This is a genomic window from Winogradskyella helgolandensis (assembly GCF_013404085.1).
GTDB lineage: Bacteria > Bacteroidota > Bacteroidia > Flavobacteriales > Flavobacteriaceae > Winogradskyella > Winogradskyella helgolandensis.
This window is the reverse complement of the sequence record NZ_JABFHO010000002.1, coordinates 57,410-115,080: the sequence shown is the minus strand read 5'-3', so window position 1 is coordinate 115,080 and position 57,671 is coordinate 57,410. Positions and strand designations below refer to the sequence as shown.

General features: G+C 32.6%; 52 protein-coding genes and 1 tRNA gene (2 of these 53 running past the window's edge). 36 read left to right on the top strand and 17 right to left on the bottom strand.

Annotated features, from left to right (window positions below; all coding sequences use genetic code 11):
• A protein-coding gene (locus HM992_RS19195) for a valine--tRNA ligase (RefSeq protein WP_179321213.1) crosses the window boundary here: on the top strand, window positions 1-1,013 show its end. The gene continues 1,618 nt to the left of window position 1, outside the view; only the last 1,013 of its 2,631 coding nucleotides appear in the window; the start codon falls outside the window, past its left edge; it ends in the stop codon at window positions 1,011-1,013.
• A 91-nt stretch (window positions 1,014-1,104) separates the two neighbouring features.
• Here HM992_RS19195 and rodA read toward each other — a convergent pair whose 3' ends face one another.
• The 6 genes from rodA to purH form a co-directional block, all read right to left on the bottom strand.
• Window positions 1,105-2,385 (bottom strand): rod shape-determining protein RodA, encoded by a 1,281-nt coding sequence (gene rodA / locus HM992_RS19190; protein ID WP_178983604.1) that lies wholly within the window; start codon window positions 2,383-2,385, stop codon window positions 1,105-1,107.
• Between the two features lie 3 nt (window positions 2,386-2,388).
• Window positions 2,389-4,329 carry a penicillin-binding protein 2 gene (mrdA, locus tag HM992_RS19185; protein ID WP_179321212.1) on the bottom strand — a complete coding sequence of 647 codons (1,941 nt, stop codon included), beginning with the start codon at window positions 4,327-4,329 and terminating at the stop codon, window positions 2,389-2,391.
• Complete coding sequence (mreD, locus tag HM992_RS19180; protein WP_179321211.1) at window positions 4,326-4,832, bottom strand: rod shape-determining protein MreD; 507 nt, start codon at window positions 4,830-4,832, stop codon at window positions 4,326-4,328. The genes mrdA and mreD overlap by 4 nt, the downstream gene beginning before the upstream one ends.
• Entirely contained in the window at window positions 4,825-5,646 is an 822-nt protein-coding gene (gene mreC / locus HM992_RS19175; protein ID WP_178983607.1) for a rod shape-determining protein MreC, read from the bottom strand. Before mreC ends, mreD begins: the two co-directional genes overlap by 8 nt.
• A 10-nt stretch (window positions 5,647-5,656) precedes the next feature.
• Entirely contained in the window at window positions 5,657-6,685 is a 1,029-nt protein-coding gene (locus HM992_RS19170; RefSeq protein WP_092466764.1) for a rod shape-determining protein, read from the bottom strand.
• A gap of 225 nt (window positions 6,686-6,910) precedes the next feature.
• Complete coding sequence (purH, locus tag HM992_RS19165) at window positions 6,911-8,440, bottom strand: bifunctional phosphoribosylaminoimidazolecarboxamide formyltransferase/IMP cyclohydrolase (protein ID WP_179321210.1); 1,530 nt, start codon at window positions 8,438-8,440, stop codon at window positions 6,911-6,913.
• Between the two features lie 144 nt (window positions 8,441-8,584).
• Between purH and HM992_RS19160 the strand changes: the two genes are divergently transcribed.
• Entirely contained in the window at window positions 8,585-9,838 is a 1,254-nt protein-coding gene (locus tag HM992_RS19160; protein WP_179321209.1) for an ABC transporter permease, read from the top strand.
• A 91-nt stretch (window positions 9,839-9,929) separates the two neighbouring features.
• Here HM992_RS19160 and HM992_RS19155 read toward each other — a convergent pair whose 3' ends face one another.
• On the bottom strand, window positions 9,930-10,400 hold the full coding sequence (locus HM992_RS19155; RefSeq protein ID WP_178983610.1) for a GAF domain-containing protein: 471 nt from the start codon (window positions 10,398-10,400) through the stop codon (window positions 9,930-9,932).
• A 92-nt stretch (window positions 10,401-10,492) separates the two neighbouring features.
• Between HM992_RS19155 and xrtF the strand changes: the two genes are divergently transcribed.
• From xrtF to HM992_RS19130, 5 genes are all read left to right on the top strand, one after another.
• Window positions 10,493-11,044 carry an exosortase family protein XrtF gene (xrtF, locus tag HM992_RS19150; protein WP_178983611.1) on the top strand — a complete coding sequence of 184 codons (552 nt, stop codon included), beginning with the start codon at window positions 10,493-10,495 and terminating at the stop codon, window positions 11,042-11,044.
• Window positions 11,037-11,465: an exosortase F system-associated membrane protein gene (locus HM992_RS19145; RefSeq protein ID WP_178983612.1), complete on the top strand. Its 429-nt coding sequence runs from the start codon at window positions 11,037-11,039 to the stop codon at window positions 11,463-11,465. The genes xrtF and HM992_RS19145 overlap by 8 nt, the downstream gene beginning before the upstream one ends.
• Before the next feature lie 49 nt (window positions 11,466-11,514).
• On the top strand, window positions 11,515-11,928 hold the full coding sequence (locus tag HM992_RS19140) for an HYC_CC_PP family protein (protein ID WP_179321208.1): 414 nt from the start codon (window positions 11,515-11,517) through the stop codon (window positions 11,926-11,928).
• A gap of 73 nt (window positions 11,929-12,001) precedes the next feature.
• Window positions 12,002-14,239, top strand: a complete 2,238-nt coding sequence (locus tag HM992_RS19135) for a TonB-dependent receptor (protein ID WP_179321207.1) — start codon at window positions 12,002-12,004, stop codon at window positions 14,237-14,239.
• A 168-nt stretch (window positions 14,240-14,407) separates the two neighbouring features.
• Window positions 14,408-14,779, top strand: coding sequence for a heavy-metal-associated domain-containing protein (locus HM992_RS19130; RefSeq protein WP_178983615.1), 372 nt, complete (start codon window positions 14,408-14,410; stop codon window positions 14,777-14,779).
• A 97-nt stretch (window positions 14,780-14,876) separates the two neighbouring features.
• Here HM992_RS19130 and HM992_RS19125 read toward each other — a convergent pair whose 3' ends face one another.
• The 9 genes from HM992_RS19125 to miaB all read right to left on the bottom strand — a co-directional run bounded on the left by HM992_RS19125 (window position 14,877) and on the right by miaB (window position 23,636).
• Window positions 14,877-15,530, bottom strand: coding sequence for a DUF6090 family protein (locus tag HM992_RS19125; protein ID WP_179321206.1), 654 nt, complete (start codon window positions 15,528-15,530; stop codon window positions 14,877-14,879).
• 269 nt (window positions 15,531-15,799) lie between these two features.
• Complete coding sequence (groL, locus tag HM992_RS19120; RefSeq protein ID WP_178983617.1) at window positions 15,800-17,428, bottom strand: chaperonin GroEL; 1,629 nt, start codon at window positions 17,426-17,428, stop codon at window positions 15,800-15,802.
• Between the two features lie 118 nt (window positions 17,429-17,546).
• Window positions 17,547-17,822 carry a co-chaperone GroES gene (locus tag HM992_RS19115; RefSeq protein WP_115807684.1) on the bottom strand — a complete coding sequence of 92 codons (276 nt, stop codon included), beginning with the start codon at window positions 17,820-17,822 and terminating at the stop codon, window positions 17,547-17,549.
• Between the two features lie 244 nt (window positions 17,823-18,066).
• Complete coding sequence (gene secG, locus HM992_RS19110) at window positions 18,067-18,408, bottom strand: preprotein translocase subunit SecG (RefSeq protein WP_179321205.1); 342 nt, start codon at window positions 18,406-18,408, stop codon at window positions 18,067-18,069.
• Between the two features lies 1 nt (window position 18,409).
• Complete coding sequence (locus HM992_RS19105) at window positions 18,410-19,369, bottom strand: hypothetical protein (protein ID WP_179321204.1); 960 nt, start codon at window positions 19,367-19,369, stop codon at window positions 18,410-18,412.
• A gap of 5 nt (window positions 19,370-19,374) precedes the next feature.
• Window positions 19,375-19,878 carry an LptE family protein gene (locus HM992_RS19100; RefSeq protein ID WP_179321203.1) on the bottom strand — a complete coding sequence of 168 codons (504 nt, stop codon included), beginning with the start codon at window positions 19,876-19,878 and terminating at the stop codon, window positions 19,375-19,377.
• A 95-nt stretch (window positions 19,879-19,973) separates the two neighbouring features.
• Window positions 19,974-21,239: a sigma-54 interaction domain-containing protein gene (locus HM992_RS19095; protein ID WP_178983621.1), complete on the bottom strand. Its 1,266-nt coding sequence runs from the start codon at window positions 21,237-21,239 to the stop codon at window positions 19,974-19,976.
• A 2-nt stretch (window positions 21,240-21,241) separates the two neighbouring features.
• Window positions 21,242-22,177, bottom strand: a complete 936-nt coding sequence (locus tag HM992_RS19090; RefSeq protein WP_179321202.1) for a hypothetical protein — start codon at window positions 22,175-22,177, stop codon at window positions 21,242-21,244.
• Between the two features lie 13 nt (window positions 22,178-22,190).
• Window positions 22,191-23,636, bottom strand: a complete 1,446-nt coding sequence (miaB, locus tag HM992_RS19085; RefSeq protein ID WP_178983623.1) for a tRNA (N6-isopentenyl adenosine(37)-C2)-methylthiotransferase MiaB — start codon at window positions 23,634-23,636, stop codon at window positions 22,191-22,193.
• Between the two features lie 176 nt (window positions 23,637-23,812).
• On the opposite strand from miaB, the gene HM992_RS19080 reads away from it, so the two are divergent.
• The 9 genes from HM992_RS19080 (at window position 23,813) to HM992_RS19040 (ending at window position 34,967) form a co-directional block, all read left to right on the top strand.
• Complete coding sequence (locus HM992_RS19080) at window positions 23,813-24,610, top strand: hypothetical protein (protein ID WP_179321201.1); 798 nt, start codon at window positions 23,813-23,815, stop codon at window positions 24,608-24,610.
• A gap of 43 nt (window positions 24,611-24,653) precedes the next feature.
• A complete protein-coding gene (locus HM992_RS19075) occupies window positions 24,654-25,088 on the top strand; it encodes a hypothetical protein (protein ID WP_179321200.1) in 435 nt (144 codons plus the stop codon).
• Window positions 25,089-25,249: 161 nt separating this feature from the next.
• Complete coding sequence (topA, locus tag HM992_RS19070) at window positions 25,250-27,793, top strand: type I DNA topoisomerase (RefSeq protein WP_179321199.1); 2,544 nt, start codon at window positions 25,250-25,252, stop codon at window positions 27,791-27,793.
• 6 nt (window positions 27,794-27,799) lie between these two features.
• Entirely contained in the window at window positions 27,800-28,966 is a 1,167-nt protein-coding gene (locus HM992_RS19065) for a formimidoylglutamase (protein WP_179321198.1), read from the top strand.
• Window positions 28,967-29,130: 164 nt separating this feature from the next.
• Window positions 29,131-30,477, top strand: coding sequence for a type IX secretion system lipoprotein PorK/GldK (gene porK, locus HM992_RS19060; RefSeq protein ID WP_449658203.1), 1,347 nt, complete (start codon window positions 29,131-29,133; stop codon window positions 30,475-30,477).
• Window positions 30,478-30,560: 83 nt separating this feature from the next.
• Window positions 30,561-31,196: a type IX secretion system motor protein PorL/GldL gene (gene porL, locus HM992_RS19055; protein ID WP_178983629.1), complete on the top strand. Its 636-nt coding sequence runs from the start codon at window positions 30,561-30,563 to the stop codon at window positions 31,194-31,196.
• A 46-nt stretch (window positions 31,197-31,242) separates the two neighbouring features.
• On the top strand, window positions 31,243-32,814 hold the full coding sequence (porM, locus tag HM992_RS19050) for a type IX secretion system motor protein PorM/GldM (RefSeq protein WP_178983630.1): 1,572 nt from the start codon (window positions 31,243-31,245) through the stop codon (window positions 32,812-32,814).
• A 40-nt stretch (window positions 32,815-32,854) separates the two neighbouring features.
• Window positions 32,855-33,766, top strand: coding sequence for a type IX secretion system ring subunit PorN/GldN (gene porN / locus HM992_RS19045; RefSeq protein WP_178983631.1), 912 nt, complete (start codon window positions 32,855-32,857; stop codon window positions 33,764-33,766).
• 157 nt (window positions 33,767-33,923) lie between these two features.
• Window positions 33,924-34,967 (top strand): NAD(P)/FAD-dependent oxidoreductase, encoded by a 1,044-nt coding sequence (locus tag HM992_RS19040; RefSeq protein ID WP_179321197.1) that lies wholly within the window; start codon window positions 33,924-33,926, stop codon window positions 34,965-34,967.
• An 8-nt stretch (window positions 34,968-34,975) separates the two neighbouring features.
• On the opposite strand, the gene HM992_RS19035 is transcribed toward HM992_RS19040, so the two are convergent.
• Entirely contained in the window at window positions 34,976-35,377 is a 402-nt protein-coding gene (locus tag HM992_RS19035; protein ID WP_179321196.1) for a DUF983 domain-containing protein, read from the bottom strand.
• 220 nt (window positions 35,378-35,597) lie between these two features.
• Here HM992_RS19035 and HM992_RS19030 point away from each other — a divergent pair, with 220 nt between their 5' ends.
• The 20 genes from HM992_RS19030 to HM992_RS18935 all read left to right on the top strand — a co-directional run.
• Window positions 35,598-37,508, top strand: coding sequence for an ABC-F family ATP-binding cassette domain-containing protein (locus HM992_RS19030; protein ID WP_178983634.1), 1,911 nt, complete (start codon window positions 35,598-35,600; stop codon window positions 37,506-37,508).
• A 73-nt stretch (window positions 37,509-37,581) separates the two neighbouring features.
• A complete protein-coding gene (locus HM992_RS19025) occupies window positions 37,582-38,721 on the top strand; it encodes an efflux RND transporter periplasmic adaptor subunit (protein ID WP_179321195.1) in 1,140 nt (379 codons plus the stop codon).
• The gene (locus HM992_RS19020; RefSeq protein WP_178983636.1) at window positions 38,721-41,918 is read left to right on the top strand and encodes an efflux RND transporter permease subunit; all 3,198 of its coding nucleotides are present in this window, start codon (window positions 38,721-38,723) and stop codon (window positions 41,916-41,918) included. Before HM992_RS19025 ends, HM992_RS19020 begins: the two co-directional genes overlap by 1 nt.
• Window positions 41,908-43,227 carry a TolC family protein gene (locus HM992_RS19015; RefSeq protein ID WP_179321194.1) on the top strand — a complete coding sequence of 440 codons (1,320 nt, stop codon included), beginning with the start codon at window positions 41,908-41,910 and terminating at the stop codon, window positions 43,225-43,227. Before HM992_RS19020 ends, HM992_RS19015 begins: the two co-directional genes overlap by 11 nt.
• Before the next feature lie 12 nt (window positions 43,228-43,239).
• Entirely contained in the window at window positions 43,240-43,422 is a 183-nt protein-coding gene (locus tag HM992_RS19010) for a CPXCG motif-containing cysteine-rich protein (protein WP_178983638.1), read from the top strand.
• A gap of 129 nt (window positions 43,423-43,551) precedes the next feature.
• Complete coding sequence (locus HM992_RS19005; protein WP_179321193.1) at window positions 43,552-44,394, top strand: leucine-rich repeat domain-containing protein; 843 nt, start codon at window positions 43,552-43,554, stop codon at window positions 44,392-44,394.
• A 171-nt stretch (window positions 44,395-44,565) separates the two neighbouring features.
• A tRNA-Met gene (locus HM992_RS19000) sits at window positions 44,566-44,638 on the top strand.
• A gap of 109 nt (window positions 44,639-44,747) precedes the next feature.
• The gene (locus tag HM992_RS18995; RefSeq protein WP_229720569.1) at window positions 44,748-46,037 is read left to right on the top strand and encodes a tyrosine-type recombinase/integrase; all 1,290 of its coding nucleotides are present in this window, start codon (window positions 44,748-44,750) and stop codon (window positions 46,035-46,037) included.
• The gene (locus HM992_RS18990; RefSeq protein WP_179321191.1) at window positions 46,038-46,979 is read left to right on the top strand and encodes a hypothetical protein; all 942 of its coding nucleotides are present in this window, start codon (window positions 46,038-46,040) and stop codon (window positions 46,977-46,979) included. It abuts the gene before it with no gap.
• A 129-nt stretch (window positions 46,980-47,108) separates the two neighbouring features.
• Entirely contained in the window at window positions 47,109-47,396 is a 288-nt protein-coding gene (locus tag HM992_RS18985) for a helix-turn-helix domain-containing protein (protein ID WP_179321190.1), read from the top strand.
• Between the two features lie 4 nt (window positions 47,397-47,400).
• Entirely contained in the window at window positions 47,401-47,898 is a 498-nt protein-coding gene (locus tag HM992_RS18980; RefSeq protein WP_179321189.1) for a DUF6364 family protein, read from the top strand.
• Window positions 47,899-47,900: 2 nt separating this feature from the next.
• The gene (locus HM992_RS18975) at window positions 47,901-48,941 is read left to right on the top strand and encodes an AAA family ATPase (RefSeq protein WP_179321188.1); all 1,041 of its coding nucleotides are present in this window, start codon (window positions 47,901-47,903) and stop codon (window positions 48,939-48,941) included.
• A gap of 3 nt (window positions 48,942-48,944) precedes the next feature.
• Window positions 48,945-49,142 (top strand): hypothetical protein, encoded by a 198-nt coding sequence (locus tag HM992_RS18970; RefSeq protein WP_092466805.1) that lies wholly within the window; start codon window positions 48,945-48,947, stop codon window positions 49,140-49,142.
• A 36-nt stretch (window positions 49,143-49,178) separates the two neighbouring features.
• On the top strand, window positions 49,179-50,048 hold the full coding sequence (locus HM992_RS18965; protein WP_229720568.1) for a DUF6371 domain-containing protein: 870 nt from the start codon (window positions 49,179-49,181) through the stop codon (window positions 50,046-50,048).
• A 143-nt stretch (window positions 50,049-50,191) separates the two neighbouring features.
• Window positions 50,192-52,906 carry a class I SAM-dependent DNA methyltransferase gene (locus tag HM992_RS18960; RefSeq protein WP_179321187.1) on the top strand — a complete coding sequence of 905 codons (2,715 nt, stop codon included), beginning with the start codon at window positions 50,192-50,194 and terminating at the stop codon, window positions 52,904-52,906.
• Window positions 52,907-52,918: 12 nt separating this feature from the next.
• Window positions 52,919-53,272, top strand: coding sequence for a hypothetical protein (locus HM992_RS18955; RefSeq protein ID WP_179321186.1), 354 nt, complete (start codon window positions 52,919-52,921; stop codon window positions 53,270-53,272).
• Between the two features lie 2 nt (window positions 53,273-53,274).
• Window positions 53,275-55,215 carry a DEAD/DEAH box helicase gene (locus HM992_RS18950; protein ID WP_179321185.1) on the top strand — a complete coding sequence of 647 codons (1,941 nt, stop codon included), beginning with the start codon at window positions 53,275-53,277 and terminating at the stop codon, window positions 55,213-55,215.
• Window positions 55,208-56,419, top strand: coding sequence for a GIY-YIG nuclease family protein (locus HM992_RS18945; RefSeq protein WP_179321184.1), 1,212 nt, complete (start codon window positions 55,208-55,210; stop codon window positions 56,417-56,419). The genes HM992_RS18950 and HM992_RS18945 overlap by 8 nt, the downstream gene beginning before the upstream one ends.
• 2 nt (window positions 56,420-56,421) lie before the next feature.
• Window positions 56,422-57,576, top strand: coding sequence for a putative phage abortive infection protein (locus HM992_RS18940; RefSeq protein ID WP_179321183.1), 1,155 nt, complete (start codon window positions 56,422-56,424; stop codon window positions 57,574-57,576).
• A 40-nt stretch (window positions 57,577-57,616) separates the two neighbouring features.
• Window positions 57,617-57,671 carry the beginning of a hypothetical protein gene (locus HM992_RS18935; RefSeq protein WP_179321182.1) on the top strand. Its footprint extends 1,649 nt past the window's final position, so 55 of the gene's 1,704 nt are visible here — the first part of the coding sequence; it begins with the start codon at window positions 57,617-57,619; its stop codon lies off the right edge, out of view.

The following is a 57,671-nucleotide window of genomic DNA, read 5'->3' as shown; positions in this document are numbered from 1 at the left end:
TTGGTAATTCACCAGACGCTTTAAAACTTATTGAAGAATATACTGCTGATGGAGTTAGAGTAGGGTTACTGTTGAGTTCTGCCGCAGGAAATGATTTAATGTTTGATGAAACATTATGCCAGCAAGGAAAAGGTTTTGGAAACAAAATATGGAATGCCTTTCAATTAACCAACCTATGGGAAGTTGCAGATATACCACAACCTAATTCTAGTAAAATAGCATTAGAATGGTATGAAGCTAAGTTTCAGTCTGTATTAGTAGAAATAGAAGATCATTTTAGTAAATACAGATTAAGTGATGCTTTAATGTCTATTTATAAGTTGATTTATGATGATTTTTGTGGTTGGATGTTGGAGATGGTAAAGCCTGCGTATCAGCAACCAATTGATAAAACGACGTATGAAAAAGTCATGTCTATTTTTGAAGATAATTTAAAAATAGTACATCCATTTATGCCATTTTTAACTGAAGATATCTGGCAATATATTAAGGAGCGTTCTCCAGAAGAAGCCTTAATCGTTGCTAAGTGGCCAGAGGCAAAACCTATTAACGAAACTTTAATTTCTGAATTTGAATTTGCATCAGAAGTCATTTCAGGATTAAGAAACATTAGAAAGCAAAAGAATATTGCGTTTAAGGATGCGATTGGTTTTTCTGTGGTAAATAACGAAAATGTAAATCCTACGTTTGATGAAGTGATTTCAAAATTAGGAAACCTTGAGAGCTTTGACTATGTAACAGAAGCTGTTGAAGGTGCTTTAACCTACCGTGTAAAATCGAATGAGTACTTTATTCCGATGGAAGGTAGTATTGATATAGAAGCTGAAATTGAAAAGCTAACAGAAGAATTAAAATATACCGAAGGCTTTTTGAAATCTGTTCAAAAGAAATTATCTAATGAACGATTTGTTGCAGGTGCACCAGAACAAGTGGTCGCTTCAGAAAAGAAGAAAGAAGCAGATGCTTTGGCAAAGATTGAAACTATAAACGCTAGTTTGGCGAGCTTGAAGTAAATTGTATAACCTGAAAGGTTTCTAAAACCTTGTAGGTTTTTGTTTTGAAGATTATTAAAAAAAGACTACTGTAAAAAGTGGTCTTTTTTATTTACCACTCATTAATCTTATTGCTATCCAATTTCACAAAAATAAACAGCAAAATAGTAAAGCCCCAAAGTCCAGAGCCACCATAACTAAAAAAGGGTAGTGGAATACCAACTGTTGGAATTAAGCCCATTACCATACCAATGTTAATGGTGAAATGCACAAAAAGAATAGAAGCTACACCATAACCATAAACACGGCTAAATTGTGACTTTTGACCTTCAGCCAAGTACAAGACTCTAACAATAAGCAATACAAATAATAGGACTACAGCACTTGTGCCTAAAAATCCCCATTCTTCACCTACTGTGCTAAAAATATAATCGGTGTGCTGTTCTGGAACAAATTTCCCTGTGGTTCTTGTGCCTTGCATAAATCCTTTTCCAGAAACACCACCAGAACTTATGGCTTGTTCTGATTGAATAAGGTTGTAAGCTTCTGCTTTTTTCATGCGTTCAAGCTTGGCAGGATCTTTTTCTAATCGCAGCCAAAGGCTAATTCTATTTTGCTGATGTGCTTTTAAGCCGTGTTCATAAAATAGTTTTACACCATAAGAGAAAGCAACAGAAACTAAAAGTACAATTAAGTATTGTAAAAGAGAGCCTCTCTTTTTCTTTCTTATAAAATAGACTACGGTAAGAATTGTAGTCACCACAATTGCTGTAATTAGAACACCAAATTTAAGCCCTAAAACGGCGAGGATGATTAAAGATAGAGCGATAACTAAATATACTTGTTGTAAGCCTTCACGATAAAAAACAAAGAAAAATGCTAAATAAACGATGGTACTTCCGGCATCATTTTGAAGTAAAATTAGTAACGCAGGAATAAAAATAATAGCAGCTACCTTTAGCTGATCTTTTATAGTCGTCATATTAGTTTGGAGATCACTAATATATTTGGCAACAGCCAATGCGGTAGCGAATTTCGCAAATTCACTAGGTTGGATGGTCATGCTGCCAATACCATACCATGAGCGCGCTCCATTAACGTCTTTTCCAAAAATAAATAAGCCTATTAAAGCCAGCATGGCAATCAAATAAATAATACTTGCAAACTGCTCGTAAAACTTGGCTTCAAAAGAGAGAATGAGTATGATTAAGAAGAAGGTCAGCCCAATAAATATAAGGTGTTTACCATAAAGTTGACTTGTGTCGAAATAGCTAGTGATTTCACCAATATGAGAAGCTGACATGATATTTAAATACCCAAAAGTAAGTAATAACAGAAATAGAATGATGGTAATCCAATCAAACTTAAAATGTCTTTGGTTTTCTCTTAACATGCTTTAAGACTTTGGTATTTTAGCTCTAAGTTTTAATAGATTTTGGTATTCTTCTTCGCTAACCGGATCGAGGGTAGATTGTCTATTAATCCCAAAAGGTTCACCAGAATAAGGTTTTGCATATTCATGTTCAAGAGAATATTTCAAAACAAAATTCTCCATATCTTTTCTGGTCGTTTCCCCTTTTAAATATTGTTCAATCATTAAACTTGCTATTCTACCTGCAAATCGACTTCCGAAATATCCATTTTCTACAAAAACAGCAATCGCAATTTTAGGATTGTCTTTTGGTGCAAAAGCCACAAAAATAGAATGATCGGTAAGTTGTGTTTTAACACTGTCAATAATGGTGAAATTTTCTGCAGTCCCTGTTTTTCCGCAGATATCTATTCCAGGAACTCTTAACGTGGAAGCAGTTCCTTCGTTATAAACGTCAAACATACCTTGTACAACAGGTTCAAAATGACGTTTGTCTATAGTGGTATATTTTGGCGTAGTATATTTTTCAGGAATCGTATCGCCTTCGATATTTTTTACAATATGTGGAGTATAATAATAGCCGCGATTACCAATGGCTGCAGCCATATTTGCAAGTTGAATTGGAGTGGCAAGTACTTCTCCCTGACCTATGGAATTAGAAATGGTATAGGTTGTTGCCCATCTGTTTTTACCATAGCCTTTATCGTAAGTTTGTGCGCTTGGAATTTTGCCTGGTTGCCCTACAGATAAATCATTGTTTAAATAATCACCCAGCCCAAAACTTTTAATATGATTGCTCCATACATCCATACCTTCTGCAGGAGTATCATATTTATCGATTACTCTTCTGTAAACATTTGCAAAATAGGCATTACAAGATTGTGCAACACCAGCATTGAGGTTTACGGGACTTCTATGTGCGTGGCAAGCCATTTTACGATTGCCATATCTGTAACCCATTGCGCAACTAAAACGCTCTTCTGGAGTTACAACTCCTTCTTGTAAAGCGACAAGTGCATTGAGTGTTTTAAAAGGGGAACCAGGTGGGTACATAGCTTGTAATCCTCTATCAAAAAGAGGTTTAGCGATGCTGTCTCTATATAATTGAGAGAAGTTTTTAGAACGATCCCTCCCTACTAGTAGGTTAGGATTATAAGAAGGAGCAGAAATCATGGCTAATATTTCACCTGTGCCTGGTTCTATTGCAATAATTCCTCCACGTTTGTGCTTCATTAATAATTCTCCATAGGCCTGAAGATTAGAGTCTATAGTTATCGTTATATCTTTACCTGGCTGTGGTAAGGTGTCTAAAACTCCACTTTTAAAAGGGCCAATATTTTTATTGAACCGATCTTTTTGAATGAATTTTATACCTTTTACTCCTCTAAGAATATCTTCGTACGTTTTTTCAATTCCTTGATTACCTATGAGATCACCAAGTTTATAATAAGGATGCTTGGAAATTATGGACCGATTAACTTCACTAATATCTCCTAAAACATTAGCTCCAATAGTTGTTTGATAGGATCTAAGAGAACGTTTTTGAATATAAAAACCTTCATACTTTCTCATTTTTTCTTGAAGAACTGCATAGTCTCTTTTTGAAAGCTGAGGCACAAAAGGTGAAGGCAATCTTGGGGAATAATGGGTTGCTCTTTCTAATTTTTTATCGTAATCTTCTCTAGTTATTTTTAAAAGGCTACAAAATTCTTCAATATCTAATGAATCTAAAGGTGCCACCTCTCTTGGGATTACCATCACATCGTAAGAAGGTTGGTTGGCAACTAATAACTCTCCGTTTCGGTCATACACATAGCCACGTTTAGGATAGTTGTACTCTTTTCTAATGGCGTTGTCTTCAAAAATATTATAGACTGCATTGTCATAAACTTGAAGGTAAAATAAGCGCGCAATAAAAACGAGACCAACAAGGATCACAGTAGTTAAAAGTAGCAATTTTCTCATTTTCGGTTTCGGCTAAATAGAATTATAATCAATACACTTAGTAGTATTGTGAAGATACTAGAAAATAACGTCTTTTTTAGCACTAAAAGTATGTTCGAAATGTTAAATATTTCTAATGAGAATAATATAAAATGATGAATTACGGTTCCTAATGAAATATATGTAATTAAACTGCCAATATCAGTAGTACTAAATTTGATGCTATGATGCTCATATAGCATTCCAAATGAGCTTTTTAGTAATATAGGTCTTGCATAAGCTAAACTAACTGCAGCTGCGGCATGCACACCTCCAGAATCAGAAAACATATCTACTAACATGCCTAATAAAAAACTAACTAGCAAAAGGGCTAATCGATCTTCTCGTATAGGAAATAGAAAAATAAAAATGATATAGATGTAAGGATTAACATAGCCTAAAAAATCTATATGATTACATATTACGACTTGTAATAATAGTAGTAAAATGAATCGGACGATATTTTTGCCAGCAACACTATTCATCACTGCTTTTTTCTAATGAACGAATTTCGGCAAGGTCTAAATTTTCTAAAATATAAACCGTTCCAATATTCGTCATGTCGTTAAACAATTTTACTTGTATTGTATACGTGTCTCCACTAATATCACTTTCAAAACTCGTAATAGTGCCAATGCCAATTCCCTTTGGGAAAATTGAGGACTCACCACCTGTTTGGATGGTATCTCCAACTTTTATAGGTGCAAACTGTGACACGTCTTCTAACTGAACATAAATCGGTGATTTGCCATCCCAAGTTAAAGAACCAATATGATTGGTAGATTTTATCTTAGCATTAATCTGACTTTTCACATTTAAAATCGATAATACGGTTGAATAATTGTTGGAGGTATTGTCAATTATGCCAATAATACCATTAGAAGTCATAACTCCAAAATCTTGCTTAATACTATCGTTTTTACCTTTGTTTAAGGTAAGGATATTATTGGTTGAAGAATAGCTGTTTTTATAAAGGTCAGCGATTGTAATTCTATATTGTCCTTTTGTGTAGGAGCTGTCTATATATGAAGAGTCTTTAGTGACCCCAGTATTAAATAGTTGTTCTCTTAAAAGTTTATTTTCTTCTGTTAGAATGTCATTAGTAGTTTTTAAATCAAAATACTGATCAACAGAATTCATTGTACCGTAAACTCCGCCAGTTAGAAAATTGGCTGAATTTATGAATTTACTCCTGTGATAAGAATGCGATTGAATCGTTAAAGCTAAAGCAATACTAAAAAGCAATAAAAACAACAGAAATGTTTTGTTTTTAATAACAAAATTAAAAATTTGTTGCATTATTTACTTCTTATTTAATCAATATACTTTTGTATTTAGGTAAGTTTTTAAGTACTATTCCTGTACCTCTAACCACAGCTCTTAATGGATCTTCTGCAATATAAACTGGTAAATCTGTTTTCTGAGATAGTCGTTTGTCTAAACCTCTTAACATAGAGCCACCACCAGCTAAATAAATACCTGTATTGTAAATATCTGCAGCTAGTTCTGGAGGTGTTTGAGAAAGTGTCTCCATTACTGAATCTTCAATACGCAAAATAGATTTATCTAAGGCTTTTGCAATTTCACGATACGAAATCTGAACTTGCTTTGGTTTTCCAGTTAATAAATCACGGCCTTGAACACTCATATCTTCTGGAGGTAATTCTAAATCTTCAGTAGCTGCACCAATCTGAATTTTAATTTTTTCAGCAGTTCTATCACCAACATATAAATTGTGTTGGGTTCTCATGTAATAGATAATATCATTTGTAAAAACGTCACCTGCAACTTTTACCGATTTATCACAAACAATACCACCAAGCGCTATAACGGCAATTTCAGTAGTTCCTCCTCCAATATCTACAATCATATTTCCTTTAGGCTGCATAATATCAATACCAATACCAATTGCTGCTGCCATCGGCTCGTGTATTAAATAGACCTCTTTTCCGTTAACACGTTCACAAGATTCTTTTACAGCTCGCATTTCCACTTCAGTAATACCAGAAGGAATACAAACCACCATGCGCAATGCTGGATTGAAAAATTTCTTCTTCAATGCAGGAATGTTCTTAATAAACATGCTAATCATTTGCTCAGAAGCATCAAAATCAGCAATAACCCCATCTTTTAACGGACGAATCGTTTTGATGTTTTCGTGTGTTTTTCCTTGCATCATGTTGGCTTCTTTACCAACGGCTATAATTTTTCCGCTAATGCGGTCTCTTGCTACTATCGATGGATTGTCAACAACAACTTTGTCGTTGTGTATTATCAGTGTATTTGCGGTTCCTAAATCTATGGCTATTTCTTCCGTTAGGAAATCAAAAAATCCCATGCGCTATTCTTAATTATTTGGGTTGTTCGTGTCTTATTTTTAAGACTATCTGTAAAAGTAGTAAAATATACGTTATTTATATGTTTAAAGATGTTTATTGCTAAACTTTTTTTGTTTTTTCTTTCACTTTATGAATAAAACAAATAAGATGAGGACTTTGGTGAAAAAAAAGAACCCAAAATTAAGATGGTTTGCATCTCTATTTTGGGTTCTGAAATATTATTTTTAATGTTTAAAATGACGTGTGCCCGTCATTACCATAGCTATATTATGGTCGTTACAATAGTCAATACTCAATTGGTCTTTTATAGAGCCTCCTGGTTGAATCACTGCTGTAATTCCTGCATTATCCGCAATCTCTACACAATCTGGAAATGGGAAAAATGCATCACTAGCCATAACCGATCCGTTTAAATCAAATTTAAAGGATTGCGCTTTATGAATCGCTTGATTTAAGGCATCAACGCGACTTGTTTGTCCTGTACCACTAGCACACAATTGTTTGCCTTTTACAAGAACAATGGTATTAGATTTTGTGTGTTTGCAAATTTTTGAAGCAAATATTAAATCGTCTAACTCTTCAGTAGTCGCTGTCTTATTTGTTACAGCTTTTAAACCTTCAAGTGTGTCTGTAACATTATTTCTATCTTGAACTAAAACACCATTTAAACAACTTCTAACGTTGGTTTGTGGCATATCTATATCTTTCAGGATTAAAAGGATTCTGTTTTTCTTTCCTTTTAAAATTTCTAAAGCTTCAGTTGAAAAAGAAGGTGCAATAACCACTTCGCAAAATAATTTATGAATCTCTTCTGCAGTTGCGACATCGATTTCTGTATTACTGATTAGAACACCGCCAAAAGCAGAAACAGGATCACCTGCTAAAGCATCTACATAGGCTTGGTGTAAGGTATCGCGTTGTGCTAATCCACAAGCATTGTTATGTTTTAAAACGGCAAATGTTGGTGAATCGTTTTTAAATTCTAACATCAAGTTAACGGCAGCATCGACATCTAATAGGTTGTTATAACTTAATTCTTTTCCATGTAGTTTTGTGAAAATTTCATCAAAATCGCCGAAGAAAAAGCCTTTTTGATGTGGATTTTCTCCATATCTCAATACTTTTCCGTTGTTTTCTGAAATTTTTAAAGTTGGAATTTCTTGGTTTTTATTGAAGTAATTAAAAATAGCAGAATCGTAATGCGAAGACACATTAAATGCTTTTGCTGCAAATTGTTTTCTATCATCTTCAGAGGTTTCACCGTTTTTAGTTTCTAATAATTCTAAAAATTCAGCATAATCATCTACAGAAGACACGCAAGTCACATCAGCATAGTTTTTGGCTGCAGCTCTAATTAAAGAAATACCTCCAATATCAATTTTTTCAATAATATCTTGATTGCTCGCCCCAGAAGCTACAGTTTTTTCAAAAGGATATAAATCTACAATGACAACATCGATTTGAGGAATTTCAAATTCTTTTAATTCAGCAACATCACCTTCGTGGTTCTGACGATTTAAAATACCTCCAAAAACTTTAGGATGTAATGTTTTTACGCGTCCGCCAAGAATAGAAGGATAAGAGGTGACATCTTCTACTGGTACGACATCGATACCTAAATCTTTGATGAATTTTTCTGTGCCTCCTGTGGAATAAATCGTAACGTTGAGGTCGTTTAATTTTTTTACGATAGGTGCTAATCCATCTTTACTAAATACGGAAATTAGTGCCGATGAAATGGTTTTGTTGCTCATAATGTTGTGTTGTGTTTTAGATCGTGCAAAAGTAAGCATATTCAAAAAGAAAAGCTCGATGGGAAAACGAGTTTCTTTAAGTTTTTTGTAACAATATATTGTTGAAAACGTCCTATCTTTAAAATGTTATAAAACAATCCTTGCATGCTGGTCTATTTACGTTTACTAAATGAGAGTTTTTCATTCGCTATAAATGCACTACGTACTAACAAACTCAGGACATTCTTGTCGCTTTTAGGTGTAACGGTTGGCATATTTTCTATCATCGCAGTTTTGGCAGCAGTGGATTCTTTGGATAAAACCATCCAAGGTCAATTAAGTTCTCTAGATAGCAATACCATGTATTTAGCCAACATGTCTTTTGGACCAACAGATGTGCCACGTTGGCAAAGAGAAACTTTTGATGAAGTGTCTTATAATGAATTTAGAAGTATAAAATCTTCTGTTGCTGATGCAGAACATGTGGCTTTACAGTTATTTGTGAAACGGGAAAATATTAGATACGAATCAGAATTGGTAAGTAGTGTTAATACCGTTGTAGTATCGCATGAGTTTATCGATATTCAAGTTATGGAATTTGAAAAAGGCCGTTTTTATAACGAGTCTGAATCAAATTCGGGGCGCCCTGTAGTGGTTATCGGTTCTGAAATTGCAAAATCGCTTTTTGGTGAGTTAGAGCCTATCGGTAAAAAAGTACGCCTTTACGGTCAGAAATTTACGGTTATTGGGGTGGTTAAAAAAGAAGGTTCTGGCTTATTTGGTGATAGTAATGATATTTCTATTTTTCTGCCGGCAAATTATGTGAGAAACCGATATGGAGATAATAATCCATTTATGAAGTATATCGTTATAATTAAGCCGAAAAAAGGTTCTGATATAGAAGGTGTAAAAGCTGAAGTGACTCAGGTAATGCGTAATAATAGAGGCTTAAAACCCGATGAAATAGATACGTTTTTTATTAGGGTAATTTCCGGTTTTCAGGATGCTATTGATGAAATCTTAGGTTACATGAATTTAATTGGCTGGATAATAAGTGGCTTCTCACTGCTAGTTGGTGGTTTTGGAATTGCTAATATTATGTTTGTGAGCGTTAAAGAGCGAACTAATCTAATAGGAATTCAGAAATCATTAGGTGCTAAAAATAAATTCATATTGTTTCAATTTTTATTTGAAGCTGTAATCCTCGCCGTTGTTGGTGGATTAGTAGGTCTGTTTTTGGTTTGGATTGGAACCTTAATAGGAAGTAGTCTTACCGAGGATTTTGAATTTGTGCTTTCCATTCAAAATATGCTTCTTGGATTTTTTATATCGTCTGTTATAGGATTAATTTCAGGAGTGATTCCTGCATTGTCGGCATCTCGATTAGATCCTGTTGAGGCTATACGAACAGGGATGTAACTTACTTGTAATCTTATAATATTTAATACGTGAATTTATTAGCGTCTTAATTGTGTGAAATTTTAGCTAATTAATTTTTGCATATAAAGTTTTAACTGGGATTTTGTTTTAATAAAGAAGAAACTTCTTTGCAAACAAACTCCAAAAACCGTTCGTCTGCTTCTGTAAATGGGTCTGGCGTATTAGAGTCAATATCTATTTGACCTACATTTTCGTTATTTACAAAAATAGGAATTACTATCTCGGCCTTAACAGTAATACTGCAAGCAATATAGTTATCTTGAGCAGCCACATCTGGAACCACAAAATTCTGATTACTTATAGCCACTTGCCCACAAATACCTTTTCCAAATGGAATTATGATATGATCCGTTGGCTCACCGACATATGGTCCTAACTTTAATTCGTCTTTATCTCCATTTTTAAAGTAAAAACCCACCCAATTATAATAACTTATATTTGCTTCTAGAGTTTCGCAAATCTTTAATAGACGTTGGTCAACACTAAGATTGTCTTGTGCGATAATTGATTTTATTTCGGGTTTTAAATCGTGTAAATTCATAGGTGTAAAAAACTTTTTGCAAAAGTATCTAAAATACACTATTTTAAATTACGGTTTTTATAAATTTAACATCTAACTAACATTAGGAATTTTTGAAGTCACTTTTAGTAAAATACAAATCTGTTATTCGTTTTATAGTCACTTTTTTGGCTGTATATGGTATTTTAACTATTGGTTATAATCTTTATTTAAATGTATCTGATGGTTCTAAATTTTATCCGGATTATTTAACCAATTTGGTAGCTGTACAAACTGATGCATTGTTAAATGGTTTGGGTTATGATGCGAGTATTGCTCCGCATCCCAATGAGCCATCAATGAAAGTTATTATTAACGGAAAGTATGTAGCACGGGTTGTAGAAGGCTGCAATGCTATAAGTGTTATCATCTTGTTTTTGTCTTTTTTAATTGCGTTTGCAGGTAAATTTAAAACGACATTATTTTATGGATTAGCAGGTAGTATCATTATTTATGCTTTCAATTTAATTCGGATTGTAATTTTATCAGTGGGACTTTATCATTACCCTTGGAGGCGGGAAATTCTGCATACTGTAATTTTTCCTATGTTAATTTATGGTACTGTTTTTCTGCTTTGGATGGTTTGGGTAAATCGATTTTCTAAAAATATAAAGTCGAATGAATAAAGTAATCACCTACATATTAGTTGGACTATTGGTATTGATCTTAATATTAATAAGAGCTTATGAAAATGTGCTTTTTTACGACCCATATTTAACGTTTTTTGAAAATGACTATTTATATTTGGATAGTCCAAGACGCGAAATTGCTAAGCTTGTTTTGTTTACGACATTACGATTTGTTTTAAATACTGTAATTTCTTTAGGTATTTTATATCTCATCTTTAAGGATAAAAGTATTATTAAGTTTTCGGTATTAGTATTTTCAGTGGGTTATGTTTTGTTGCTCATCCCATTTTTATATTTCGTCATAAATCCTAAGCAAGAGGATTACTATTTGTTTTTCAATATTAGGAGGTTTTTAATTCAACCCATTGGCTTAATTCTACTCTTACCAGCCTTCTATTACTTCAGGCTAAATCGTTAATAGTTTAATAATTCTACGTTATCAACTCAATAATTTGTAGCTTTGCATCGTGAAATTTTCATACACACATAAAGTTTTTTCTATTGGCTTATCATTATTGATATTGTTTTCTACATTGTCATTAACGATAGAGAAGCACTTTTGTGGAGATACTCTAATCGATGTCGCAATATTTTCTAAAACTGAAAAGTGTGCAGATGATCTTGCACAGGTTGAGGAAGCAAGCATCACAAAAATGAGCTGTTGTAAAGATGAGGTTGATGTTATTGAAGGTCTATCTGAAACCACTCTCAATTCGTTTGAAGATTTAGATGTTATTCATCAACAAGTATTAATAGCTTATAGTTATTCATATATCAATCTGTTTGAAGGTCTACCAAACTTGGTCATCCCTCATAAAGATTATCTACCTCCTACGGTAGTAAAAGACATTCATCTCTTGGATGAAGTTTACCTTATTTGATTCATTTATAACCCTTAGAGAAAAAAGGATGCGCATTTTTATGTGCAATTAGTTATATCTGATAATCAAACAAATGAAAAAATATTTATTTATAAATTTTATGTTCTTGTCGCTGATGTTATCTGCACAAGATCAATTAAAAGGCGTTGTTTTTGAAAGAAGCAGCGGAAAGGAAATGCCATTGCCTGGCGCAAATGTCTATTGGTTAGATTCTTCAATAGGAGCAATTACTGCTGAGGATGGCACATTTACATTACCTTATAAGTTTTCGTATAACAAATTAGTTATTAGCTACGTCGGTTTTAAAACGGATACAATAGTTATAAATGAGAACAAGTTTATTAAGCATATCCTACAAGCTAGTGATGAGTTGGATGCTGTAGAAATTACATCTCGAAAACAAGCGACACGAAAATCGTATTTACAGGCTTCCAATACATTTACCGTTACAAGCGATGAGCTACTAAAAGCAGCCTGCTGTAACTTGGCTGAAAGTTTTGAAACCAATCCATCAATCGATGTTAATTTTGCGGATGCTGTTACAGGAACGCGACAAATAAAAATGTTAGGACTAACGTCTCCTTACATACTTATCGCCACAGAGAATATTCCTGCTATTAGAGGCGCGTCTCAAGCTTATGGTTTAAGTTTTATTCCTGGGACTTGGGTAGAAAGTATTCAAATTACCAAAGGTACCGGAAGTGTGGTTAACGGTTTTGAAAGTATTGCAGGTCAAATAAATGCAGAACTTGTAAAACCAACTACAGACGATAATTTATTTGTGAATCTTTATGGTGGTTCTAATGAGCGACTAGAACTTAACACGCATTTCAATACTAAGGTATCTGAAAAGTGGAGTACAGGCTTGTATTTACATGGAAATACTCATCAAAAAAAGCACGATGTTAATGACGATGGCTTTTTAGATATGCCACTCTATAATCAAATTAATGTCATGAATCGCTGGCAATATACTAATCCAGAAAAAGGGTTTGTTTCGTTTATTAATTTAAAATATTTAAATGATGAAAAACAGGCTGGTCAAGTAGATTTTAATCCTGATACAGATAGAGGAACGACCAATTTTTGGGGAAGTGAAATCAATTCGGAACGTTTTGAAGTTACGACAAAGTTTGGGTATGTGAATCCTGAAATTCCTTATCAAAACCTTGGTTTTCAAATGGCATTTAGTCATCACAATCAAGATTCTTATTTTGGACAGAACATTTATGATATTAGACATAATAGTTTTTATTCCAATTTAATTTATAGTACTATTATTTCAGATTCGCGTCATAAGGTAAAAACAGGATTGAGCTTTACTTACGATCATTTTGATGAATTGGTGAATTTAGATACCTATGAGCGCACTGAGAACTCAGTTGGGGGCTTTTTTGAATACGCTTACGATAATTTAGATAAGCTTACGATGACGGCTGGTATACGTGTAGATCAGCATAATAGATTAGGCTTTTTTGTAACACCTCGTTTTCATTTGAGGTATACACCTTGGGAGAAATCGGCATTAAGATTCTCAATAGGAAGAGGGAAACGAAGTGCTAATATTTTTGCTGAAAACCAGAATATGTTCGCCAGTTCTAGACAAATCAATATTTTGGATTCTGGTGGGGAAGTTTATGGATTAGATCCTGAAATTGCATGGAATTATGGAGTTAGCTACTTACAAGGCTTTAATTTATTTGATAGAAAAGCTGACGTGACTTTTGATTTTTATAGAACCGATTTTCAAAATCAAGTTGTTGTAGATTGGGAAAATCCTTACGAAGTTAATTTTTATAATTTAGAAGGAAATAGCTACGCGAATAGTTTTCAGTTTGAATTTAATTATAATGCTTTTGAGCATTTTGATTTGCGAATGGCTTATAAGTATTACGATATTCAAACCGATTATAAAAATTCAGGTAAATTAGAGAAACCATTAGTGCCAAAGCATCGTTTGTTTGCAAATGCATCGTATGAAACTGAAGTGAAAAACAATAGCCAATGGAAGTTTGATGCGACGTTCAATTGGTTAAGTGCACAACGTTTTCCAAGTACAGACATAAGCGCTGCACAATATCAATTACCAGATGAAACACCAACAATAGGAACGTTAAACTTGCAAGTCACTAAAGTATTTTCTCCGAAATTTGAAGTATATTTAGGAGGAGAAAATGTAACTAATGTGCGTCAAGATGATCCTGTTATCAGTGCAGACAACCCATTTGGTTCAAATTTTGATAGTAATTTTGTATATGGTCCAATTTATGGAAGCATGTATTATGCTGGATTGCGATTTAGAATAAAGTAGTAATTGAAACGTCATTGCGAGGAAGTTTGATGAAGCAATCTTTTAAAGTTAAGAATACTCTTGAAAGATTATTACAACTTGAGAAATGTCTCACAATAGCGCAACAAATAGAATAATAGAAACGAACAGATTCTGATACAAGTTCAGAATAATTAAAAACTAAATAAGATGAAAAGAGTAATTTTAATTTTTACGTTGTTTATAACAACATTAGCTTTTGCACAAGATAAAAACAAAAAGGCAAATATAGAAGTAGATGGTGTTTGCGGTATGTGTAAAGATCGTATTGAGAAGGCGGCTATTAGAACCAAAGGGGTTAAATCTGCTGTTTGGAGTGTTGATACGCACGAGTTAAAACTCATCTTTGATGAGCGTAAAACAGATATAAAAACAATTTCTAAAAGTGTAGCTACTGTTGGTCATGATACCAAGGAAATTAAAGCAACTGAAGAGCAATATAATTCAATTCACGATTGTTGTAAGTATAGAGATGAGGAAGTGCAGAACGATCACAAAAAGGAAAAAGAAGACGGAAAATAAAGTAAATAAAAAAAGCCTAAATGAAAATTTAGGCTTTTTTTATGTGTTGTTCTCGTTTTGAATGACATGAAGAATCTTTAGCTAGCAACTATGATTTTTACTTTAAAGCAGCATCAATTTCTGCAATAAGAATATCACAGCTGTCAACACCTAGTTGCGTTGCTTTTTTCTTTGCATCAAAGGTAGTTAATAGAGCTCTTACAATATTTTTTAATTTAATTTCATCTAAAAAGGGGCCTTTACCTTGTGGTATTTGATCATAGTCGGCATGGTTCACTAAATAGTTTCCTAGATAGTCTTTTATTAAACTGGTGTGTCTTACATAATCATCAGACATTTCATCGTAGTTGGCATAATGCTTTTGAATGGCTGTTTTGAGTTCAAAATCTTCTATTAATTTTAAGTCTCCTGAATTTATTAAGGTTTTGTAAGTGATGCTTTTAGGGCTAAAGTTTACATATTTTACTATTGCGAAAATATTATTCATTAATCGCATATCTTGTTTTGTTTCAGAATTCAAAACAGGAATAATTTCAGCACAATTAGCTAATTTTTTGTCAATAGCTTCAATGTTTTTTTCTAATTGAATTTTGTCTGCTTCAACATCTCTTTTAAGGTTTGTAAGATATTGCGTTTTAAGTTTATTATCCTTTACGTTCTCAGCACACTTATTCATGCTAAATGCAATTGAAATACCTATAATAACAATTATAATTTCCCTTAAAGTGTACTTCCAAGCTGTTTTTGCCATAGATTCGTTAGATTAGATGTCTAAATCTAAGGAATATAATCGAGTTTTCAGTTTTAGTCCATACAAAAGGCCTCGTAGATTTTAATTTTCGACTACGTTCAGTTATCAAAAACTTGTAGCGTCCAATAATAACAAAAGCCTCTGATTTTCATCAAAGGCTTTTACTTTTATAACGTCACTTCAACTATGCTCAGTGACTAGTTTTTTTATATCTCAGTTTTTACGTTATTATCGTAAAAGTGAGATGATTTATCCGTAGCAATTTGCCACTACATCATGCCTGGCATTCCGCCTCCACCCATTGGCATGGCTGGTGCATCTTCTTTAATATCTACTAAAGCACATTCTGTGGTTAAGATCATACCAGCTACAGAAGCGGCATTTTCTAAAGCAATACGTGTTACTTTCTTAGGATCAATAATTCCAGCTTTAAGCATATCTACATAAGTTTCAGATTTAGCATCATAACCGAAGTCTTTTTTACCTTCTAAAACTTTATTGATTACTACAGAACCTTCACCACCTGCATTTTCTACGATGGTTCTTAATGGTGACTCAATCGCTTTATTTACGATTTGTACACCAGTAGTTTCATCTAAATTTTCAGTAGTGATTTTTTCTAAACACTTCTTAGCTCTCACTAAAGCAACTCCACCACCAGCAACAATGCCTTCTTCTACAGCAGCACGTGTTGCATGTAAAGCATCATCAACGCGATCTTTCTTTTCTTTCATTTCAACTTCAGAAGCAGCACCAACATAAAGTACAGCAACTCCGCCAGCTAACTTAGCTAAACGCTCTTGAAGTTTTTCCTTGTCATAATCAGAAGTCGTTGTTTCTATTTGAGCTTTAATTTGGTTAACTCTAGCTTTAATATCATCAGCTTTTCCGTTTCCATTAACGATGGTTGTGTTGTCTTTGTCAATAGTTACTGTTTCAGCAGTACCTAACATTGTAAGATCTGCATTCTCTAATGAGAAACCTCTTTCTTCAGAAATAACTACACCACCTGTAAGGATAGCGATATCTTCTAACATTGCTTTACGTCTGTCGCCAAAACCAGGTGCTTTTACAGCAGCGATTTTAAGTCCACCACGTAATTTGTTAACTACTAAGGTTGCTAATGCTTGTCCATCAACATCTTCTGCAATAATTAATAACGGACGACCAGATTGTGCAACGGGTTCTAATATTGGAAGAATTTCTTGTAAGTTAGAAATTTTCTTATCGAATAATAAGATGTATGGATTTTCTAAATCAGCAATCATTTTGTCAGCATCTGTTACGAAGTAAGGAGATAAATAACCTCTGTCAAACTGCATGCCTTCAACTACGTCAACGTAAGTTTCCATGCCTTTAGCTTCTTCTACAGTAATAACCCCTTCTTTGCCAACTTTTCCGAAAGCTTTGGCGATTAAATCACCAATAGTATCATCGTTGTTAGCCGAAATTGCAGCAACTTGCTTAATCTTGTCAGAATCGCTACCTACTTTTTGAGTCTGCTTTTCTAAATCGTTAATAATCGCAGCGACAGCTTTGTCAATTCCACGTTTTAAATCCATTGGGTTTGCACCAGCGGCAACGTTTTTTAGACCTTCTTTTACGATAGCTTGTGCTAATACAGTTGCAGTAGTTGTACCATCACCAGCTAAATCGTTGGTTTTAGATGCAACTTCTTTTACCATTTGCGCTCCCATGTTTTCAAGCTCGTCTTCAAGCTCAATTTCTTTTGCTACAGAAACACCATCTTTAGTCACCTGTGGTGCACCAAATGATCTTCCTATAATAACATTACGACCTTTTGGGCCTAAAGTTACTTTTACTGCATTTGCTAAAGCATCTACACCACGTTTTAATCCGTCGCGTGCTTCAATATCGAATTTTATATGTTTTGCCATTTTTTGTTTTTTTTAGCTTTTAGCTATGAGCACTTGACTTTTAGCTAAAAGATTAATTTATTAATTGATTTTTAATTGGAAGTATACTAAAGGCTAACAGCCAATAGCTAACAGCAATCTAGACAATTGCAAGAATATCGCTCTCGCGCATCATTAAATAATCTTTACCTTCTAATTTAAGCTCAGTTCCTCCGTATTTTCCGTAAAGGACAGTGTCTCCAACTTTAACTGTTAAAGGTTCGTCTTTTGTACCATTACCAATGGCAACAACAGTTCCTCTTTGTGGTTTTTCTTTTGCATTATCTGGAATAATAATACCTGAAGCTGTTTTAGTTTCAGCTTCTTTTGGTTCTACAAGAACACGGTCTGCTAATGGTTTAATGTTTAAGCCCATTTGTTATATGTTTTTTTAGTTATTTAATTAATAATATTACGCTTTAGCGTAGTTCGAAAATTATGCCAAGACAGAAAGTCTGACAAAGTTTCAGATGATATCAATGTACTTTGAAAATAGTCATCATTATTAAATTTAAAGACTCTGAAATACTGAAACAAGTTCAGCACAAGTAAATTCAGAGTATAAAAAAAGCCAACTTAAAAAGTTGGCTCAATGTCTTTATAAAAATAACTATTTGTTATTATTCAGATGCACTGTCAGTTGTTGTATTGTCTGTTGCTGGTGCAGGTACAATTGGCATCTCAGTAGATTCGTTCGTATCTAAAGCTTTAGATTCAACATTTCCACCAGAACTAATAGTAACATTCGATGCTAAGATTAAAACAATTAAGGCTGTCGCTAAAAACCATGTACTCTTGTCTAAAAAGTCACCTGTTTTCTTTACTCCACCCATTTGTTGGGTGCCACCACCACCAAAAGAAGATGATAATCCTCCACCTTTAGGATTTTGTACCATAACTACTACTATAAGTAAAAAGGCAACGATTACGATTAAGATTAAAAAAATTGAAAATGCACTCATTTTATATTGTATTATTATCTTTTAATTCTTTTACCAATTTTATTTGGTGTGCAAAGAAACTACTTTTTTCTGGATATTTCAAACTTAAAATTTTGTAAGATTGAATTGCCTTATCATATTTTTTTTGTTCTAAATAAATTCGAGCCAAAGTTTCAGTCATTAAGCTATCCGAAATAGGGTTGTCATTGTTAACTAACTTCGGTTTTGGCGCATTGTTAGAGACAGGTTTGATCTTTGGATTTTCGCTTATAAATTTATCGATAATAGCTAATTTATTATGAAGCGGAGACGTCGTTTCAGCTTGTGAAATTTCTTTTTCTGTTTCAATTTCAATTTCTGGATCTATTTCGACTTCAACTTTATCTCGATTTATAGGTTTAAAACTCGTAATTTTTAACCATTCTGTAAACGAATGATTTTCCGTTTTATCAAATTTTAACGGTTCACCTATTTTCAATTCTTTTTCTGGTGTAATATTTTTTACATCAACAGCAATGATAGAATCCTCAATTTTTGGTGCTTTAGTTTCTAACCTAGGTTTAGGCATTGGTTTTATCTCAAATAAACCAGGATCCAAAACCCCTTCTGTTGCTTTAATATGAGCTTTTAAAGCATCATCTATGGTGACACTCTTGTTAACAGAAATATCATCTATTTCATTAACTTCAATAGACTTTATATGCTCTGTGTTTTGCTTAATCTGTTCGGATATTTCATTTTGATTGAAAATATCCGAGGTAATATAATCAAACAATACACTACGATCTGCGGTATGTGCAGCTGTGATTTTCAACGCATTATTGTACTTGTAACTTTCCTTTTGTTTTAAGCCTTTAAGGTACAACGCTCTTAAAGATTGAAAATAAGGATACTCTTTAATTGCCGAAGAAAGCACTTCGGTTTGAGAGGCTGTAATGGCTTCTGGATGTTTTAATAAATATGTAAGGTCTTGAAGCTGCATAATTTTTACCAATCTGCTAAAGAAGCATTAAGAATATCTTGTGTTAATCGTTCTAATATTTCGTCGAAAGCAGCAGATTTGATACTGCCAGAAAGTTGTTCGCTTGCTCCATAATCATAGTAGAATGAAAAATTGCGTTCAAAATCTTTTTCTTCATCTTTTGTGTTGATATAGCGTACTCGTACTCCAATCGTTAATCTGTTTTGTGCAGCAGTATTTTCTGCTGTAGCTGTCATCGGAGCAATACGGTATTCAACAATTTCACCTTCATAAATCACTTCCCCTCCAGAGGTTACTAATTGTGCGCTTGTTTGATTTAATATAAGATCTTGAAGGGCATTTGTGAATAATTGATCTAAACCTGGTTCTACCAAATCGGCATTGTTTTGGAAGAAGTTAACTTGAAACGTTTCAGGTGTTTCTGTGATGCCTGTAAATGAATAGTTGACTTTACAGCCAAAACATACAAGGCAAATGCCAACTATGAGAAAGTATTTGAATGAATTCATTAACTAATGTCTATTTGATTAAATGTCTGATGGAATCAATTTTATTAATAACTTAAAAATGATTGTTATCTTATTGTGGCGTTCTTAAACTTATCTTAAAGATCGAATTGTTTTATTTTTCGGTAGAGCGTTCGTTCGCTAATGCCTAGTTCTGCAGCAGCTAATTTACGTTTTCCACTATGGCGCTCTAATGATTTTTTAATCAGTTCTAATTCTTTGTCATGTAAAGATAGCGTTTCCTCTTCTTCTATTTCTTCTGCAAAATGGTATTTATCTTCCGTTTCTGAAACAACACTCTCATCTGCGTCAGTGTGTTCTGCAAGCGATAAAACCTCTAAATCTTCAACAGCAGCTTCAAATTCTTCGTCTTTATCTTCTCCATAGATTTTCTGAATTAAATGCTCGTTATCTTTTTGAACATCGGAATCACTTCCTTTTTTCATGAGTTCCATGGTGAGTTTTTTAAGATCGTTGAGGTCACTCTTCATATCAAATAAGACTTTGTATAAAATCTCTCGCTCACTACTAAAATCACTTTCGGATTTAGAACTGTTAACTACAGCTGGTAAATTACTGCCTGTGCTAGGTAAATAATTCTGGATAGTTATACCATTTATAGTGCGGTTTTGCTCTAAAACTGAAACTTGTTCGGCAACATTTCGCAATTGTCTAATGTTTCCATTCCAACGGTATTTTACTAATAAATTGACAGCATCATCTGTTAATTTAACCGTTGGCATTTTATATTTTAATGCAAAATCGCTGGCAAATTTTCTGAATAATAAGTGAATATCTTCTTTACGCTCACGTAATGGAGGTAAATTAATTTCAATGGTACTCAGTCTGTAATATAAATCTTCTCTGAATTTTTCTTTTTTAATGGCCTCAAACATATTAACGTTTGTAGCGGCAACAATTCTAACATCGGTTTTTTGAACCTTACTAGAACCAACTTTTATAAATTCACCATTCTCTAAAACACGAAGTAAACGCACTTGCGTAGTTAATGGTAATTCTCCAACTTCATCTAAAAAAATAGTACCTCCATCTGCAACTTCAAAATAGCCAGAACGTGTAGCTGTTGCTCCTGTAAAAGCACCTTTCTCATGTCCAAATAATTCGCTATCGATAGTACCTTCTGGAATAGCTCCACAATTTACTGCAATATACTTACCGTGTTTTCTGTGTGATAATTGGTGTATGATTTTTGGAATGCTTTCTTTACCAACACCACTTTCGCCAGTGACTAATACTGAAATATCAGTAGGCGACACTTGAATCGCTTTTTCTATGGAGCGATTAAGTTTAGGGTCATTTCCTATAATGCCGAAGCGTTGTTTTATGGCTTGAATTGATTCCATAATTAGTTAACGTATGAAAATCTTTCGTTGAACATAAAAGATAATTCAGGTCCAAAATTATAAGCTATATCTCTTGTTTCTATTCTTCCAGCTGAATTATATGTTAAATCAAAGTTGTACGCAACTCCATCATAAGTAGCCGCATTCCAATTGTTTGTAGAGAAGAATTGTGCTATTTGCCCTCCGATTTCATCAGAATAATCATCCTCTAAAAAGGTTAATAGGTAGTTGTCTTCAAAAATTACTTTTATAGGATTAATATTATTATCAAATTGAAAAACTATATTTCTTTGTATTTCTCCAGTTATTGTGCTAGACGTAATATTGCCAGCGGCATTATAAGCTACAGTTTCTGTTTGAATTGAAGATCCCCCTTCAAAAGATTCTTTTTTAATTATACGATCAGATCCATCTACTGTAAAAACTGTAGAAATTGTAGATCCTTCTTCGGTTCGAGTTATAGTATTGCCATCGTATGTGAAATTATAGATATAGTCCTCATCGTCATCGTCATAATAATCATAAGTAATATTTGAGACGACTCCATTAGTGTAATTTATTATGGTTTCATTGGTAGTAATACCTGCCGTGTTTACTGAGATGTTACTTGTAATTTGCCCAGAGGCGTTACGCGTAATCGATAGGTTTTCGTTTTCAAACGGACTTCCGTTAGCAGATAACGCATTAGTGCCAGATATAATTTTATCGTTAGCAATATTAAATGATGAATTGGTAATACTTTCTATCGGAAGACCAAAAAACACCACATTAATCTGCGAATCTAATTCATAGACAGACAATGTTAAGTCAGCACTTTCGCTGCCATTACCTCCTCCGGTGCTTCCTCCTCCTCCTTGAGTATAAGCAGAATCTATAGGTTCATTGTCACAGGAGGTTACAAGTGCTAAAGTGAATACTAATAATATTAATTTTTTCATGTTTTTATTTTTTTTAATTATTTTTAGAATAGTCAATAGCTTTTCCAATAAGCGTTGCGCTTGTACAATCTGTTATAAGTACATCAACTAAATCTCCTACTTTATAATGTTCTTTTGGGAAAACGGCGACCGTATTATCAGAAGTTCTTCCAGACCATTGTAAATCCGATTTTTTAGAAGCTTTCTCAATTAAAATCTCTACGGTTTTATTAAGGTGTGCACGTGTATTAATTTCACTATACTTTCGTTCTAATTGGATAATTTCCTTTAGACGACGTTTTTTAATAGGTTCTGGTACATCATCTTCCATTTTACGTCCAGCTAAAGTTCCAGGACGTTCAGAATAGGTAAACATATAACCAAAATTATATTTTACATATTCCATTAAAGATAAGGTGTCTTGGTGATCTTCTTCTGTTTCAGTTGGAAAACCTGCAATTAAATCGACACTTATGGAACATTCTGGAATAATACGTTTAATATTATCTACTAGTTCAAAATATTCCTTGCGTGTATGCAAGCGATTCATTTCTTTTAAAATACGATCACTTCCACTTTGTACAGGTAAGTGAATATGCTTACAGATATTATCATATTTCGCCATTGTTTCAATAACATCCAGCGTAAAATCTTGAGGATTAGATGTTGAAAATCGAATACGCATTTTTGGCTGTGCTTTAGCACATAATTCTAAAAGATTAGCAAAGTTTACAGCTGTTGCTTTCTGAAGTTCGGAAGCATTATTAAAATCCTTTTTCAGGCCACCTCCATACCATAGGTAACTATCAACGTTTTGACCTAAAAGCGTGATTTCTTTAAATCCTTTAGACCATAAGTCGTTTACTTCCTCAATAATACTTTGTGGGTCTCTACTACGTTCTCTTCCACGTGTAAACGGTACAACACAGAACGTACACATATTATCACAACCACGCGTAATAGAAACGAAAGCTGTAATGCCATTACTATTTAATCTTACAGGTGAGATATCTCCATAAGTTTCTTCCTTAGATAGTATAACGTTAATAGCATCTCTGCCTTCTTCAACTTCGGCAAGAAGATTTGGTAAATCCTTGTAAGCATCTGGTCCTACAACGAGATCTACTATTTTTTCTTCTTCTAAAAACTTGGTTTTTAAACGTTCTGCCATACAACCTAAAACGCCAACTTTCATTTTTGGGTTGATGCGTTTTATGGCATTGTATTCTTGCAGTCGTTTTCTAACGGTTTGTTCAGCTTTGTCTCTGATAGAGCAGGTGTTTACCAAAACAAGATCTGCTTCTTCAAGGATTTGGGTAGTGTTAAAACCTTGTTCAGACAAAATGGAAGCTACAATTTCACTGTCACTAAAATTCATAGCGCAGCCATAACTTTCAATAAATAGTTTTCGTTGGTTACCTTCTTTCTTGTCTATGATTAAGGTTTCTCCTTGTTTGTTTTCGTCTATAATTTTTTCCATCAGCTGTCGTGAATACTTCAAATCTCAATAAGCATGCAAAGATAATATTATTTTATGGATTATGACAAAGTGGCAGTCATAATGTTTAATTAAACTTTAAAAGCTGTTAGGATAGGGTTTTCTTGAATATCTAAATAAAATTGGTTTCTTTTGGCGAACTAACTAAATAACCAAAAATGAACAGTACTGAAATTAAAAGTCGAATTGAAAATGCAAGTGCGCTAGATTTTGGAACTATATTTAATCAATCTATAGAATTATTTAAAAAAGTTTGGGTACAAGGCTTGGTAACGCTATTATTAAATATGGTTTTAGCAATACCAGTAATAATGGTTGTTTATATTCCTTTGTTGTTCTTTGGTTTTATTAGTGCTTTAACCGTTAGTAGTAGTTATGACTCTTACGATTCTTATGGGCAATCAGGAATGAGTGTTATTATGGTAGTTGTACTTGTTATTGTTTATGTTTTTATGATTGTAGCAATGAGTGCCATTGGATTGGGCTTAAAGGCGGCATTTTACCGAATCTGTAAACTAAAAGACTTAGAGCAAATGGGAAGAGAGGATTATTTTTATTTCTTCAAAAAACCGTATTTGGGTAAAACTATTAAGCTAGGTGTTGCATTTACAGGTATTGCTTTTTTAGCAACACTATTATGTTTTCTTCCTATTATATATGCTGTTGTTCCATTATCTTTTATTGTGGTTGTCTATGCTTTTAATCCTGATTTATCCATTTCAGAAATTATTAAATTAGGTTTTGATCTTGGTAATAAAAAATGGTTAATTTCTTTTGGACTTATGATTGTGTCAGGGTTTTTAGCAATGGTCACTGGGTTTTTAATGTGTGGTTTTGGACTATATGTGACTTCTTCATTTGGTCAGTTACCTGCCTATTTTGTTTATAAGGAAGTTGTTGGCTTTGATGATGAAAACGAACAAATGAGACGCATTGAACAATTGTCTACATTTTAACGCAACCTTTTAAGGCGTCTTGTGTCTGTAATGAAACAATCTTATGAAGTTTAGAAAAATTTTATCATTGTTATTATTATGCATGTTATTGATGAATTTTCAATGCGATGACGACGATACGGTAGTAATACCTTGTGGTTTAGAAGTCATAACTGATAGTACAACTTATGAATCTTCTGAGACGAGTTACTTCGGAGTATTAAATGTTAGTTTGAATAATGATTGTTTAATGGTTCATATTACCTCAAGTGGTTGTGATGCTAGTTCTTGGGAATTAACACTAATAGATTCTGAAAATATAGCCGAATCCATGCCACCGCAACGGTATATGAAATTGACGCTTTATAATAATGAAGCGTGTTTGGCGGTTTTTGAAAAAGAAGAAACTTTTGATTTAACGTCATTACAAGTAGAAGGAACCAACGAAGTGGTGTTAAATATAGAAGGATTGCCTGATTCCGTTTTATATACCTATTAATTAAGATTTAAAAATTTTTATAAATCGAAGAAGCCTCATAACTTGTAGGGCTTCTTCTGCTTTTTGTAATACTTTAATCACGATAAAATGCATCCTATTTACGACCAAATTAGGATTGTATCTTAATTTTCATATACATTTGTAAACGCAAAATTTTAAGAATGTCAAAAAATCTCGTTATTGTTGAGTCACCTGCAAAGGCTAAAACTATTGAAAAATTTTTAGGAAAAGATTACAAAGTAGAGTCCAGTTTTGGACACATTGCAGATCTACCATCTAAAGAATTAGGAGTAGATGTCGAAGGTGATTTTATGCCCAAGTATCAGGTTTCTAAAGACAAGAAAGATGTCGTTAAAAAATTAAAGGATTTAGCAAAGAAAGCAGACATTGTATGGTTAGCGAGTGATGAGGATCGAGAAGGAGAAGCGATTGCTTGGCATTTAGCTGAAACTTTAAAGTTAGATAAAGACAAGACCAAACGAATTGTATTTCATGAGATTACAAAAAGCGCTATCAATAAAGCTATTGAGAATCCAAGAAGTATAGATTATAATTTAGTAGATGCACAGCAAGCAAGACGTGTTTTAGACCGTATTGTCGGTTACGAGTTGTCTCCCGTGTTATGGAGAAAAGTGAAAGGTGGTTTATCTGCTGGTAGAGTGCAATCGGTTTCAGTGCGTTTAATTGTAGAACGCGAAAAAGAGGTTCATGCATTCGAAGCTAAGGCGTCGTATAGGGTTGATGCAGAGTTTACTACCGAAGGTGGTAGTTCTTTTAAGGCAAAATTACCTAAGAATTTTAATTCTGAAAAAGAGGCTTTCGAATTTTTAAATAATAATATAGGAGCTGGTTATAAAGTTTCAGATTTACAAAAGAAACCAGCAAAAAAGTCGCCAGCTGCACCATTTACAACATCGACACTTCAGCAAGAAGCTTCTCGTAAATTAGGATATTCAGTAAGTAGAACGATGCAAAATGCGCAACGTTTGTATGAAGCTGGTCTCATTACATACATGAGAACAGATAGTGTGAACTTATCTGACGAAGCTAAAAAAGGAGCGCAAAACGAAATAATTTCAGCTTATGGAGCTGAGTTTAGCAATCCTAAAAATTATAAAGGTAAATCTAAAGGAGCGCAAGAAGCTCACGAGGCGATTAGACCTACTGATTTTGCGAACCATTCTGTTGGTGTAGAACGCGATCAAGCAAGATTGTACGATTTAATATGGAAACGTGCTATTGCATCTCAAATGAGTGATGCTAAATTAGAGCGTACTAATCTTAAAGTTCAGATAGATTCAAAAAATAAGGTAAGCGAACAATTTACTGCAAATGGGGAAATCATAACTTTTGAAGGATTTCTTAAAGTATACTTAGAGGGTACTGATGATGAAGATGCAGAACAAGAAGGTATTTTACCAGATTTAAAAATTGGAGAAGCACTTCAGAATAAATACATTACAGCAACAGAACGATTTACAAGACCACCTGCAAGATTCACTGAAGCTTCTTTAGTAAAGCAATTAGAAGAGTTAGGTATTGGTCGTCCGTCTACTTATGCGCCAACAATTTCTACAATTCAAAATAGAAACTATGTAGAAAAGGGCACACATGAAGGTGATGAGAGAAGCTATAAGCAATTAGTTTTAGAAGATCAAAAGATTAAGGACAACACACTTTCAGAACAAACCGGTTCTAATAAAGGAAAATTAGTGCCAACTGATATAGGTAATATAGTTACTGATTTCTTAGTAAAGCATTTTGAAAGTATCTTAGATTACAATTTTACGGCTAAAGTTGAAGATCGTTTTGATGATATCGCTGAAGGAAAGGAAGATTGGAGAGAAATGATGAAAGACTTTTATAAAGGGTTTCATCCACAGGTTCAAGATGTTCAAGAAAATGCAGAACGTGAATCTGGTGAACGTATTTTAGGTACAGATCCAAAAACAGGGCGAACAGTTTTAGTGCGTTTAGGTAAATTTGGACCTCTAGTACAATTAGGGACACCAGACGATGAGGAAGATTCTCAATATGCGAGTTTATCACCAGATCAACACTTAGGTTCTATAACTTTTGAAGAAGCTATGGACCTGTTTAAACTTCCAAAAGCATTAGGTCATTATAAAGATGAAGAGGTAGAAGTTAACAATGGACGATTTGGACCTTACGTTAAGTTTGGTAAAAAATTCGTGTCATTACCAAAAGGTGTTGACCCATTAAGTGTTGAATACGATGAAGCTTTAATATATATAAAGGAGAAGGAATTAGCAGATGCTCCTATATATATGTACAAGGATTTGGAAGTTACAAAAGGTAAAGGACGTTTTGGACCATTTATAAAGTGGAACAATCTTTTTATAAATGTGAATAAAAAGTACGATTGGGATAATTTATCTGAAGAAGATATCGTTACTTTGATTGAAGAAAAAATTCAGAAAGAAATAGACAAGGTTATCCATAATTGGGAAGACGAAGGTGTAAGAGTTGAGAAAGCAAGATGGGGAAGACACAATATCATTAAAGGCAAACAAAAAGTTGAGTTGGCCAAAACAGTAGATGTTACAAAAATGACCTTAGAGAAGGCGCAAGATATTCTCGAAAAAAACGCACCTAAGAAAAAAGCGACCAAAAAGAAAGCCACCAAAAAAACGGCAACTAAGAAAACAGCAACGAAAAAGAAAGCTACAACTAAAAAGAAATAATTGAGTATGAATTTTAATTTCCTCACGCCTGTATCAGATGCGGTTTTAGCTCATAATGAACTAACAGCGCAGCAAGCGCTAGGAAAAAAGATTAAAGTCCATTCGCGTCAAAACGGTATTCCAGATTTGGAAAACGTTCAAATGGCCATTGTTGGAGTTCAAGAAAATAGAAATGATGTTAATTATATGGGTGCTCGGATTAATTTCGATGCTATTCGTAAAACACTTTATACATTATTTCCAGGTAATTGGCATACAACGATAGCAGACCTTGGAGATATTGAGCCAGGTGAAACTGTTGAAGATACGTATTTTGCAATTCGTACTGCAATCTCTGTTTTAGTAGAAAAAAACATAATTCCTATCGTTTTAGGAGGAAGTCAGGATTTAACCTACGCTAACTATCGTGCTTATGATTCTCTTTTGCCAATGGTAAACATTGTTAGTGTAGATACTAACTTTGATTTGGGTGATGCCAATCTTCCTATTAAGAATAATAGTTATGTAGGTAAAGTCATTGTAGAAGAACCTTATAATCTATTTAATTATACCACAATTGGGTATCAAACCTATTTTAACTCCCAAGAGGAAATAGATCTTATAGAAAAGTTGTACTTTGAGGCCTATCGTTTAGGAGAGGTTTCTGGGGATGTTAGTAGAGTAGAACCTTTAATGCGAGATGCACATATTGTATCTGTAGATTTAAAATCGGTTAGAGCTTCTGAGGTGAGTGATAATCAGAAATATTCACCTAATGGTTTTTCTGGAAAGGAAATTTGCGCCATAAGTAGGTATGCAGGTATAAGTAATAAAGTATCATCATTTGGGGTTTATGAATATCATGGCTCTAAAAATGACAGTGCAACTTCAATGCTAGTCGCTCAAATGATTTGGTATTTTATAGAAGGAGTAAATTGTAGAGTAAAAGATGACGATTTTAAAAATGAAAATCATTACCAGAAGTATAATGTTTTGGTAGAGGATGATGAATTAATTTTTTATAAGAGTTTAAAAACAGGTCGTTGGTGGATTGAAATTCCATTTTTACCAAATGTTAATAATAAATTAAAAAAGCATACGTTATTACCATGCATGCATTCCGATTATGTGAATGCAACTCAAGGTGAAATACCAGAGCGTTGGTACAAAGCATATAGGAAGAATAGCTTTTAAAACTGTATTTCATCGAACTTTAACATATTTTTAATCGACGAAATGCTTATTTTAAGGGTAAAGTGCAAAAAAAAGAGAAAAAAAGTTGTTTATTCGGAAATATATAAATATGTTTACGACCTCAAAAATAATAAGGACTAATTTAACCTAGAGTTACTATGAATATTAAGAAGTTTATTTTACTAACCACAGTACTAGTTATGGTAGCCAGTTGTAATTCTGGTGATCGTGGACAATTGGTTGGTGTACAAGGTAAGAAATGGCATCCGGAAAAGCCCTATGGAATGACATTGGTGCCAGGTGGAGCTTTTATTATGGGTAAATCAGATGATGATTTAGCCGGAGTACAAGACGCACCAACAAGAACAGCTACTGTTCGTGCATTCTATATGGACGAAACTGAAATTACAAATAGCGAGTATCGCCAATTTGTAGAATGGGTAAGAGATTCTACTCTAAGATTAAAATTAGCTGAGATGGCTGACTTAGAAGGGAAAACACCAGGAAGCGGAGATATTGGAGAATTTGCTTATGAAGATGCAAATCCAGAAGATCTTAACGCTTATGAAAGTTATATGGTGAATACCTATGGTAACGAACAAAGAAAGATTAATCGTGAAGCAAAATTATATTTCAGTACGGATGATTATCCAGATGAATTGTATGCTGAGGTGATGGATGGTATGTATTTACCATTAGAAGAATCTTATAATGGTCAACGTACTTGGGACGTTAAGCAATTTAAGTTTCAATATACTTATATGGATATCCAAAAAGCCGCTAAAAATAGAGGTTTAAAGCGTTCTGAGGTTGTAGTTCAGCAAGAAGTTGAGATTTATCCAGATACAACGGCTTGGATTAGAGATTTCGCATACTCTTATAATGAGCCAATGCATAATGATTATTTTTGGCATGATGCTTATGGAGATTATCCAGTTGTTGGTGTGTCTTGGAAGCAAGCGCAAGCGTTCTGTCAGTGGAGAACTTTATATCACAATGCTGATAGAAAGAAAAGAGGAAGACAACCTGTAAATTCTTACAGATTACCATCTGAAGCTGAATGGGAATATGCAGCACGTGGTGGATTGCAAGGTGCAACTTACCCTTGGGGTGGACCTTACACTAAAAACGACAGAGGTTGTTTTATGGCTAACTTTAAACCATTAAGAGGTGATTATGCAGCCGATCAAGCATTATATACAGTAGAAGCGGATTCTTATGATCCAAATGATTTTAACTTATACAATATGGCTGGTAATGTTTCAGAATGGGTGAATGGTTCTTATGATCCTGCGTCTTATGAGTTTGCATCATCAATCAATCCTAACGTAAACGATCCTGATAATGCACGTAAAGTTGTTAGAGGTGGATCTTGGAAAGATGTTGCTTATTTCTTGCAAGTAAGTTCTAGAGATTATGAATATGCAGATTCAGCAAGAAGCTATATCGGATTTAGAACAGTTCAAGATTACATGGGAACTGAAGTAACTAAAAACGCAGCGACAAATTAAATTTAACTTAACTTAAACCTAATATTAATCCAGAATGAGTATTACTTAACCAAAGCTCATTTGAAAACAAAAAACTTAAAATCATGGCACAAAAGAAATTATCAACAATGAATATGGTCTACGGACTTGGAGCTGCAATTGTAATTGTTGGAGCATTATTCAAAATTCAACACTGGCCGTATGGATCAACGATTCTAACGATAGGTATGATTGTTGAAGCGCTTGTATTTACATTATCAGCATTTGAGAAACAAGGAGATGACTTAGATTGGTCTTTAGTATACCCTGAATTAGCAGGTGGTCAGACATTAGGATCTAAAAAGAAAGCTATAGAAGAGCCTAAAGATGCAGAAGGTATGTTATCTAAAAAATTAGATAGCTTATTAAAAGATGCTAAAATTGATGGTGCACTTATGGCAAGCCTAGGTGACAGTATTAAAAACTTTGAAGGAGCAGCAAAAGGAATCTCTCCTACAGTTGATTCTATGGCATCTCAAAAGAAATATAGCGAAGAAATGTCATTAGCAGCAGCGCAAATGGAATCTTTAAACAGTCTTTATAAAGTGCAAATGGACAGTGCAAGCCGTCAAGCTGCAATCAACGAAGAAGCTGTAGAAAATGCAACTAAATTAAAAGAACAAATGCAATCATTAGCATCTAACCTTTCATCTTTAAACGGTGTTTATGGTGGTATGTTATCTGCAATGAACAAAAACTAATTGGTTTTTATAATCGAATTAATTAATAATTAAAAACTAATTAGAAATGGCAGGAGGAAAACAGTCCGCAAGGCAAAAAATGATTAACCTAATGTACTTGGTATTTATTGCTATGATGGCGATGAATATGTCAAAAGAAGTACTATCCGCTTTCGGATTAATGGAAGCAAAATTTGCTGATGCTAATGAAGCAACAGGAAGTAGAAACGAAGCTATGCTTACAGATTTAAAGACTAAAGGTGAGGAAAAACCTGAGGAATTTAGTGTTCCAGCAGCAAGAGCACAACAAGTGCAAATAGCTTCAGATAAATACTTCAAGTTTCTTGAAGGTGTAAAAGTTGATTTACTTAAGACAGGAGAATATCAGATAGATCCTAAAACAGGTAATTTACCTTTTGAAGCAATGGATAAAACCGATATTCTTGATGAAGCTTGGTTTACTGGTGATCGTTTAACAAAAGAAGGAGACAAAGTAATGGCTGCTCTTAACGAATACAAATCAGACATTATGGCTATCTTATCAAAAGATGAAGCTTATAGAGGAGAAAGTGAAACTTTTGAAAAAACTTTTAGCACAGCACAAGAGCTTAATAAAGATGGAAAGAAAATTGATTGGTTAAATTATAACTTCCAAGGTTATCCAGCAATTGCATCCTATACTAAGTTAACAGCAATGCAAAATGATGTTAGAGTAACAGAGGCTAACCTATACAACTTATTTTTAGGTAACACATTATCTGAAGCTACAACACTTAATAACTATAAGGCAATTGTCTTAGCTGATAAATCTGCATTTTTTGCAGGTGAAAAGTTTCAAGGACGTGTTGTTATTGGGAAATATGCAAATGTTCCCCCTACGAAATTAGTTGTACAGGGTCAAGAAGTTGATTTAAATAATGCAATTGACTCAACAGGTGCTGCAACATTAGATTTTAATGTAGGTAACGTTGGTGAGCATTCAATTGAAGGTGAATTTACTTTTATTGAAAACGGTAAAGAATTACCAATTCCAATTGTAGCTAACTATGTGGTTGTACCAAGACCAAATTCTGCAACAATTTCTGCAGATAAGATGAACGTTGTTTATCGTGGTGTTGTTAATCCAATGACAATTTCATTCGCTGGTGTTCCAGACAATAAAGTTCAAGCAACTGGTAATGGACTTAATCCTGCAGGAAAGGGTAAATATAATATGACTCCTGGTACAGGTAGAGAGGTAACAATTAATGTTACAGCTACTTTAGACGATGGATCTAGAGTTAGTGATAAAAAGACCTTTAGAATTAAGGATATTCCAAAACCTACTGGTACAATTTCTGGTCAGGATGGTATGGTTAGATTACCTAAACGTAATTTAGAAATAGGTACTGTTGGTGCTAAGTTAGATGACTTTGTATTTGATTTACCAATTAACGTAACATCATTTCAAATTAAAGTTCCTGGTCAGCCTACAGTAAATGTTGCTGGAACTAAAATGAATTCACAAGCTAAATCAGCAATTGGTAGAGCACGTGCAGGTGATGTGGTTACGATCTTTAATATTAAAGCCAAAATACAAGGAAATAATTCTTACCAATTAAAAGGTGTGTCTCCTGTAACGATTGAAGTATCTAACTAAGATATCTTAAAGAAAATCCCAAATTATAATAAACGACAAGATGAATTTAAAAAGCTTTTTATGTATAGGAATAGGTGTTTTAGCTGCAAACAGTATGTTTGCTCAGGCTAATATCCTAAATGCAAAAATACCAGAGGAAATTGGTATGAAAACTGAAGCACAATTACTTCTAGATAACGACAAGCCTTTAGAATATGGATATGTCGGAGATAGAGATATTTTATTCTCTAAAATGACTTGGGAAAAGATTGTTTTAGATGAACGTGCTAATTTTCCTTTATACTTTCCTATTGAAGACAATTTAGGTGATGATAGAAAATCATTGTACATGGTGCTAATGCAAAATATCTCTGATGGAACTATTCCTAAGGTATATGCAGACGCATACTTTACAGAAGAACGTACCATGGAAGATTTGGCACCTGCTTTAGTTATGGAAAGAATTCTTGATGTAGGAATTGATTGGATGAATGCTGAAGGTGTTACTGATACCGCTCTTGTGCCAGAAGAATATAAAGTTCGTAGAGAAATTGGACCAGGAGATATTAATTCTTATTTAATTAAAGGACTTTGGTACTTTGATAAGCGTCAAGGAGAATTAAAGTTTCGTGTTTTAGGTATTGCACCAGCGGCACCAGATGTGAACTTTATTGACTCTGATGATGAAACTAATAAAGAACCAATCGGTTTATTTTGGGTATTTTTCCCAGAAATAAGAGATATTCTTCATGAAGCTAAAGCCTTCAATAACAAGAATAGTGCTGTGCCGTTGTCTTTTGATCATTTATTAAATAGCAGACGCTTTAGTGGAGTTATCTACAAAGAAGAAAATGTTTATGGTGATAGAGAAGTAAAAGAGTATGTAGCAGAAAATGCGTTAATGCAGCTTTTAGAATCAGAACGTATTAAAGATAAGATTAGAAACTTTGAACAAGATATGTGGAGCTACTAGTTAGTAAAACATAAATTATATAAACGCTCACTTTTTAAGTGGGCGTTTTTTTTTTTTTTTTGCTGTCTTTCTTGAGAAATCAGTAATCTAATATTAAAGACCAAAATTTGATTCCTGCCTTCGCAAGAATAACAAACATTTATTTACTTTTGCTGTAATGAAAGAAGTAGATTATATCATTGTAGGTTGTGGCTTAGCAAGTATTGCGTTTTGCGAGGAATTAAGAGCTAATCATAAAACATTTATAGTATATAATGATGACTCCCAAAAGTCTTCTATAGTTGCTGCCGGAATGTATAATCCTGTTATTCTAAAACGGTTTTCAGAGGTGTGGAAAGCTAAAGAGCAATTGGAGTTAGCATTACCTTTATATTCTAAAATTGAAAAGGAACTCAATATTAAAATAGATTATAAACTACGCCTTTTAAGACGTTTTACCTCTATTCAAGAGCAAAACAAATGGTTTACAGCATCAGACAAACCATCATTAGAACCCTTTCTTTCTCTTCAATTGGTGAAAAACGATAATTTAGAGATTGATGCTCCCTTCGGGTTTGGTGAAGTATTACACGCCGGACGTTTAGATACAGAAACCCTTATTTCCAATTACAAAAAGTTTCTAAAAGTGAATGGAAATCTAGAAGAGAAATCTTTTGTTCATGATTACATTCAATTTGAAGGAGAAGCTATTCATTACGAAAACGTAAAAGCAAAATACACTGTATTTGCTGAAGGTTTTGGTGTAAAACAAAATCCATACTTTAATAGTATTCCGCTTACGGGTTCTAAAGGAGAAATATTAACGATAAAGGCACCAAATTTAAAAATTGATTACGCTGTTAAATCGGCAGTGTTTGTGATTCCGTTAGGTAATGATTTATATAATGTGGGAGCAACTTATAATAACGATGATAAATCTAATACGCCAACAGAATCAGCTAAGACAGAACTAATTTCAAAATTAAAATCGTTTATGACTGGTCATTTTGAAGTTGTCAGCCATATCGCAGGTGTAAGACCAACCGTAAAAGATAGGAGACCTTTAGTTGGTAGACATCCAAAACACCCTAATCTTTATGTCCTTAACGGACTTGGAACACGTGGGGTAATGATTGCACCTTATGTTGCTAAAGAATTATTTAATTGTATTGAAAAGAATGAAGCCTTAGATCCTGAAATTGATATTAATAGATTTAATTAATTCAAAGTTTAATTTTGCTTCTCTGATCCTTTGCTCGCTAATTCCTTATCATAACTCATAAAAATATTAATCCAGATATTACGAGATAAGCGCATTATTATTGGAGCAAAAACAATTAATGTCCCTATTATACTAATAAAAGCTATCATTAGTGAAAACTCTAATATATTGTAACTAATTATAAAAGCAGCAACGGCAAAAGCGATTCCAACAGCATAACTTACGTACATAGAGCCATAGAAAAATGAAGGTTCTATTTGGTATTTTGTATGGCAATGCGAGCATGATTCTCTCATTTTTATAACTTCAGAAAGTACATAAGGATTCTTATTTTGGTACATGGATTCTTGGTGACATTTTGGACACACACCAAAAAGAATACTATAAAGTTTCATTCCTTTTCTAATCATTAGAAGTGTTTTTTTTGTTCGTTATGATGGTTTTTTCAACCTTTAAAGCTAAATTATATAGAAATAAATTGACAATAAAAGGATAAAAAGTAGCGTTTTGTGGCCAATTTAAAAACCTTTACTTTTGCACTTTTTAAAGACAATGCGAAGATAAAATAATATAACCGAAGCATTGTAACAATTGTAACTCAAATCACAATTGTAATATCCAATCAAACTTATGCTAAATATCCACAATCTTTCTATATCATTCCAAGGAGAATATCTTTTTGAAGAAATTACATTTAAACTTGGCCTAGGAGATCGTATAGGTCTAATTGGTAAAAACGGTGCTGGTAAATCAACCATGCTCCGCATTCTATCTAAAGAGCAGGAAGCAGACTCTGGTCAGATTGCTGCGGATAAGGATATGAGAATCGGATTCTTAAAACAAGATATTGATTTCGATTTAGGTAAAACCGTTTTAGAGGAATCTTACCAAGCCTTTAAAGAGATTAAAAAATGCGAATCTCAGCTTGAAGAAATTAACACTCAATTAGCAGAACGTACCGATTACGAAAGTGATGCGTATCATCAGTTAATGGTAGATTTGAATGATGTTCAGCACCAGTATGAAATTTTAGGTGGTTACAATTATCAAGGTGAAACTGAGAAAATCCTACAGGGTTTAGGTTTTAAGCGTGAAGATTTTGATAAGTTAACTGACACTTTTTCTGGAGGTTGGAGAATGCGAATTGAATTAGCAAAACTTTTACTTCAAAATAATGATTTGTTGCTCTTAGATGAGCCAACCAACCACTTAGATATAGAATCTATTATTTGGTTAGAAAACTTTTTGAAAGGTTACAGCGGAGCCGTTGTTATTGTATCGCATGATAAAATGTTCTTAGATAACGTTACCAATCGAACAATTGAGATTTCATTAGGTAGAATCTATGATTACAACAAACCATATTCGCAATTCTTAGTGTTAAGGAAAGAGATGAAGGTTCAGCAATTGGCAGCGCAAAAAAATCAGGAGAAGAAGATTGAGCAAACCGAAAAGCTTATTGAAAAGTTTAGGGCTAAAGCCTCTAAAGCAACGATGGCACAATCACTTATTAAAAAATTAGATAAGATTGATCGTATTGAAGTCGATGAGGATGATAACAGTGTGATGTCATTAAATTTTCCGGTGTCTATTACGCCAGGAAAAGTAGTGGTTGAGATTGATAATGTGTCTAAAAAATATGGAGATTTACAAGTGTTGCATAATGTGAATTTGGCAGTGCCTAGAGATGTGAAAACCGCTTTTGTTGGTCAGAACGGTCAAGGAAAATCTACATTAGCTAAGATCATCGTTGGTGAAATTAAACATGAAGGAAAACTAAATTTAGGTCATAACGTACAGATTGGTTACTTCGCACAAAATCAAGCAGAATATCTAGACGGAAATAAAACCGTTTTAGATACCATGATTGATTCAGCTAATGAAACGAACAGGAGTAAGGTTAGAGATATTTTAGGGTCATTTTTGTTTAGAGGAGATGAAGCAGAAAAGTATGTGAGAGTACTTTCAGGTGGTGAGCGTAACCGTTTGGCTTTGGCTAAGCTATTATTACAGCCGCTGAATGTCCTTATTATGGATGAGCCAACCAACCACTTAGATATTAAATCGAAGAATGTTTTAAAAGAAGCCTTAAAGAAATTTGAAGGGACTTTAATATTAGTGTCTCACGATAGAGATTTCCTTCAAGGGTTAACAGATACGGTTTACGAATTTAAAGATCAAAATATTAAACAATATTTAGGTGATATCGATTTCTACCTTGAGCAACGTAATCTCGAAAATCTAAGAGAAGCTGAAAAACGTACTGTAGTCGCTAATAAACCAAAAGAAAGTAATAAGCAGAGTTACGAAGATCAAAAGAAATTGAAATCTTTGAATAATAGATTAAGTAATATTGAATCTAAAATCAATCAACTGGAAAAGGATTTAAAATCTGATGATGTAAAGCTGGCAACAGATTATGATAAAACAGCTTCAGATCCTAAGTTTTTTGATGCTTACCAAACAAAGAAAAAGTCATTAGCGAAATTAATGGAAGATTGGGAGTCAGTTCAGTTTGAATTAGATGCGCTTTCTGAATAATAATTAAGATTTTTTTAACGGCTTCACTTAGCTATAAGATTAGCTTTGTAAATAATTGACGACCAACACAACTATGTTAAGAAAAATTATTTTATCTGTTTTAGGAGTTGCTTTAATAATAGGTGCCTTCATTTTTGCCAATTATCTTATTGATAATAAACACAAACCAAAGCCTGTTATACCTAAGGTTGTTAAAACTGTTCTTGTAGATACGGTTAAGAATACAACAATCCCAATTATGATTTCTGCTAATGGTAATCTCACGGCAATGCAGCGTGTAGAGTTGTATTCTGAAGTCCAAGGGATTTTTAAAATCGGATCAAAACTTTTTAAACCAGGTGAGAAATTTAGTAAAGGGGAAACATTAATACGTTTAGATGCTTCCGAATATTATGCGAGTGTACAATCGGCTAAAAGTGAATTGTATAATAGTATTGCTGCTATAATGCCGGATTTACGTTTAGATTTTCCAGATGTATTTCAAAAATGGCAAACCTATTTAAATGGTTTCGACTTAAATAAATCAACACCAAAATTACCAGAAATTTCAGGAGAAAAAGAAAACTACTTCATTACTGGTCGTGGTATAGTAAGTGCTTTTTATAATGTTAAGAATTTAGAACAACGATTAACAAAATATAGAATTTTAGCACCATTTTCAGGAATTTTAACAGAAGCTTTAGTAACAGAAGGAACGTTTGTAAGAAGTGGTCAGAAGCTAGGGGAATTTATTAATCCTTCAGTTTATGAAATGGAAGTCGCCATCAGTAAATCTTTTGCCGATATTTTAAAAGAAGGAGAAAGCGTTACCCTAACGAGTCTAGATAAGACTAAAACCTATGAGGGTAAAGTGTCGCGCGTTAACGGCAGTATTGATGCTACAACTCAAACTATAACTGTCTACATTGAAGTAAAACATTCAGACCTTAAAGAAGGCATGTATCTTGAAGCGAATCTAAATGCAGAAAAGGTTGAAGATGCCATAGAAATTGATAGAAACCTATTATTAGAGAGTCAGGAGATTTATGTAGTAAAAGATAGTTTGCTTGATGTCATTGCTGTAAAACCAGCACATTTTTCTAATACAAGTGTGGTGTTAAAAGAAGTTCCAAATGGCACTATAATTTTAAGAAAACCAGTTCCTGGTGCTTACGCTGGTATGCATGTTAGGGCAGAGGGTGAAACAACTAAATCCTCAGATTCTATTCAATAATGAGAAAGATAATTGAATATTTCATAAGGTATCATGTTGCAGTAAATGTATTAATCCTTGCATTTGTTATTTTTGGTCTTATAGGTGCTTTGTCTTTAAAGTCATCATTCTTCCCGCTTACAGAAACTAAAATTATCACTGTTAGTATTGCCTATCCTGGTGCTTCACCACAGGAAATTGAAGAGGGTATTGTACTTCAAATTGAGGATAACTTAAAAGGATTAAAAGGTGTTGATCGTGTAACGTCTACGTCATTAGAAAATAGTGGAACTATAACCGTAGAAATTGAAAAGGGGGAGAATATCGATTTTATGCTGCTTGAAGTTAAGAATGCAGTAGATCGTGTACCGTCATTTCCTACAGGTATGGAACCTTTAGTGGTTTCTAAACAAGAAATTGTTAGAGAAACCATTTCCTTTGCTATAAGCGGAGAGAATATACCTTTGGTTACTTTAAAGCAATTAGCACGTCAAGTTGAAACTGATTTAAGGGGAATTGAAGGGATTTCACAAATTGAATTATCAGGTTTTCCTGAAGAAGAAATAGAAATAGCCGTTAACGAAATAGATTTATTGGCATATAATCTCACCTTTGACGAGGTTGCATCAGCAGTTAGTAGTGCTAATATTTTAGTGACAGGTGGAAATGTAAAAACCGTTGCCGAAGAATATTTAATTAGAGCCAACAACAGACAATATTATGGTAATGAGCTTTTAAATATTATCGTAAGAGCATCTTCTGATGGTAAAGTAATTCGTTTAAAAGATGTGGCGATTATACGAGATCGTTTTTCCGAAACACCAAATGCCTCGTATTTCAATGAGAATTTAGCGGTAAATATTGCAATTACTAGTACTAATAATGAGGATTTAATTTCTTCTGCAGATAAAGTAAATGAGTATATTGAGGAATACAATCAAATGTATAACAACGTACGATTAGAAGTTATTAATGATAGATCCATCACCTTAAAACAGCGCACACAATTATTAGCTGAAAATGCCATTGCAGGTATGTTATTGGTATTGCTGTTTCTATCTATATTTTTAAATACCAGATTAGCGTTATGGGTTGCCTTTGGCTTACCGATTTCGTTTTTAGGAATGTTTATTTTTGCCTCTCAATTTGATGTTACTATTAACGTTCTATCGCTTTTTGGTATGATTATCGTCATTGGTATTTTGGTAGATGATGCCATTGTTATTGCTGAAAATATTTATCAGCATTACGAAAAAGGTAAAACACCAATTCAAGCCGCAATAGACGGAACCATGGAAGTTATTCCTCCTGTTGTGTCAGCTATTATAACAACGGTTTTAGCGTTTTCATTATTTTTCTTTCTAGACAGTAGAATAGGTGAGTTTTTTAGTGAAGTTGCTGTTATTGTGATTTTAACACTTATAGTTTCCTTAATGGAAGCACTCATTATTCTGCCTGCGCATTTAGCACATTCTAAGGCCTTAAGAGCTCAAAAAGTAAATGACAATCCTTCTAAAACAAAACAATTCTTCTCATTTATGAGGTTTATGAATAAAGGAGGAGATCGTTTCATGTCTTTTTTAAGAGATAAGGTTTATACTCCTACTTTGGATGTTGTTTTAAAATTTAAGCTGTTATCACTTGGTATATTTGTTGCCTTATTGGTTTTAACTATTGGTTCTCTAGGTGGAGGTGTGATTGGAGTCACTATATTTCCTAGAATAGCCAGTGATGCTGCCAACATAGAATTGGTAATGCCAGCCGGAACCAACGTGAAGATTACAGATTCTATCATTTCTTTGATTGAAGAAAAGTCATTCATCGTTAATCAAGAGCTCACAGAAAAATATTTAAAAGGTACAGGTAAACAATTATTTGAAAATACAATTGTTGATATCAACAGTAGCTCTAGTGCAAGACTTAGAATAAACTTATTACCAGGCGAAGAACGGCCAGATGAAATAAAGGCAGATTTAGTTACTAATAGGTTACAAGAATTGGTAGGTCCAGTAATTGGAACCGAACGTCTTATCTATGGTTCTGGAGGTAATTTTGGCGGAAGTCCTGTGTCAGTATCTTTACTAAGTAATAATATTGAAGAACTAAAAGCGTCTAAGATAGAACTAAAGAAGTATTTGGAAACAAATCCATTACTTAAGGATATCGGAGATAATGATCCTGCTGGTATAAAAGAGATTCGTTTAGAGTTAAAGGAAAGTGCTTATTTATTAGGTCTAGATTTAAGAACCGTAATGACGCAAGTCCGTTCTGGATTTTTTGGCTCACAAGCACAACGTTTTCAGCGTGGACAAGATGAAATTAAAGTTTGGGTACGTTACGATAGAGAGAATAGAAGTTCCATTAACGATTTAGATGCTATGCGAATCGTAACACCAACAGGAGAGCGTGTTACTTTAAAGGATATTGCAAACTATAGTATTGCTAGGGGAGATGTGGCAATAAATCACTTGGAAGGTAAACGCGAAATTCAGGTTTATGCGGATTTAAAAGATCCAAGCACAAGTAATACAGATATTTTAGATGATATTAAAACGGTTTTCATTCCTCAATTACAATCTAAATACCCAACTATTAATGCTTCATTTGAAGGTCAGAATAGAGAAAAAGACAAACTAGTTGGTTCTTTAGGTGTTGCTGGTCCAATTATTTTATTATTAATATATATCACTATTGCATTTACATTCAGAAGTTACTCACAGCCATTATTGCTTTTACTTTTAATCCCATTTAGCTTAACAGCAGTAGCTTGGGGACATTGGTTATTAGGTTTTCAAGTTAATATTTTATCACTTCTAGGGATTATTGCTTTAATTGGTATTATGGTTAATGATGGTTTAGTTTTGATAGGAAAATTTAATAGTAATTTAAAAGAAGGAATGTCTTTTGATTTGGCTTTATCTGAAGCTGGAAAATCGCGTTTTAGAGCTATATTCTTAACATCATTAACAACGGTTGCCGGTTTAGCACCTTTATTATTGGAAAAAAGTAGACAAGCCCAATTCTTAAAACCAATGGCTATTTCTATTTCATTTGGTATTGCTTATGCTACTATTCTAACCTTGTTGGTTTTACCTTTGTTTTTATCGTTTAGTAACAGTATAAAACAAAATAGTAAGTGGTTGGCAACCGGAAATAAAGTGACTAAAGAAGAGGTAGAACGTGCAATAAAAGAACAAAATGAAGCAAATGATCACTAAAATCAAACTTACGTTTCTGTTTTTTGCATGCAGCATTAGTTTGCAGGCGCAAGAACTTTTAACTAAAGAGCAGGCGGTTTCTTCAGCTCTAGATAATAATTATGGAGTAAAAATCGCAAATAATGCTGTAACAGTTGCTGAAAATAATACGAGTATTTTTAACACAGGATTTTTACCAACACTAACCGGTAGTGCTGGTGCAAATTATAGTTTAGATGATTCAGAGGTCTCATTTTCGGATGGAAGGGCAGATGCGGTTTTAAAAGGTGCAGAAAGTTCAAGCTATAATGCTAGTGTGAGTTTAAATTATACACTTTTTGATGGTTTAGGTAGGCGTTATAATTACAAACGCTTAAAAGAGCAGTATCAATTATCAGAATTACAAGCAAGAGAAACTATAGAGATTACAATACTTCAGTTATTTTCTGTGTATTATAATGTGGCTCAACTTTCCGATAATCTAAATGCCTTAGAGGAAACGCTTAATAATACGAAAGATAGATTAATACGCGCTGAGTATCAGTTTGAATATGGTCAAAACACCAAGTTAGAAGTACTAAATGCTGAAGTCGATATTAATACTGATAGTATTAACATTATTAATACAAAGCAAGATATAAAAACGGCTAAGCGCGACTTAAAATTAGTTTTAGGGGAAGCGTATTCTAATGATTTTAATGTTGAAACAGAGGTTGAGTTTACACTTCAGTTTCAAAAAGAAAGTTTATTTGAAAAAGCAAAGTCTCGTAATGTTGCATTGCTTCAAACAGAAAAAAATATAGCTATTAGCCAACTAGATATAAATTCGGGTAAGTCGGGATATTTACCAACAGTTGGGTTATCAGGTTCGTATGGTTGGAATAGGAATAATAATAATGCGGCTTCACAAGTACTATCCTTAATTGGGACAGGATTATCAGCAGGAGTTAATTTAAACTGGAATCTGTTTGATGGTGGAGCAACTATAACTAGAGTAAAGAATGCAAAAGTAAATCTTGAAACACAAAAGCTTCAAAAAGAAAGCATTTTACTAAATATAGAACGCGACTTTAATAATGCTTGGGATAATTACCAGAATAAACTTGAAATTTATAATATTCAAGAAAAAAATATTGTAACGGCTCAGAATAATTTTGATCGTACACAAGAAAAATTTAAAATAGGCCAAGTTAATTCTATTGAATTTAGACAGGCTCAGGTTAACTTACTTAATGCAGAATTAAGTCGAAATCAAGCTAAATTCGCCGCAAAATTATCTGAATTAGAAGTGCTTCAAATTAGTGGAGAGTTGCTAAATGTTCAATTTTAAATTGAAACGATTATGGATGAGTATTTCTTTCAATGTCCATACTGTTGGGAACGGATTTCTATGCTCATAGATTTATCTCAAAGCCATCAAAATTATATTGAGGATTGTGAAATTTGTTGTAATCCAATGCAGATAACAGCAGCGATTAAGTATCAAAATATTGTAAGTTTTGAGGCTAAAAGCATTGAACAGTGATATCCTTAAAGTGGTGATTTGTAGTTAATTGTGTTTTTAGGAGTGCATTTCGTCGAAAAAATTTGCCGTTTATTGATAATATAAGTAAATTCGTATTGTTATTGTGTCCCTCCACAAAATCCTATAACTATGAAGACACTTAAAATAACACTAGTATTCTGCTTAATTTCATTACTCTCATTTGCAGAAGTTTCGAAAGACCAAAAGACGGCACTTGTAGATTTATACAACGCGACTAATGGTGATTCTTGGAGTCAATCTTGGGATTTAGAGGAACCAGTTTCAACATGGCATGGTTTAACTATCGAAGATGATAATATTGTTGCCATCAACTTAAGTTTTAATGGCTTAAAAGGAAGCCTTCCAGAGTCTATCTCAAAATTAAAACACTTAAAAGTACTTAACTTATCATTCAATAAATTAAGTGGTGAATTACCAAGTTCTTTAGTGCGCATGATTAACTTAGAAGAGTTAAAATTATTTTCTAATATTTTTAGCGGTAAAATCCCTTCCGATATTGGAAATTTATCTAATTTGAAATCATTAGAATTATTTAATAATGATTTTTCTGGTGAGATTCCTGCATCTATAGGAAGCTTAACAAACTTAGAAAACTTAATATTAAGTAGTAATCAATTAATGGGAACACTTCCATCAAGCTTATCGAGTTTAAAATCTTTAAAAGTATTAAGCGTATTTGATAACCAATTATTAGGGAAGATTCCTTCATCTATTGGTGGTCTTGTAGAGTTAGAAGAATTAGTATTATCGAATAATGCATTTTACGGTGATCTTCCAAACGAGTTAGCACAGCTTACAAATCTGAGAACATTACTGTTAGGCGATAATCAATTTAAAGGTAATTTTGCAGCCTTAAAAGATAAGCTTCCGAATATTGTTGATTTTGATTTAGATGAAGTTAATAGAAAAGGAGCATTAGCAACATTAGATACTGAAGACGACGACGATTAATTTTTTGCCATAATAAATTAGGGACAATGACGCTCAAATTAAAATTGAGCGTTATTTTTTTGTTTAAATTTTGGTATTCGAAAAAAAGTATTATCTTTGCAGTCCTAAAATGATTGAGTCGGCATTATGAACCGAAAGTTAAGAGCTAAGACATTCATTTTTTGATTAAATCGCGGGATAGAGCAGTAGGTAGCTCGTCGGGCTCATAACCCGAAGGTCACTGGTTCGAGTCCAGTTCCCGCTACAAGGCGAAAGCTATTAAAATCAACGGATTGTGTCTCACAATCCGTTTTTTTATGTCTTCTTTTTTCTTACTTTTACAAAACGTACACGATATCGTACACGTTTTTCCAATGAAATCTAATTATTCAGATCCTAAATTATTTACAGGTGGTGTAGATATTAACTCATGGTCAAAGCTGTCCAAAAAGGAAAAAATGGAAGCTTTGAATAAGGATTGGTATATTTATTATTCTTTCCGAAATCCTAAAACTGGTAAACTTGTAAGACAAACCAATATTAAAGGTGGTGTAAATAGATACAAGGATAAACGAACGCGTTACCATCTTTTAAAAGTATTAAAGCAAAGCTTAGAGATTGTATTACAAGAAGGATTTAATCCTTACAAGGATAATGAAACTTTGGTTGAGCATCTACAAAACAAAATAGATGGTAAGACATCTAAAACTGAGAAATCTACATTAGTTACAACCGTTGTTGAATCAACACCTCAGAAACAAATTGAAACTACTATTTTAGAGGCTTTTAAATTGGCTCTTGAATTAAAGGAAAAAGCAATGGCTGCTAGTTCCTTTGTAAGATATAAAAGTCGTATTAATAGATTCAAGAAATGGTTGCTAGAAAATGAATTTAAGGAGAAGGATGATATCGATTGTATTACAAAAAAAACGGTAATACAATATTTGAATTCAATATTATTGAATTCTAGTCCTAGGAATAGAAATAATTCACGTACAGATATTGCTTCATTTTTTCAAATACTAGAGGATAATGATTTAATAAAAGAAAATTTCGTTAAAAAAATTAATGTATTACGTAGTAGTCCTAAACGTAATAAGACATATAAGCCAGAAGAAGAGCAGGCTATTTTTAATTATTTAAAGGAGAATGATAAACTTTTATATTTATTTGTAAGGTTTGTTTATTATGGTGCTTTAAGGCCTATAGAGGTTTGTAGGCTTAAGATAGGGGATTTAGATATTCAGGATAAAAAAATTTATGTTAAAGCGAAAAACCAACCTATTAAGATTAAAATCATCCCTGAAATTTTATTAAATGAATTACCAGATTTATCTTCCTATCTCAAAAGTAATTGTTTATTTACCCAAACTCAAATAGGAGGTATTTGGGAAGCTTCTGACGATAGCAAAAGAGATTACTTTACGAAACAATTTAAGAAAGTAAAAGATATTTTTAGCTTAGGTAAGGATTACGGTCTTTATAGTTTTCGGCATACTTTTATTACAAATTTATATAGAGAAATGGAAAAAACAGCCTCTCCTTTTGAGGTGAAAAGTAAATTAATGTTAATCACAGGTCATACTTCAATGTCCGCATTAGAGAAATATCTTAGAGATATTGATGCGGCATTGCCAGAGGACTATTCTGAATTATTAAAGTAAATGAAATTTAAATACTTAGGAATTATAGATGATCCAAATTATGAAATTGGTACTTTAAAAGAAAAGAATTCATACTTAATAGATAAAGAACTATATATATTAAGTTATACTAGTAAATCTAAACCTAAAAAGGATCCAAAAAAGTTGGGGGTAAAGTCGTTATTTTTTGAGTTATCCGAAGAAAAAATAGATTATATACCATCAATGGAAGTAAGGGATGAGTTTTATAATTTTATTAAAGATAAATATAAAGCCGCCTTAGTATATCCAAGTGTAATGTTTGATAAGGAGTTCAGTAGAGAAACTTTTGGTATAAACTCTAAGTCTAAAATTAGATCAATAGCATTAAAAAAATTTAATATAATCTTTGAAGAGAATTGTTCTTCGACTTATCATTCCATGAAGGATAGATTTTATGCACTCTCACTTAACCGTGAAACTTTTAAATATAAATTAGCAGCGAACAGAGATATGGTTGAAGCTTATCTATTAGGAAACGAAAACTTTTTCAATCGTAGTCTTTATGAAAATTCGGAATTACTCATAGATATTTTAAATTTTGAGGGGTATTTACAGGTGCTTATCACTCTTAATCGAGAACATGAATTTCAATACGATAATTATTTCACACCTAAACCATTACATTTATTATTATATGAAGCGATAGGTCCTAAAGTAAATATTAAACAGGCTAAATTTATAGATTCATACATTTCAGACATAACTGAAAAACATCATTCATATTTGACTGTATTATATAGATTTTTAATAGATAATTTGCAATTGGATATTAAGGAAAAAACTATTAGAGCAGCAATTATGGAAGTATATGATATTAAAGTTGGTCGATTTAAAAGGTCCGATTCTAGTAATTTAGAATATTATAATAAATTTCAAAAGTGTGAAGATAATTGGAGTTCTTTTAACTCTTTAGAGGACTAGAAAACTAAATGTCCCTAATCCACCATTTTTGTCCCTAAATAGGGGTGTTTGTCCCTAAATGTCCCAACTTATGTACTTGTTTTACATGGTAAATGGTTCTTAATTGTAAGAAATTAAAAATCATTTATTATGCAATTAAAATTATACATCCAAAAGTTAAATTATGTGATTTATCTTTTGGAAATTCTTACCCGTTCTATTTCAAAGGAACAAATCAAAGATTCGAGTACTTCGTTAGAGAGTACATTAAAAATAGAAGGACAATATTTCACTTCTAAGGAAGCATGCTATTTTCTAAAATGTAGTTATACAACACTATGTGAAATTTCAAAACGCGGAGAAATAGACACCTATGGTTGTGGTGTAAACATGTGTTTTAAAAAGTCTGACATATTAAGTTTTTTAATAAAACAATAGGACTATGGAGACTAAAATTAATTTAAGAATAGAGTACAATATAAAAGAAAAACTTGATGAATATGCTTCTCAGGAAGGTATGCATTTGTCAGAATATATTCGAAATATATTCAGAAATCATGTTGGTATAAAATCTGAAGTTAGTGAAGAGGTATACATTGACTTACCAAAAACACTAATTAAAAATACATTTAATGAATATGAGAAATCTTTTGATTTCACGTATTTATTAACATGGCTTTTTCACAAGTACATTTTTCCCTTAGGTTCCAATAACAAAGATGTTATTAAAACATTAAAGCAACGGGTTGAACGTACAATCAACGAAAGTAGTTTTAGTCAAGAATTAAAGTTGGAGTTTGTGAAGGTTCTAAATGATATCAACCGTTTTTTGGTTGAATCTGAATATGAAAAAAAGCAGTTTTATTTTCCATTGAAGAATCATCACTTGTCATTTAACTACGACATGCTGATGAATGAAATATGGTCTAAAAATCATTAATTATGACATTTATTAATGATATTCATAAGGAATTTAGTGCAGATTTAAATAAGAATCAAGCTTCATTAGATGCTCTAGAGCATAAAGATAATTGCTTAATAATAAAAACAGCAAACAAGTGGATTGATGAAGCGAAAAACCGTCCAATTCCAAATATGCTATTTAGTGAATTTTGGTATGAGAATGAATTGTGTATACTTTTTGCTGATACCAATCTTGGTAAATCGGTTCTTGCAGTTCAAATTGCGGATAGTATTAGCAAAGGTGTTGCAATTCATGGGTTTAAGTATGAATCAGAACCAAAGAAGGTGCTCTATTTAGATTTTGAGTTGTCTGACAAGCAACTTGAAAAACGTTGTTCAGATAATTACAATAATCACTATAAGTTTCATCATAATTTTTACAGAGCTGAGCTTAATAGAGATTTAGAACTTCCTAAGACTGTAAAGACAATTGAAGAATATTTGTGTCAAAGTTTATCGCAATATATCGATGATTATAATATCGAGGTAATTATAGTAGATAATCTCACTTATCTCAATAGTGATAATGAAAAAGCTAAGGACGCGCTTGGTCTAATGAAATTTTTGAATAAACTAACAAAAAATAATAGCATTTCTATTCTGGTTTTATGTCATACTCCAAAACGCTACGATTCTAAACCAATTACTAATAACGATGTTTCGGGTAGCAAAATGCTTATGAATTTTTGTGACAGTTCTTTTGCAATTGGTCGAAGTGCTAAAGATCATAGTTTAAGATATATAAAGCAAATTAAGCAGCGTAATACAGAACACATGTATCATGCAGAAAATGTTATTACATGTACTATTGGACAAGATTATAATTTTTTACAGTTTGAGTTTCTTGAGTTTGGAGCTGAATCAGAGCATTTACAGAATTTCAAATCTAACGACTTGGATCAGCGAGATGCAGACATGATGAATTTAATAGCTCAAAATAAGTCTAATGTTGAAATTGGTAAAGTATTAGGTATTACAGAAGGAGCAGTAAGAAAAAGAAAAAAAGCATTGAATCTTTAATCAATGAACGCTAATGATGTATATAATATAGCTAAAGCACTTCCAGAGGAAGAGCTTATCAGGTTATATAATATGCTCGACATTAGTGTTAGACCTAAAACTAAAATTAAGAAAAAAAGAAAGCCACTTCCTGAATTTACAGTTAATGACGGTATTCGTTTTTTACTAAAGAATCATTTCAATAAAATAAAAACGCAATAAGAAACTCGTACCATTCGTACCATAATTTAGGTACGAATGGTACGAGTTCAGTTTAAAATGACTTATAAATACACTTTAGACAGAACTAGTAAGAAGTTTAATTGCCCATCTTGTGGTAAGAAAACCTTAGTGTGTTACATTGAAGTAGAAACAAGCAAATATTTAGAATCTACAATAGGACGATGCGATAGAGAGTCTAAGTGTGCGTATCACAAAAGTCCTAACGGTAATAAAATAATTACATCTAGTGTATTACAGAAAATAGAAGAGCCATCTAGCCATGATGATAATGTTATTGGTGGTTATGGACGTAATTATAGTAACAATAATTTTGTGCAATACTTAAGACAATATTTCTGTACTACAGATATCGAAGGGGTAATAAGGAAATATTTTATTGGCACGTCGACGTATTGGAAAGGAGCAACCATATTTTGGCAAGTGGACCATCAAATGAATGTATGTGCAGGAAAAGTGATGTTATATAACGGTAAAAACGGTAAAAGAGTTAAGAAACCACGCGTATTTATCAACTGGATGCATAAGGTATTACAGATAGATGATTTTGTATTACAACAATGTTTGTTTGGAATACATAATTTATGCGATTACAAGAAAGGAGATACTATATGCATTGTTGAGTCTGAAAAAACGGCTATAATTATGAGCTTATTTTACCCTAGTTATTTGTGGTTAGCTACTGGGTCGAAAACGAATTTGAAATTATCAGTGTTAAAACCATTGAAAGACTATAAAATTATAGTTTATCCAGATAAGTCGGAATACAAAAGCTGGAATACAAAAGTGGAAGGTTTTCAAAAAATGGGATATACTATAATTTGTAGTGACTTTTTAGAAGATTTTAAAGCATGTGAAGGTACTGATCTTGCAGATGTTATGATTTAATGCCGTAAGTAATTTATCTGTTTGTTTTTAAATATGGAAAACCGTAATACAATTTTATTGGTTTTTCTTATCTTTAAAATCCCTTAGAATTATCCCCTGTTTACTATTTTATTTTAAACTTATTTAGATCTCTAAATTAGATTATGAACGCATCTCAAATAGAGAAAAACGTAATAGCATTAGTTGAAAACTTCAATAAAGAAGAATTTGTATTCGACTTACTGAAAGCTTACGGTATTTCTAAAACATCAATAACACGTTTAAAAAAAGGAGACTTTAATTTATCTAAAGTTGATGGAGAAGTACTTTATAAAAGTAAAATGCTTTTTAAAGAAGTAGAATCTGGTACTTTATTAAATACTATTGACGAATTAACTAAAGATACAGATTCATTAAAACACAATCCAAGATTTGTAATTGTAACAGATTATAAAACATTATTAGCAAAAGATATAAGAACAGGCTTAGCGTTAGATACACCTATTCTCGAAATTCATAAACATTTTGGTTTCTTTCTACCTTGGGCAGGTCAAGAAAAATATGCTCAAAAAAATGAGAATTATGCAGATAGAAAAGCGTCATACAAAATGGCGAAGCTCTATGGTATATTAGTTACTGAAAACCCAAACATATACGATGATGGTGGTCATAATTTAAATATATTCCTATCTCGTTTATTATTTTGTTTTTTTGCAGAAGACACAGATATTTTTCCAATTGAGGGAATGTTTACAGATACATTAGAGCAACATACTCAAAAAGATGGAAGCGATGCACATACATTTTTAGATAGGCTTTTTAAAGTTTTAAACACAGAAGACAATAGTAAAGAGGCAGATCCTTTTAATAAATTCCCATATGTAAATGGCGGTTTGTTTGGTGGTAAATCTTTTAGCTCACCAATTTTTAATAAAGAAGCACGAAAAATAATTATTGAGTGTGGCGATTTAGATTGGAGCGAAATCAATCCAGATATTTTTGGTTCTATGATACAGGCAGTAGTAAATCCTGCATATCGTAGTGGTTTAGGGATGCATTATACTTCTGTGCCTAATATTATGAAGGTAATAGAACCTTTATTTTTAAATGAATTAAACGAAGAATTTGAAAAGCATTTTAATGATGTAAAAAAACTAAATAAACTCATTAACAGAATTGCAAAAATTAAAGTGTTTGATCCTGCTTGTGGTAGTGGTAATTTTTTAATTATTGCTTATAAACAATTAAGGCGATTAGAAATAAAGATTTTAGCAAGAATCTATGAAGTTAATCATCAGCTTAATTTAGGTTTTCCTGATGTATATACTAAAATTAAACTCTCTCAATTTTATGGTATAGAATTAGACGATTTTGCACACGAAATGGCAATTTTATCTTTATGGTTAGCAGAACACCAAATGAATAAAGAGTTTGTTAGTGAACTTCACGATTATGGTAAAGCGGAAGATATTTTACCGCTTAAAGAAGCAGGTAATATCACACAAGGGAATGCTACGCGCTTAAATTGGGAGGATACCTGTCCTAAAAGTGAAGATGATGAAATTTATATTTTTGGGAATCCACCTTACCTCGGTTATAGCCGTCAAGATGAACACCAAAAAGAAGATATGAAAATTGTCTTTTCTTCAATAAAAAATTACAAAAAACTTGATTATATAGCTTGTTGGTTTTTCAAAGCTGCTGATTATATTCAAAACACCAAGAACCTGTTTGCATTTGTTTCAACAAATTCTATCTCACAAGGAGAACAAGTATCTATTTTGTGGCCATCAATATTTAATAAAAATCTTGAGATTTCATTTGCCCATCAATCTTTTAAATGGACAAATAATGCAAAAGGTAATGCGGGTGTTTCTGTAATAGTAATTGGAGTTACAAGATGCACAAAACAATTAAAGAAAATATATTTAGATAACAACTATATTTTGTCAGATAGTATTAATGCATACCTAGCACCTGGAAGAAATGTTTTTGTCCAGCCTCAAAAAAAAACACTTTCGAAGCTACCACTAATGATGCAAGGTTGTGCGCCAACAGATGATGGAAATTTAATATTTAGCGAAAATGAAAAAGATAGATTAATTGAAAAACATCCTGAAATTAGTGAACTTTTTAGGAGTTTTCTGGGTGCTAATGAATTTATGAAAGGTCAGAAAAGGTATTGCTTATGGATTAATGAAGAGAATAAGGAGTTGGCATATTCGATACCTGAAATAAGCGAAAGATTTGAAAAATGTAAAATTTTTAGGTTAAAAAGTAAGAAGCTTGCAACTAATAGAAAAGCTGAGACGCCTCACGAATTTGATGAAAACAGGCATCAAGAAACAGATTCAATTGTAATACCAAAAACAGGTTCAGAAAGAAGGAATTATATTCCAATTGGGTTTTTAAATTCAGAAACAATTGTTTCTAATGCTACGAGAGTAATCTATGATGCTGAATTTTGGTTGTTTGGATTAATTTCTTCAAGAATGCATATTGTTTGGGTAAAAGCTGTGGCAGGAAGATTAAAAAATGATATGCAATATTCTGTTACTTTATGCTATAATACATTTCCTTTCCCAGAAATCAATCAAAAGCAAAAAGAGCAAATCAATCTACACGTTTTTGAAGTATTAGAAGAACGAGAAAAACATTCAGGTAAAACCTTGGCGCAATTATACGACCCTGATAAAATGCCTAAAGGTTTAAGGGAAGCGCATCATCAATTAGATTTAGCAATAGAACGTTGTTATCGTTTAAAACCATTTGAGAGTGATACAGAACGTTTAGAATATCTTTTTAAAGAATATGAGAAGATGATAAATAAAAATACCTTGTTAGAAAAACCAAAAAGAACACGTAAAAATAATACGTAAAAAGAAAGTTAAATGAGAAGGTTTATCGGATTAATATATAGATATGAAGGCGACTACAAGGATATAATTATCGAAACTCATGAAGTTAACGAGATAACTCGTGCTATATTAAGTGACAATATTTTTAAAATGAGTTATACACTTCTTGATAATGATACAAGTGTTCAGATTAATTTAAAATCTAAAGATGGATTCGCATTCTCTGGGTCTTCAAAATTAATGGGTGATGATGGCTTTGCAGGCAAAATTGATTTGAACTTTTATAGTAATAAGACAAAAAGTATATTGATAGGGAAGTGGATTGAAGATGGAGAAATAGACACTTGTATTATAGAATTAGAGGAAGTAAAAGAATTTAAAGATTAATTATGCCAGATATAGTACACGTAAAATACCAACAAACAGGTAAAAGTAAAAGTACCAATGAATATGGTATGAGAGAAATGCAACAGAAAGCATTTGAGGCTCGTACTGCTCAATATTTATTAATTAAAGCACCGCCAGCTTCTGGTAAATCTCGTGCCTTAATGTTTATAGGTTTAGATAAATTAATAAATCAAGATATTAAAAAAGTAATTGTAGCAGTTCCCGAAAGGTCTATTGGTAGTTCGTTTGCTAAAACAGAATTAAAGAAATATGGTTATTTTGCGGATTGGGAACCTAATCCAAGATATAATTTATGTACACCTGGTTTAGAAAAAAGTAAAGTAACAGCATTTTTAAACTTTTTAGAAAGTGATGAAAAAATACTAATCTGTACACATGCTACTTTACGTTTTGCATTTGATGCCATAGACGAAAAACAACTCAATGATTGTTTATTAGCAATAGATGAATTTCATCACGTATCGGTAGATGGGGATAACAAGTTAGGTATTGTACTAAGTAGTATAATGGATAAATCTACTGCTCACGTAGTAGCAATGACAGGTTCTTTCTTTAGAGGAGATTCTGTACCCATTTTATTACCAGAAGATGAAGCTAAATTCACAAAAGTTAAGTACGATTATTACCAACAATTAAATGGTTATAATTATTTAAAGTCTTTAGGTATTGGCTATCATTTTTATCAAGGTAGATATACATCAGCTATTCACGAAGTATTAGATGAAAACAAAAAGACAATAATTCATATACCAAGTGTAAATTCAGGGGAATCTGAAAAAGATAAATACGAAGAAGTGAATAGAATTGTTGACGGTTTAGGTGAGTTGGATTATCAAGACCCAGATACAGGTGTTTTATATGTAATAAGTAAGGCTACAGGTAAAACGCTAAAGATTGCAGATTTAGTCCACGATAACCAAAAGGATAGAGATAAAATACAAGAGTATTTGCGTAATGTAACAAGTGTAGATGATATAGATATTATCATAGCATTAGGTATGGCAAAAGAAGGGTTTGATTGGCCATATTGCGAACACGCTTTAACTGTTGGTTATAGAGGTTCATTAACAGAAATTATTCAAATTATAGGTAGAGCAACAAGAGATAGTGAAAACAAATCACATTCTCAGTTTACCAATTTAATAGCACAACCGGATGCAGAAGATGATTTAGTAAAATTATCAGTAAATAATATGCTAAAAGCTATTACTGCGTCATTGTTAATGGAGCAAGTGTTAGCACCTAATTTTAAATTTAAACCAAAATTTCCAGACGAAGAAGAAGAGGATGATTCAGAGGATGATGAAAATACTATAAAAATAAATGGCTTTAAGTTACCAAGTTCACAAAGAGCAAAAGATATTATTGAAAGTGATATTAATGACTTAAAAGCAAAAATAATGCAAGATGATACAATGCTAAAGGCAATGCCTGGTAATGTAGACCCAGAAGTCATTAATAAAGTATTAATACCAAAAATTATTAAAGAAACCTATCCAGACTTATCTGATGAAGAAGTAGAAGCTGTACGTCAACATATTGTGGTAGATTCTGTAATAAAAAACGGTACTATTGAAGAAGTAGGAGATAAACGCTTTATTCGTATGGCAGATAGTTTTGTAAATATTGATGATATAAATATAGATTTAATAGATACAATCAATCCATTTCAAAAGGCATTTGAAATATTATCTAAATCGGTAACAGCATCAGTATTTAAAGCAATCCAAGAAACTATTGATGCTACAAGAATAACAATGACTGATGAGGAAGCAATTATATTGTGGCCTAAAATAAAAAACTGGATAGCAAAAACAGGAGAACAACCAAGTATTCAATCTTTCGACCCACAAGAAAGACGTTTAGCAGAAGCAATTATATTTTTAAAAGAGCAAAAGCGTAAAGCCCAAGCAAATGAGTAAAAAGAAAACATTAAAAGATATATTTAATGATGATGAGTTTGGTATTTTAGATTCTAAACCTAAAAACTCTAATGTAAAAACGGAAGATGAACGCTTGATTGAATCGTTCCAAGATATTAATATCTTTTTTGAAAAAAATAATCGTGAACCAGAAGCAACTAATGTTACTGAGTTTAAACTACTATCAAGATTAAAAGCATTAAGAAAAGATGTTAAAAAAGTGCAGATATTAAAGCCTTATGATTCACATAATCTATTAAATACTAAAGAAGAAGTAAAGTCAGTAACAGATATATTAAATGATGATGATTTAGGGATATTAGATACAGATGAGACTCAATCTATTTTTAAATTGAAACATGTAAAGCATTCTTCAGAAAGAGCAGATTCTGATTTTGTTGCTCAACGAAAAGCAATGAAAAATGAAGATTTTGTACCTTATGAAACACAATTTAAAAAAGTACATAAAGAATTGAAAGATGGTAAACGTAGCTTATCATCTTACGCAAAAGCTGGCTCTAATTTAGAGGCAGGTTCTTATTATATTTTAAATGGTATGTTGCTCTTTTTGGAAGAAGCAAATATTGAAACAGAGAATGTAACATTACCATCAGGTAACAGGTTACGTAAAGATGGTCGTACTCGTATTGTTTTTGAAAATGGTACGTTTAGTAACATGAAGTATCGTTCGTTAGACAAAGCGCTTTTACACAAGGATAATGATGGTAGAATTGTATCTCATACTGAAACTGAAATCGATAAAAAGTTGTTTAATAATGTAAATTCTGTAAATGAAGAAGATTCAGAATCTGGATGGATTTATATTCTAAAATCAAAATCTATTAATCCAAAAATATCTTCTATTGAGAATTTATATAAAATTGGGTTTTCAACAGTACCTGTTCAAGAGCGTATTAAAAATGCTTCCAAAGAACCTACATATTTAATGTCTGACGTTGTTATTGTAGATGGTTATAAATGTTATAATATGAATACTCAAAAGTTTGAACACTTAATACATCGCTTTTTCGCAGAAGTATGTTTAAACATTGATATATATGACGATAAAGGAAGAAGAATAACACCAAGAGAATGGTTTGTTGTGCCTTTGCCTATAATTGATAAAGTTATTCAATTGGTATTGTCAGGCGAGATTGTGGGCTATAGATATGATAGTATTAATATGATATTGATTAAAAAGTAAATATGAGAATATCTGAAAATAAAATCGTTAAAGAACAAATTGATTCTTATTTAGTAAAGTACTACACTAAATTAAGTTTTTTATTTATAGCTTTAGCAGTATTCGGAGGCTTATTCTTATTACTTCCTGCTTTTCTTACTAATAATTATGATTTCAAAAATTTAGGACCTATCGGAGATTTAGTAGGCGGATTTTTAAATCCAATCATAGGAGTAGTTGCAGCACTATTAACTTTTTTAGCATTCTATATTCAATATCTAGCAAACCTTCAAGTTCAAGAACAATTTAAAATTCAACAATTTGAATCTCAGTTTTATAAAATGTTAGATCTTCATAAAGATAATATCAATGAAATGAAAGTAACATTTTTTGATCACGTTACCTCGCAAGAATTTGCAATAGGAATCGATAAAAAAATTATACCTGATAAAAAATTAATCTCTTCTGAGGTTTTTAGATCCGTGGAAGGTAGAAAGTTGTTTCATGGAATGGTTAGGGAATTAGAATCAATAATTCAAGTTGTAATAGAAGAATCAAATAAATATTTAGGAAAGGATATTTCTAATTATCCAAATATTTATGAGTATCTATTAAATTATGCCTATAGAATCTTCTTTTTTGGATTAGGCTCTGAACAAGCTTCTTTGCGAGTTTGTTTTCAGATGTTAGATACTAATGTAACTTTAAAATTAATTAAAATTCAAGGGAAGTTTTATGAGAGGCACAAATTAGGAGTAACAAATAGGCAAAGTTCACATCAATTTAGTTTTTATCCTTTTGAAGGACATGAATCAAGGCTATCTCATTATTATAGAAATCTGTATGCCATAGTTAAAATGGTTACAACTAAATATGCAGGGGGATACGGTACAAAAGATTATTATGTAGCTAGAAATTACTTAAAAATTTTAAGAGCGCAGCTTTCTAATTCAGAACAACATCTACTGTATCTAAATTATAGAATTGGTTTTGGTAAAGATTGGAATAGTATAAAACCACGTAACACTAATTATCTTACTACTTATAGAATGATTCATAATATTCCAGTGGATAGAATTACTATCCCTGAAAGTCCAAGAAAACACTTTGAAGCTTATATAAAAGGAAATGAGGTAAGCAGAAAAGACACTCTTTTTGAGTGGGGAGATTACGATTGATAAAAGAGATAAAGTATTAGAAGTTTTTGAGACAAAATAGATGTTTAATAAGTCTAGCTATATAGAATTTATAGTTGGTGAAATCTCTAATAAGA

Bases quoted from the DNA above. Each gene is read 5' to 3' on its own strand.
- rodA (WP_178983604.1), bottom strand. From the start codon at position 2,385: ATGTTAAGAGAAAACCAAAGACATTTTAAGTTTGATTGGATTACCATC.
- mrdA (WP_179321212.1), bottom strand. From the start codon at position 4,329: ATGAGAAAATTGCTACTTTTAACTACTGTGATCCTTGTTGGTCTCGTT.
- mreD (WP_179321211.1), bottom strand. From the start codon at position 4,832: ATGAATAGTGTTGCTGGCAAAAATATCGTCCGATTCATTTTACTACTA.
- mreC (WP_178983607.1), bottom strand. From the start codon at position 5,646: ATGCAACAAATTTTTAATTTTGTTATTAAAAACAAAACATTTCTGTTG.
- HM992_RS19170 (WP_092466764.1), bottom strand. From the start codon at position 6,685: ATGGGATTTTTTGATTTCCTAACGGAAGAAATAGCCATAGATTTAGGA.
- purH (WP_179321210.1), bottom strand. From the start codon at position 8,440: ATGAGCAACAAAACCATTTCATCGGCACTAATTTCCGTATTTAGTAAA.
- HM992_RS19160 (WP_179321209.1), top strand. From the start codon at position 8,585: ATGCTGGTCTATTTACGTTTACTAAATGAGAGTTTTTCATTCGCTATA.
- HM992_RS19155 (WP_178983610.1), bottom strand. From the start codon at position 10,400: ATGAATTTACACGATTTAAAACCCGAAATAAAATCAATTATCGCACAA.
- HM992_RS19145 (WP_178983612.1), top strand. From the start codon at position 11,037: ATGAATAAAGTAATCACCTACATATTAGTTGGACTATTGGTATTGATC.
- HM992_RS19135 (WP_179321207.1), top strand. From the start codon at position 12,002: ATGAAAAAATATTTATTTATAAATTTTATGTTCTTGTCGCTGATGTTA.
- HM992_RS19130 (WP_178983615.1), top strand. From the start codon at position 14,408: ATGAAAAGAGTAATTTTAATTTTTACGTTGTTTATAACAACATTAGCT.
- HM992_RS19125 (WP_179321206.1), bottom strand. From the start codon at position 15,530: ATGGCAAAAACAGCTTGGAAGTACACTTTAAGGGAAATTATAATTGTT.
- groL (WP_178983617.1), bottom strand. From the start codon at position 17,428: ATGGCAAAACATATAAAATTCGATATTGAAGCACGCGACGGATTAAAA.
- HM992_RS19115 (WP_115807684.1), bottom strand. From the start codon at position 17,822: ATGGGCTTAAACATTAAACCATTAGCAGACCGTGTTCTTGTAGAACCA.
- secG (WP_179321205.1), bottom strand. From the start codon at position 18,408: ATGAGTGCATTTTCAATTTTTTTAATCTTAATCGTAATCGTTGCCTTT.
- HM992_RS19105 (WP_179321204.1), bottom strand. From the start codon at position 19,369: ATGCAGCTTCAAGACCTTACATATTTATTAAAACATCCAGAAGCCATT.
- HM992_RS19100 (WP_179321203.1), bottom strand. From the start codon at position 19,878: ATGAATTCATTCAAATACTTTCTCATAGTTGGCATTTGCCTTGTATGT.
- HM992_RS19095 (WP_178983621.1), bottom strand. From the start codon at position 21,239: ATGGAATCAATTCAAGCCATAAAACAACGCTTCGGCATTATAGGAAAT.
- HM992_RS19090 (WP_179321202.1), bottom strand. From the start codon at position 22,177: ATGAAAAAATTAATATTATTAGTATTCACTTTAGCACTTGTAACCTCC.
- miaB (WP_178983623.1), bottom strand. From the start codon at position 23,636: ATGGAAAAAATTATAGACGAAAACAAACAAGGAGAAACCTTAATCATA.
- HM992_RS19080 (WP_179321201.1), top strand. From the start codon at position 23,813: ATGAACAGTACTGAAATTAAAAGTCGAATTGAAAATGCAAGTGCGCTA.
- HM992_RS19075 (WP_179321200.1), top strand. From the start codon at position 24,654: ATGAAGTTTAGAAAAATTTTATCATTGTTATTATTATGCATGTTATTG.
- topA (WP_179321199.1), top strand. From the start codon at position 25,250: ATGTCAAAAAATCTCGTTATTGTTGAGTCACCTGCAAAGGCTAAAACT.
- HM992_RS19065 (WP_179321198.1), top strand. From the start codon at position 27,800: ATGAATTTTAATTTCCTCACGCCTGTATCAGATGCGGTTTTAGCTCAT.
- porL (WP_178983629.1), top strand. From the start codon at position 30,561: ATGGCACAAAAGAAATTATCAACAATGAATATGGTCTACGGACTTGGA.
- porM (WP_178983630.1), top strand. From the start codon at position 31,243: ATGGCAGGAGGAAAACAGTCCGCAAGGCAAAAAATGATTAACCTAATG.
- porN (WP_178983631.1), top strand. From the start codon at position 32,855: ATGAATTTAAAAAGCTTTTTATGTATAGGAATAGGTGTTTTAGCTGCA.
- HM992_RS19040 (WP_179321197.1), top strand. From the start codon at position 33,924: ATGAAAGAAGTAGATTATATCATTGTAGGTTGTGGCTTAGCAAGTATT.
- HM992_RS19035 (WP_179321196.1), bottom strand. From the start codon at position 35,377: ATGATTAGAAAAGGAATGAAACTTTATAGTATTCTTTTTGGTGTGTGT.
- HM992_RS19030 (WP_178983634.1), top strand. From the start codon at position 35,598: ATGCTAAATATCCACAATCTTTCTATATCATTCCAAGGAGAATATCTT.
- HM992_RS19025 (WP_179321195.1), top strand. From the start codon at position 37,582: ATGTTAAGAAAAATTATTTTATCTGTTTTAGGAGTTGCTTTAATAATA.
- HM992_RS19020 (WP_178983636.1), top strand. From the start codon at position 38,721: ATGAGAAAGATAATTGAATATTTCATAAGGTATCATGTTGCAGTAAAT.
- HM992_RS19015 (WP_179321194.1), top strand. From the start codon at position 41,908: ATGATCACTAAAATCAAACTTACGTTTCTGTTTTTTGCATGCAGCATT.
- HM992_RS19010 (WP_178983638.1), top strand. From the start codon at position 43,240: ATGGATGAGTATTTCTTTCAATGTCCATACTGTTGGGAACGGATTTCT.
- HM992_RS19005 (WP_179321193.1), top strand. From the start codon at position 43,552: ATGAAGACACTTAAAATAACACTAGTATTCTGCTTAATTTCATTACTC.
- HM992_RS18995 (WP_229720569.1), top strand. From the start codon at position 44,748: ATGAAATCTAATTATTCAGATCCTAAATTATTTACAGGTGGTGTAGAT.
- HM992_RS18990 (WP_179321191.1), top strand. From the start codon at position 46,038: ATGAAATTTAAATACTTAGGAATTATAGATGATCCAAATTATGAAATT.
- HM992_RS18985 (WP_179321190.1), top strand. From the start codon at position 47,109: ATGCAATTAAAATTATACATCCAAAAGTTAAATTATGTGATTTATCTT.
- HM992_RS18980 (WP_179321189.1), top strand. From the start codon at position 47,401: ATGGAGACTAAAATTAATTTAAGAATAGAGTACAATATAAAAGAAAAA.
- HM992_RS18975 (WP_179321188.1), top strand. From the start codon at position 47,901: ATGACATTTATTAATGATATTCATAAGGAATTTAGTGCAGATTTAAAT.
- HM992_RS18970 (WP_092466805.1), top strand. From the start codon at position 48,945: ATGAACGCTAATGATGTATATAATATAGCTAAAGCACTTCCAGAGGAA.
- HM992_RS18965 (WP_229720568.1), top strand. From the start codon at position 49,179: ATGGTACGAGTTCAGTTTAAAATGACTTATAAATACACTTTAGACAGA.
- HM992_RS18960 (WP_179321187.1), top strand. From the start codon at position 50,192: ATGAACGCATCTCAAATAGAGAAAAACGTAATAGCATTAGTTGAAAAC.
- HM992_RS18955 (WP_179321186.1), top strand. From the start codon at position 52,919: ATGAGAAGGTTTATCGGATTAATATATAGATATGAAGGCGACTACAAG.
- HM992_RS18950 (WP_179321185.1), top strand. From the start codon at position 53,275: ATGCCAGATATAGTACACGTAAAATACCAACAAACAGGTAAAAGTAAA.
- HM992_RS18945 (WP_179321184.1), top strand. From the start codon at position 55,208: ATGAGTAAAAAGAAAACATTAAAAGATATATTTAATGATGATGAGTTT.
- HM992_RS18940 (WP_179321183.1), top strand. From the start codon at position 56,422: ATGAGAATATCTGAAAATAAAATCGTTAAAGAACAAATTGATTCTTAT.